At 32.0% G+C, this 57,671-nt stretch carries 51 protein-coding genes and 1 other RNA gene (2 of these 52 cut by a window edge); 16 read left to right on the top strand and 36 right to left on the bottom strand.

The window, feature by feature from the left end:
• The 4 genes from AABL87_RS11560 to ssrA all read right to left on the bottom strand — a co-directional run.
• On the bottom strand, nucleotides 1–3,689 hold part of the coding region annotated (locus tag AABL87_RS11560; protein WP_341277376.1) for a hypothetical protein (this coding region is incomplete at its 3' end). 432 nt of the annotated region lie to the left of the window's left edge; 3,689 of 4,121 annotated nt are visible.
• Nucleotides 3,690–4,112: 423 nt separating this feature from the next.
• Complete coding sequence (locus tag AABL87_RS11555; RefSeq protein ID WP_006261264.1) at nucleotides 4,113–5,219, bottom strand: helix-turn-helix domain-containing protein; 1,107 nt, start codon at nucleotides 5,217–5,219, stop codon at nucleotides 4,113–4,115.
• 47 nt (nucleotides 5,220–5,266) lie between these two features.
• Nucleotides 5,267–5,842, bottom strand: coding sequence for a hypothetical protein (locus AABL87_RS11550; RefSeq protein ID WP_006260367.1), 576 nt, complete (start codon nucleotides 5,840–5,842; stop codon nucleotides 5,267–5,269).
• A 720-nt stretch (nucleotides 5,843–6,562) separates the two neighbouring features.
• Nucleotides 6,563–6,961, bottom strand: a transfer-messenger RNA (tmRNA) gene (ssrA, locus tag AABL87_RS11545).
• Nucleotides 6,962–7,181: 220 nt separating this feature from the next.
• On the opposite strand from ssrA, the gene AABL87_RS11540 reads away from it, so the two are divergent.
• Nucleotides 7,182–8,390 (top strand): NAD(P)-dependent oxidoreductase, encoded by a 1,209-nt coding sequence (locus AABL87_RS11540; protein ID WP_058699593.1) that lies wholly within the window; start codon nucleotides 7,182–7,184, stop codon nucleotides 8,388–8,390.
• A 132-nt stretch (nucleotides 8,391–8,522) separates the two neighbouring features.
• The gene (gene tnpA, locus AABL87_RS11535) at nucleotides 8,523–8,954 is read left to right on the top strand and encodes an IS200/IS605 family transposase (protein WP_115283923.1); all 432 of its coding nucleotides are present in this window, start codon (nucleotides 8,523–8,525) and stop codon (nucleotides 8,952–8,954) included.
• 64 nt (nucleotides 8,955–9,018) lie between these two features.
• Here tnpA and AABL87_RS11530 read toward each other — a convergent pair whose 3' ends face one another.
• The 8 genes from AABL87_RS11530 to AABL87_RS11495 form a co-directional block, all read right to left on the bottom strand.
• The gene (locus tag AABL87_RS11530; protein WP_006265346.1) at nucleotides 9,019–10,554 is read right to left on the bottom strand and encodes a serine hydrolase domain-containing protein; all 1,536 of its coding nucleotides are present in this window, start codon (nucleotides 10,552–10,554) and stop codon (nucleotides 9,019–9,021) included.
• A gap of 208 nt (nucleotides 10,555–10,762) precedes the next feature.
• Nucleotides 10,763–11,860: a cytochrome-c peroxidase gene (locus tag AABL87_RS11525; protein ID WP_235811655.1), complete on the bottom strand. Its 1,098-nt coding sequence runs from the start codon at nucleotides 11,858–11,860 to the stop codon at nucleotides 10,763–10,765.
• A 52-nt stretch (nucleotides 11,861–11,912) separates the two neighbouring features.
• Nucleotides 11,913–13,445 carry a DUF6850 family outer membrane beta-barrel protein gene (locus AABL87_RS11520; RefSeq protein ID WP_059050940.1) on the bottom strand — a complete coding sequence of 511 codons (1,533 nt, stop codon included), beginning with the start codon at nucleotides 13,443–13,445 and terminating at the stop codon, nucleotides 11,913–11,915.
• A 12-nt stretch (nucleotides 13,446–13,457) separates the two neighbouring features.
• On the bottom strand, nucleotides 13,458–14,684 hold the full coding sequence (locus tag AABL87_RS11515; RefSeq protein ID WP_006263627.1) for a DUF4876 domain-containing protein: 1,227 nt from the start codon (nucleotides 14,682–14,684) through the stop codon (nucleotides 13,458–13,460).
• A 23-nt stretch (nucleotides 14,685–14,707) separates the two neighbouring features.
• Nucleotides 14,708–17,506, bottom strand: a complete 2,799-nt coding sequence (locus AABL87_RS11510; protein WP_006263628.1) for a TonB-dependent receptor plug domain-containing protein — start codon at nucleotides 17,504–17,506, stop codon at nucleotides 14,708–14,710.
• A gap of 406 nt (nucleotides 17,507–17,912) precedes the next feature.
• Nucleotides 17,913–18,761: an aldo/keto reductase gene (locus tag AABL87_RS11505; RefSeq protein ID WP_006263629.1), complete on the bottom strand. Its 849-nt coding sequence runs from the start codon at nucleotides 18,759–18,761 to the stop codon at nucleotides 17,913–17,915.
• 322 nt (nucleotides 18,762–19,083) lie between these two features.
• A complete protein-coding gene (locus AABL87_RS11500; RefSeq protein WP_341277375.1) occupies nucleotides 19,084–19,884 on the bottom strand; it encodes a helix-turn-helix domain-containing protein in 801 nt (266 codons plus the stop codon).
• A 73-nt stretch (nucleotides 19,885–19,957) separates the two neighbouring features.
• Nucleotides 19,958–21,079, bottom strand: coding sequence for a hypothetical protein (locus tag AABL87_RS11495; protein ID WP_006263631.1), 1,122 nt, complete (start codon nucleotides 21,077–21,079; stop codon nucleotides 19,958–19,960).
• A 101-nt stretch (nucleotides 21,080–21,180) separates the two neighbouring features.
• Here AABL87_RS11495 and AABL87_RS11490 point away from each other — a divergent pair, with 101 nt between their 5' ends.
• Both AABL87_RS11490 and AABL87_RS11485 read left to right on the top strand, forming a co-directional pair.
• Nucleotides 21,181–21,657: a GNAT family N-acetyltransferase gene (locus tag AABL87_RS11490; protein ID WP_341277374.1), complete on the top strand. Its 477-nt coding sequence runs from the start codon at nucleotides 21,181–21,183 to the stop codon at nucleotides 21,655–21,657.
• Nucleotides 21,658–22,077: 420 nt separating this feature from the next.
• Nucleotides 22,078–22,248, top strand: a complete 171-nt coding sequence (locus AABL87_RS11485; RefSeq protein WP_006260376.1) for a hypothetical protein — start codon at nucleotides 22,078–22,080, stop codon at nucleotides 22,246–22,248.
• A 121-nt stretch (nucleotides 22,249–22,369) separates the two neighbouring features.
• Here the strand turns inward: AABL87_RS11485 and AABL87_RS11480 are convergent, their stop codons facing one another.
• The 13 genes from AABL87_RS11480 to AABL87_RS11420 form a co-directional block, all read right to left on the bottom strand.
• Nucleotides 22,370–22,774 (bottom strand): hypothetical protein, encoded by a 405-nt coding sequence (locus AABL87_RS11480; protein ID WP_006260377.1) that lies wholly within the window; start codon nucleotides 22,772–22,774, stop codon nucleotides 22,370–22,372.
• 106 nt (nucleotides 22,775–22,880) lie between these two features.
• Nucleotides 22,881–23,282, bottom strand: a complete 402-nt coding sequence (locus tag AABL87_RS11475; protein ID WP_341277373.1) for a RidA family protein — start codon at nucleotides 23,280–23,282, stop codon at nucleotides 22,881–22,883.
• 95 nt (nucleotides 23,283–23,377) lie between these two features.
• Nucleotides 23,378–24,823 (bottom strand): TSUP family transporter, encoded by a 1,446-nt coding sequence (locus tag AABL87_RS11470; RefSeq protein WP_341277372.1) that lies wholly within the window; start codon nucleotides 24,821–24,823, stop codon nucleotides 23,378–23,380.
• 241 nt (nucleotides 24,824–25,064) lie between these two features.
• Entirely contained in the window at nucleotides 25,065–26,708 is a 1,644-nt protein-coding gene (locus AABL87_RS11465) for an NADPH-dependent assimilatory sulfite reductase hemoprotein subunit (RefSeq protein ID WP_326368474.1), read from the bottom strand.
• Between the two features lie 11 nt (nucleotides 26,709–26,719).
• Nucleotides 26,720–28,408 carry a diflavin oxidoreductase gene (locus tag AABL87_RS11460; RefSeq protein ID WP_341277371.1) on the bottom strand — a complete coding sequence of 563 codons (1,689 nt, stop codon included), beginning with the start codon at nucleotides 28,406–28,408 and terminating at the stop codon, nucleotides 26,720–26,722.
• Nucleotides 28,398–29,210, bottom strand: a complete 813-nt coding sequence (gene cobA / locus AABL87_RS11455) for a uroporphyrinogen-III C-methyltransferase (RefSeq protein WP_341277370.1) — start codon at nucleotides 29,208–29,210, stop codon at nucleotides 28,398–28,400. Before cobA ends, AABL87_RS11460 begins: the two co-directional genes overlap by 11 nt.
• A 12-nt stretch (nucleotides 29,211–29,222) precedes the next feature.
• Nucleotides 29,223–30,134 carry a cysteine synthase A gene (cysK, locus tag AABL87_RS11450; protein WP_341277369.1) on the bottom strand — a complete coding sequence of 304 codons (912 nt, stop codon included), beginning with the start codon at nucleotides 30,132–30,134 and terminating at the stop codon, nucleotides 29,223–29,225.
• Nucleotides 30,135–30,162: 28 nt separating this feature from the next.
• The gene (locus AABL87_RS11445) at nucleotides 30,163–30,945 is read right to left on the bottom strand and encodes a serine O-acetyltransferase (protein ID WP_341277368.1); all 783 of its coding nucleotides are present in this window, start codon (nucleotides 30,943–30,945) and stop codon (nucleotides 30,163–30,165) included.
• A 16-nt stretch (nucleotides 30,946–30,961) separates the two neighbouring features.
• Nucleotides 30,962–32,197, bottom strand: coding sequence for a sulfate adenylyltransferase subunit 1 (locus AABL87_RS11440; protein WP_341277367.1), 1,236 nt, complete (start codon nucleotides 32,195–32,197; stop codon nucleotides 30,962–30,964).
• Nucleotides 32,198–32,216: 19 nt separating this feature from the next.
• The gene (gene cysD, locus AABL87_RS11435; RefSeq protein ID WP_006260386.1) at nucleotides 32,217–33,119 is read right to left on the bottom strand and encodes a sulfate adenylyltransferase subunit CysD; all 903 of its coding nucleotides are present in this window, start codon (nucleotides 33,117–33,119) and stop codon (nucleotides 32,217–32,219) included.
• Between the two features lie 20 nt (nucleotides 33,120–33,139).
• Entirely contained in the window at nucleotides 33,140–33,847 is a 708-nt protein-coding gene (locus tag AABL87_RS11430; protein WP_006263638.1) for a phosphoadenylyl-sulfate reductase, read from the bottom strand.
• A 64-nt stretch (nucleotides 33,848–33,911) separates the two neighbouring features.
• Nucleotides 33,912–34,328: an RrF2 family transcriptional regulator gene (locus tag AABL87_RS11425; RefSeq protein WP_073144814.1), complete on the bottom strand. Its 417-nt coding sequence runs from the start codon at nucleotides 34,326–34,328 to the stop codon at nucleotides 33,912–33,914.
• Between the two features lie 556 nt (nucleotides 34,329–34,884).
• Entirely contained in the window at nucleotides 34,885–35,574 is a 690-nt protein-coding gene (locus tag AABL87_RS11420; protein ID WP_006261280.1) for a hypothetical protein, read from the bottom strand.
• A 114-nt stretch (nucleotides 35,575–35,688) separates the two neighbouring features.
• Here AABL87_RS11420 and AABL87_RS11415 point away from each other — a divergent pair, with 114 nt between their 5' ends.
• Together AABL87_RS11415 and AABL87_RS11410 are read left to right on the top strand one after the other, a co-directional pair.
• Nucleotides 35,689–36,018, top strand: a complete 330-nt coding sequence (locus AABL87_RS11415) for a winged helix-turn-helix transcriptional regulator (protein ID WP_006260390.1) — start codon at nucleotides 35,689–35,691, stop codon at nucleotides 36,016–36,018.
• 66 nt (nucleotides 36,019–36,084) lie between these two features.
• The gene (locus AABL87_RS11410; RefSeq protein ID WP_006261282.1) at nucleotides 36,085–36,330 is read left to right on the top strand and encodes a VF530 family protein; all 246 of its coding nucleotides are present in this window, start codon (nucleotides 36,085–36,087) and stop codon (nucleotides 36,328–36,330) included.
• An 87-nt stretch (nucleotides 36,331–36,417) separates the two neighbouring features.
• On the opposite strand, the gene AABL87_RS11405 is transcribed toward AABL87_RS11410, so the two are convergent.
• From AABL87_RS11405 to AABL87_RS11395, 3 genes are all read right to left on the bottom strand, one after another.
• Nucleotides 36,418–36,672: a hypothetical protein gene (locus AABL87_RS11405; protein ID WP_006260392.1), complete on the bottom strand. Its 255-nt coding sequence runs from the start codon at nucleotides 36,670–36,672 to the stop codon at nucleotides 36,418–36,420.
• 59 nt (nucleotides 36,673–36,731) lie between these two features.
• The gene (locus AABL87_RS11400) at nucleotides 36,732–37,082 is read right to left on the bottom strand and encodes a hypothetical protein (RefSeq protein WP_230456736.1); all 351 of its coding nucleotides are present in this window, start codon (nucleotides 37,080–37,082) and stop codon (nucleotides 36,732–36,734) included.
• Nucleotides 37,083–37,398: 316 nt separating this feature from the next.
• The gene (locus tag AABL87_RS11395) at nucleotides 37,399–39,084 is read right to left on the bottom strand and encodes a tetratricopeptide repeat protein (protein WP_341277366.1); all 1,686 of its coding nucleotides are present in this window, start codon (nucleotides 39,082–39,084) and stop codon (nucleotides 37,399–37,401) included.
• Nucleotides 39,085–39,218: 134 nt separating this feature from the next.
• Here AABL87_RS11395 and AABL87_RS11390 point away from each other — a divergent pair, with 134 nt between their 5' ends.
• The 3 genes from AABL87_RS11390 (at nucleotide 39,219) to AABL87_RS11380 (ending at nucleotide 42,425) form a co-directional block, all read left to right on the top strand.
• Nucleotides 39,219–39,518 carry an ArsR/SmtB family transcription factor gene (locus AABL87_RS11390; protein ID WP_006260167.1) on the top strand — a complete coding sequence of 100 codons (300 nt, stop codon included), beginning with the start codon at nucleotides 39,219–39,221 and terminating at the stop codon, nucleotides 39,516–39,518.
• A gap of 77 nt (nucleotides 39,519–39,595) precedes the next feature.
• Complete coding sequence (locus tag AABL87_RS11385; RefSeq protein WP_006261285.1) at nucleotides 39,596–40,561, top strand: LLM class oxidoreductase; 966 nt, start codon at nucleotides 39,596–39,598, stop codon at nucleotides 40,559–40,561.
• Between the two features lie 676 nt (nucleotides 40,562–41,237).
• The gene (locus AABL87_RS11380; RefSeq protein WP_006261286.1) at nucleotides 41,238–42,425 is read left to right on the top strand and encodes a calcium:proton antiporter; all 1,188 of its coding nucleotides are present in this window, start codon (nucleotides 41,238–41,240) and stop codon (nucleotides 42,423–42,425) included.
• Nucleotides 42,426–42,746: 321 nt separating this feature from the next.
• Here AABL87_RS11380 and AABL87_RS11375 read toward each other — a convergent pair whose 3' ends face one another.
• The 4 genes from AABL87_RS11375 to AABL87_RS11360 are packed head-to-tail and all read right to left on the bottom strand — an operon-like array spanning nucleotide 42,747 to nucleotide 49,329.
• Nucleotides 42,747–43,496 (bottom strand): endonuclease/exonuclease/phosphatase family protein, encoded by a 750-nt coding sequence (locus AABL87_RS11375; protein ID WP_341277365.1) that lies wholly within the window; start codon nucleotides 43,494–43,496, stop codon nucleotides 42,747–42,749.
• Nucleotides 43,451–44,332 carry an endonuclease/exonuclease/phosphatase family protein gene (locus AABL87_RS11370; protein WP_341277364.1) on the bottom strand — a complete coding sequence of 294 codons (882 nt, stop codon included), beginning with the start codon at nucleotides 44,330–44,332 and terminating at the stop codon, nucleotides 43,451–43,453. The genes AABL87_RS11375 and AABL87_RS11370 overlap by 46 nt, the downstream gene beginning before the upstream one ends.
• Entirely contained in the window at nucleotides 44,326–46,062 is a 1,737-nt protein-coding gene (locus AABL87_RS11365) for a RagB/SusD family nutrient uptake outer membrane protein (RefSeq protein WP_006260162.1), read from the bottom strand. Before AABL87_RS11365 ends, AABL87_RS11370 begins: the two co-directional genes overlap by 7 nt.
• A gap of 9 nt (nucleotides 46,063–46,071) precedes the next feature.
• A complete protein-coding gene (locus AABL87_RS11360) occupies nucleotides 46,072–49,329 on the bottom strand; it encodes a SusC/RagA family TonB-linked outer membrane protein (protein WP_006260161.1) in 3,258 nt (1,085 codons plus the stop codon).
• Between the two features lie 706 nt (nucleotides 49,330–50,035).
• Here AABL87_RS11360 and AABL87_RS11355 point away from each other — a divergent pair.
• From AABL87_RS11355 to AABL87_RS11335, 5 genes are all read left to right on the top strand, one after another.
• Entirely contained in the window at nucleotides 50,036–50,878 is an 843-nt protein-coding gene (locus AABL87_RS11355; RefSeq protein ID WP_006260160.1) for a substrate-binding domain-containing protein, read from the top strand.
• A 1-nt stretch (nucleotide 50,879) separates the two neighbouring features.
• Nucleotides 50,880–51,770 (top strand): phosphate ABC transporter permease subunit PstC, encoded by an 891-nt coding sequence (gene pstC, locus AABL87_RS11350; RefSeq protein ID WP_006260159.1) that lies wholly within the window; start codon nucleotides 50,880–50,882, stop codon nucleotides 51,768–51,770.
• A complete protein-coding gene (pstA, locus tag AABL87_RS11345; protein WP_006265368.1) occupies nucleotides 51,760–52,617 on the top strand; it encodes a phosphate ABC transporter permease PstA in 858 nt (285 codons plus the stop codon). Before pstC ends, pstA begins: the two co-directional genes overlap by 11 nt.
• Nucleotides 52,607–53,353 carry a phosphate ABC transporter ATP-binding protein PstB gene (pstB, locus tag AABL87_RS11340; protein ID WP_006260157.1) on the top strand — a complete coding sequence of 249 codons (747 nt, stop codon included), beginning with the start codon at nucleotides 52,607–52,609 and terminating at the stop codon, nucleotides 53,351–53,353. The genes pstA and pstB overlap by 11 nt, the downstream gene beginning before the upstream one ends.
• Nucleotides 53,354–53,669: 316 nt before the next feature.
• Entirely contained in the window at nucleotides 53,670–54,218 is a 549-nt protein-coding gene (locus tag AABL87_RS11335) for a GNAT family N-acetyltransferase (protein ID WP_341277363.1), read from the top strand.
• Nucleotides 54,219–54,221: 3 nt separating this feature from the next.
• On the opposite strand, the gene AABL87_RS11330 is transcribed toward AABL87_RS11335, so the two are convergent.
• Both AABL87_RS11330 and AABL87_RS11325 read right to left on the bottom strand, forming a co-directional pair.
• Nucleotides 54,222–54,827 carry a hypothetical protein gene (locus tag AABL87_RS11330; protein ID WP_341277362.1) on the bottom strand — a complete coding sequence of 202 codons (606 nt, stop codon included), beginning with the start codon at nucleotides 54,825–54,827 and terminating at the stop codon, nucleotides 54,222–54,224.
• 20 nt (nucleotides 54,828–54,847) lie between these two features.
• Complete coding sequence (locus AABL87_RS11325; RefSeq protein ID WP_341277361.1) at nucleotides 54,848–55,468, bottom strand: hypothetical protein; 621 nt, start codon at nucleotides 55,466–55,468, stop codon at nucleotides 54,848–54,850.
• A gap of 234 nt (nucleotides 55,469–55,702) precedes the next feature.
• Here AABL87_RS11325 and AABL87_RS11320 point away from each other — a divergent pair, with 234 nt between their 5' ends.
• On the top strand, nucleotides 55,703–56,386 hold the full coding sequence (locus AABL87_RS11320) for a CPBP family intramembrane glutamic endopeptidase (protein ID WP_341277360.1): 684 nt from the start codon (nucleotides 55,703–55,705) through the stop codon (nucleotides 56,384–56,386).
• Here AABL87_RS11320 and AABL87_RS11315 read toward each other — a convergent pair.
• Nucleotides 56,376–56,624 (bottom strand): hypothetical protein, encoded by a 249-nt coding sequence (locus AABL87_RS11315; RefSeq protein WP_341277359.1) that lies wholly within the window; start codon nucleotides 56,622–56,624, stop codon nucleotides 56,376–56,378. The genes AABL87_RS11320 and AABL87_RS11315 overlap by 11 nt on opposite strands.
• A gap of 177 nt (nucleotides 56,625–56,801) precedes the next feature.
• Between AABL87_RS11315 and AABL87_RS11310 the strand changes: the two genes are divergently transcribed.
• Nucleotides 56,802–57,485, top strand: a complete 684-nt coding sequence (locus tag AABL87_RS11310) for a CPBP family intramembrane glutamic endopeptidase (RefSeq protein ID WP_341277358.1) — start codon at nucleotides 56,802–56,804, stop codon at nucleotides 57,483–57,485.
• Here the strand turns inward: AABL87_RS11310 and AABL87_RS11305 are convergent.
• Nucleotides 57,475–57,671: the final stretch of a hypothetical protein gene (locus AABL87_RS11305; protein ID WP_341277357.1), read on the bottom strand. Its footprint extends 493 nt past the window's final position; only the last 197 of its 690 coding nucleotides appear in the window; its start codon lies off the right edge, out of view; its stop codon occupies nucleotides 57,475–57,477. The genes AABL87_RS11310 and AABL87_RS11305 overlap by 11 nt on opposite strands.

Raw genomic sequence — 57,671 nt, 5'->3', positions numbered from 1 at the left:
GCTCCTAACTTAGATTTACTATCGTCAAAAGCAATAGCTTTTGCATTGGTATCAATACTTGTGATTGTATCTCCTTTAGCATTTTTAAAAGTATACACTCCGTCTAATACTTCTACTTTTGTTGTATTAGCATCAATGACAACAACATCTCCTGCTACTGTAGTATGCGTATAGGTACCATCGTTATTGTTTACTAATGTATCACTTGTCCCGTCTAACTTAGTTTTTAACTCTTCTAATGCCTCTTGTACATTTGTTGATGTAAAACCGTTATTACTGTTGTCAAAAGCAATAGCCTTAGCATTGGTGTCAAACGTTACTGGTGTACCATCGCCATTGTCATAAGTATAAGTACCATCGTTATTATTGGTTAAGCTTCCTTTAGAAACTGTTCCTAATACTGTATTGTCATCTGATTTTAAGGTAATAGTTCCATCATTATTATCAACTAATGTTACACCTGCACCTGATCCTACTTTACTTAATAGATTATCAATTGCATCTTGTACATTATCTGCTCCTAACTTAGATTTACTATCGTCAAAAGCAATTGCTTTTGCATTGGTATCAATACTTGTGATTGTATCTCCTTTAGCATTTTTAAAAGTATACACTCCGTCTAATACTTCTACTTTTGTTGTATTAGCATCAATGACAACAACATCTCCTGCTACTGTAGTATGCGTATAGGTACCGTCATTATTGTTTACTAATGTATCACTTGTCCCGTCTAACTTAGTTTTTAACTCTTCTAATGCCTCTTGTACATTTGTTGATGTAAAACCATTAGTGCTGTTATCAAAGGCAATAGCCTTAGCATTGGTGTCAATTTCTCCTATGACATCTCCTTGTGAGTTTTTAAACTCATATTTATTTGTAGTTGTATTTAAAGATACAGATACTTCTTTTGGATCAATTGTTACTCCTGTCTCTCCTAATTTTGGTTGACCATCAGCACCGATTTGACTCTCATTATAATAAGTAAAGGTCCCATTCGTATTTGGAATCAATAGAGTTACAGTCTCATTACCTTTTACTACTTCATCTAATGTTTTATAAATAACATTCCCTTGATCATCTGCTACACCTACACGATTATTTTCTCCTGTACCTGCATTTAATTTATCTGATGTAACTGCTTTATTACCTAATTTTTCATTAGTTATTCCTTCGTCTGCTACTTGAATAGTAACATCAGCTAATAATGCCTTAATCCCAGTGGTTTTAGCCAAAAATTCTAAACCACCAGACACTACCAAATCTCCTGTGGTACCAGCTACTTCTGTAATTTTATCTAATAATTTCTCTATAGCTTCTTGAACATTTGTTACTCCAAGATTTGTAGTATTATCATTATAAACAATTGCATTTGCATTTGCATCAATCTCTCCTATAACATCTCCTTGTGAGTTTTTAAACTCATATTTATTTGTAGTTGTATTTAAGGATACAGATACTTCTTTTGGATCAATTGTTACTCCTGTCTCTCCTAATTTTGGTTGACCATCAGCACCGATTTGACTCTCGTTATAATAAGTAAAGGTTCCATTGGTATTTGGAACTAATAAAGTTATAGTCTCATTCCCCTTAACAATAGTACTGAACTTTGAATTATCAACATTCTCAAACTTCTGAGTTACTTTATTCCACTCTTGGAAAATAACATCACCTGTTGTTTGGTCATAAACAATCTTAGTAAACCCTCCTTTACTCTCTGTGACATACTTGATATAATCATTGATTGTATTAAAGGTACGACCATCTACTTCTACTGGTTGTTTTACAATAGTTTCAAATTGATTTACAACACTTGATGGAATATCTACAAGTGTAGTGGTTCCGTCTTCACTTGTGTAGGTGTAAGTTCCATCTTGATTGTCCACTAAAGTAGTTATAGTCTCATTCCCCTTAACAATAGTACTGAACTTTGAATTATCAACATTCTCAAACTTCTGAGTTACTTCATTCCACTCTTGGAAAATAACATCACCTGTTGTTTGGTCATAAACAATCTTAGTAAACCCTCCTTTACTCTCTGTGACATACTTGATATAATCATTGATTGTATTAAAGGTACGACCATCTACTTCTACTGGTTGTTTTACAATTGTTTCAAATTGATTTACAACACTTGATGGAATATCTACAAGTGTAGTGGTTCCGTCTTCACTTGTGTAGGTGTAAGTTCCATCTTGATTGTCCACTAAAGTAGTTATAGTCTCATTTCCCTTAACAATAGTGCTGAACTTTGAATTATCAACATTCTCAAACTTCTGAGTTACTTCATTCCACTCTTGGAAAATAACATCACCTGTTGTTTGATCATAAACAATCTTAGTAAACCCTCCTTTACTCTCTGTGACATACTTGATATAATCATTGATTGTATTAAAGGTACGACCATCTACTTCTACTGGTTGTTTTACAATTGTTTCAAATTGATTTACAACACTTGATGGAATATCTACAAGTGTAGTGGTTCCGTCTTCACTTGTGTAGGTGTAAGTTCCATCTTGATTGTCCACTAAAGTAGTTATAGTCTCATTTCCCTTAACAATAGTGCTGAACTTTGAATTATCAACATTCTCAAACTTCTGAGTTACTTCATTCCACTCTTGGAAAATAACATCACCTGTTGTTTGATCATAAACAATCTTAGTAAACCCTCCTTTACTCTCTGTGATATACTTGATATAATCATTGATTGTATTAAAGGTACGACCATCTACTGTAATAGGTCCTTTAGTAATTATCTCTTCAAAATTATTAATTACGCCCCCAACAACATCAATAGCATAAATTCCTTTAGATAAATTTAAAGGATCAACATTAGAAGGAATAATATCATTATTAGCAATCAAGTATTCTTCTGAAACATAATACTGCTTATTAGCTACAGTAATAATCGCAGTTTTACTCTCATTTGCAGTAATTACTTCTTTAATAGAAACTTCTTTCCTTTCTCCTTCTTTAGTTATATATGTAAGTTTATCACCATCATAATAAACATTTCCTCCTACATACGTTCCATCTAAATAATTTGTGATATGTTCTTGAACAGTTTTATTATTAATAATATCACCAAACTTATTAATAACTGTTTCTTTTATTTTTATACGAACTCCTTCTCCAATAATATTTCCATTGCGATCTACTGAATTTTCATTATAATAAATATAGTCTCCAGTTTTTTCGTCATGTACTATTGTAGTTAATTTCTCTTTGATTTCTTGTTTGATAATTTTGTCTCCATCTTTTACATAGGTATAAAACTTATCTCCTTCATAAATAACATTACCTTCAGTGTTTTTTACAATATTTTTGATGATATTTTTTACCTTATCACCATCCATATTTACAATTTCTTCAAAATTGTTTACTACAATTTGTGGAATATCTTTATCAGCTGTTAAGCGTGACCATTTATCTATATCCCAATAGTAGTAACCTGGAGTAATATCGCCTTGTTTTTTTGTCGCATAGACTAATAAACTTTGTACATTGCCATTTCTAATTGTAACCTTATCCTTTGTGCTTTCCAATGCAACATTAGGAATTAATAAACCACGGTCTTTTGATTCAATTAATAATTCTGCAGATTTATTAGGAGTTGCTGTACCAATTCCTACTTGGGCATTAGTAGCAAAAGTTCCCAATAAAAGTGCAACAGGGAGTAATCTCTTTTTCATATATTTTAATATTGATTATAGATACTTTATGAAATATCCTTTTAAAAAAAACATAGTCAAAACTACTATTACTCAACGTTAAATACGGTATATAATAATCGCAATACGTGACTAACAAAGAGTTGTATCGCATATTTAACACACCTGTTTTTTTATGATACTTTATTAATATTATAAAATTAATTAGTTGAAATCAGATAAAATAGGGCTTAGAGTATATCAAGATATGTAAGTAAAACAAAATCGATAGCACAAAATACCTAAGTAAAAAAGGACATAATAGGTATTATTAAATCGATATAAAATAATTATTATTTAATAATATTTCATTTTGAAACAATTTTATTAGAATTTGAAACAAAATTCAAGTACTATTTTATCAAAAAAACAAAGATTAAACTTCAAACTATTCTAAATTGTAGTTTATTTCTTCAATAACTCTGAAGGAGGAAAACCATAAACATTTACAAAAGACCTATAAAATGTTACTCTTGAGTTAAAACCTGATAGCAAAGCCCATTTCTCTATACTCAATTCCTCATGATTATAATCATGTAAAGTAATAACAGCATATTCAATCCTAATACGATTTATATACTGATTAAAATTAGAGGCCTCACTACTTTTAAAAAAAGAAGATAGTCTAGTCTTAGGAATATTAGTGACCTTAGATAGCCTATTTAAACTTAAATTAGGATCTAAAAATAAACGATTTTCAATCAGTTTTTCATTTAATACTAAACTTATATATTGAAAATCATCTTCTTTATTCTCTTCAGTCACATCTTCCTCTTTTACAGTTTCTACAATTCCCTCTTTTTCCTCATCTATATCAACACATTCATATTCTACTTCCACTACACTAATCTTTAAGTCTATAGTAGAAGGCTGTAAGCTTAGTAGTTTATTAGTATTCTTTACTTTTATATTTAATAGTTTACCTATTAAATAGATACAACTAGAAATAATAAGAATTAAAGTACAACCTAGATAAATAAACAAAGGGTTTACATCAAAACCTCTTTCTTTAAAATCTGGTAACATCATAATAGATTCAAAAAAGAAAACTATGAGAAAAACAACTATAATACTCTCATTTCTTATAAGTACAGAAGTCTGCACAAGAAGATAGTAACATACTAAAACATATAAAACTCCAAGAATAACACTAACAATAGCACTGTAATAATTAAATATCTTTATCTGTTCTATCTCTTCACTTATATAATAGGAATAGCCAATAATATAGATAAATGATAATAAGCTGACAATGTATTGTAAATAAAACAAGTACTTTGATCGATCAAATAGTACATAGAAAAAAATAGGTCCATTAAATAAATTTAATAAAATGGATATACAAAAGAATTCAGCTGTAGAAAGATAATTGTAAAGTAGCCCAACCAAAAAGTTAATAGACAATAAAATGCTAACTTCTACTAATCTTTTTTCATATTGGACAAAGAGTTTAATTCTCTTTATCAAAACAATATAAACAACAGCTATAACAAGGAATATAAAATAAAACATATAATAAATTATTGTAACTAATCTTATTTTTTAATAGATAACCTACATTAAAATACTCTTGTTGAATTATTTTCTTTTTTATACGAAATAAAATAGATTAAAATGCTAATAATAAATACTGTAAAAGCTATAATCTCAATTAAAATTGATGATTTAGCAGCAAATACTTCTAAGTCTTCAATATAATATTTAAGTATAAAGACTTGAGAAACTAAAAAAATTACTTTAAGAGTAAACAAGAAGAAAACAACATTTAATAACTCTCTAAAACCAATAAAAAGATTGAGAATATTAGCTTTATTAATCAAAACAAATAAACTAAAGATTACTGTATAAAATATAAAAACAGTAAATTCTAACCATGGTTGAAAGTTTAAAAAAAAAGTAAAACAAACAAGTGCATTTAATATTAAGAGCATTTTAACTTCATGTCCAAACACATTCTTATTTTTCTTAGCATAAACATTTAGTATAATGAAAAGAGAAATAAAAGGTAAGAAACTAAACTTGCTGTCTTGTTTTATAAGTTTAAATAAACCAATAGATAAAGCAGCTAGTGAATAAACTAAATTTATAAAAATCAAACTAAATCTAGTCTTAAAAAATATAAGTTCGTTTTTCATAAAATCTCTTTTTAATAGCACTACAAAGTATGTGAATTTTACACAAAAAACATTAAGAATAATCGCATTTAATGAATTAAATATTTTATATACACATATTTTTCCTTATAAATATCTTAAAAAAGTAGATTAAAAAAACATTATATATTTAATAGAATAAATCCTTAAAATAAAACCACATTGAAATAAGGAAAAAACTATAAAAGTGTAAATAATGTTAATTTAATTTTTTAACATATCTCTATCTACTTGTAACTACACAATCAGATGATCCTAATAAATTGAAACGTTATAGAATGTACTAAAAGTGACTATATACAACATCTATTAACTAAAAATAATCCATATCAGAAAAAGATCATGTATCAAGTATGATAGTTGTAAAAAATATAATTCATAATAATGATACAAACTTAACTTGAACATTAAATCATACATACTTTTTAATGAGCTTAAATTATACTAACTCTGTAAGAAAAAATAAGTTCAATCTAATTTCTGATCTTATAAAATAGTATTGTATAATCTTTAGGTACTAGTTTAAACAATTCATCATTCTATATCCGAAACTCTTTAAGTTTATAAGTAATTCAAATATGATATCTTTTAATAAAATTGGTTAAACATTTAAAATAAATCTAATATCTAAAATACAGTTTTTAGTATCTATTGAATACAAAAAAAGCCTAACTATTTAAAAGTAAATAGTTAGGCTTTTTTCTGTGGAGTCGCCGAGAATCGAACTCGGGTCCAAACAAGCAATCAGGAAGCTTTCTACACGCTTAGTTTTTTATTAGATTTTCGACCGTTGGCTTGGCAAAAAACAGCCACCAAAAGCTTAGTTTCTAAGATTTCGAAATGCTAGCGAAACAATAGACATCTCTAGGTTTACTTTACGGTTCCCCTTAACAAAGCGCCATAAACCAAGGCTCTTTAGGAGAATTCAGCTCTTCCACCTGGTGGAAACTAAAGGCAATCTTACTATAATTCAGATTAAGCAGCTAAAGCGTAGTTATTTTCGCCGTTTAAAAAGTTCGTTAGATGATATTTACGAGCAATCTAACAACGCTCGACGTGCTTACTAACTAATTCCACTCGCTGTCAATACCGATCGACCCCAATGATTGCCTTAGTTAGCAATGAAATGCAAAAGTACAATTTATTTTTAAAAAATCAAACAAATACTATTTCTTCCTCTTAGAATGTTCATATACTGTATTTTATTCGTCAATACTTATTAAAAACTGTATATAATTCTAAAATTATGATTCAAAATAGTTGTGTGAGTCCGAAATAATTCTATATTTGAAAAACCAACCAAAAAACAAACAAACAAATTATGAAATTAGGAATTATTAAGGAGCGTAAATCGCCTCCTGATAGGAGAGTTGTGCTTTGTCCTAAGCAGGTAAAAAAAGCTTTAGACAAATATAACGAGCTGTCTATTAAGATAGAACATTCAGACATTAGAATTTTTAAAGATGAAAACTATGCTTCTGAAGGATTAGAACTATCAAGTGATATGACAGACTGTGATCTTCTCCTTGGGGTAAAAGAAATTCCTGTTGATTACCTTATACCAAATAAAACTTATGTCTTTTTTTCGCACACAATAAAAAAACAAGAACATAATCGCAAGCTCTTACAAGCTTGTTTAGAAAAGAACATTACATTAATGGATCACGAGACATTTGTAGACGGAAAAAACACTAGGATTATTGGCTTTGGTAGATATGCAGGTATAGTAGGTGCATACAATACACTAAGAGGCTTTGGGTTAAAATATGAATTATTCGAATTAGCCAAGGCTGAAACCTTACTTCACAAAGAAGATTTAATCTATCGATTAAAAAAACAGTACTTCCCTCCTATTAAGATAGTCGTAACTGGAACTGGAAAGGTAGCACATGGTATTATGGAAATACTAGACGGGATGAAAATGAAGAAGGTTTCTAAAGAACACTTCTTAACCCAAAAATATGATAGACCTGTATACACACAGATAGGTGTTGAAGACTATTACAAAAGAATAGATGGGACTGAAGGAAACAAACAAGATTTTTATAACCATCCTGAACTATACACTAGTGACTTCGAGAGATTTACTCGTGTAGCAGATATCCTGATGACTGGGCACTTCTTTAAAAAAGGAGCTCCTGTTATCTTGACAAAAGAGATGCTAAATTCTCCTTTTAATCAAATTAAAGTAATTGGTGATATCTCATGCGATGTAGATCATGGCCCTATAGCCTCTACATTGAAAGCATCTACTATAGCAGAGCCATTCTATGGATATCATCCAGGGAAAGGTACAGAAGTAGAATTTGACCATCCTGCAGCAATAACAGTGATGGCTATTGATAATTTGCCTTGTGAATTACCAAAAGATGCTAGTGAAGGATTTGGTGAAGTATTTGTAGAACAAGTATTACCTGCCTTCTTTAATGGAGATAAAGATAAAATACTAGAAAGAGCTACTATTACTAAAGGTGGTAAACTAACAGATAGATTTAGTTATTTACAAGACTTCGTAGATAATAAAGAATAAATAGGAAAGGCTATCAGAATAATGATAGCCTTTTTTAGTAAAGAATACTTTTTATTGGTTGCAGACTGTAGTTAAAACTATGCACTTTAGTGCATTTAGCTTTCAGCTTCTAAAAATGTTTATCTTTGATATATGGAATATCAACGAACCGGAGGACATAGTGTATCACGTTTAACTGCCCATATAGTATGGGTGACTAAATATCGTTATCCAGTATTGGAAGGAGATATTCAGATACGTTGTCGTAGTCTGATCATTCAGATTTGTGAAGCAGAAGATATTCAAATTTTAAAAGGTGTAGTATCAAAGGACCATGTTCATCTTCATATAGAATATCGACCATCTCAAAACATAAGCAATATTGTCAAACTCTTCAAGGGTCGTACCTCAAGGAAACTCCAAATAGAATTTCCTGAGTTGAAGCACAGATACTGGGGACGTCACTTTTGGGCAATAGACTTTGGTTGTTGGAGTACAGGAAATATTACTGATGAAATGCTAAATCAATATCTTGAACACCATCGTAAATCAAATGATAACGGAGGTAACTTTATATTTGAGTAAGTAGCTCCACCCAGGCAGACTTTAGTCTGCTTTAACAAACTATGGACTTTCAGTCCATAGTGGTTTATTTAAGTAATTGTATTTTAATTAGCATTTCTTGTGCATTCTTATTCTCAGCATCTAGCTCTAGCGATTTCTGGTAACTCAATAAAGACATTTTATAATCCTTCATTAGAAAGTAAGCTTCTCCTAAGCTATCGTATAAATTAGCATTATTAGTATCATACTGAATCGCTAATTCAAATACCTTTATTGCCTTATCAATCTCTTTTCTCTTCAGAAAGTTATATCCTAAATTATTTAAATAGAATGACCCTGAGAGATAATGTTCTTTATCTGCTTTTAACGTTTTATACTTCTCTAAAGCTAAACTAAAGTTATTTTTAAACTCTTTTTCTAGCAGGGATACTAGGTTTATCTTAGGATAAGTAATTAATGCTGTTTCTATTTTATTATACAATTCTAACCAATCATCTTGTGCAGCATCCGAAGTATTATTCATCATTATTATCATTCCATAACGTGAATCTGGACAAACAAGAATACCACTTTGTACCCCTATTGACGTTCCTGTCTTTCCATAATAAGCACCTTCCTTCAGACCGTATCCCACATCCCAGAAATATCCTTTATCATCACCGTCTTCTTCTTCTTTAAATAATAATCGAGAGGCTTCCTTTATAAAAGGTTGATTGCTTTGTAACTGAAACTTCATAAACTTAGTTAAGTCAGGTAAACTACTTATCATACCATATGATCCACCTAATAGAGGATTTCTTAGTAAAGGAGCTACTTCCCCATTTTCGTTATAACTTATGGCTAATTGTTTCTTATACCTATCATACTCATTTAAAGAAGTCTGCTTCAAGTTAAGCTCATCCAGCAACTCCTGTAATAGCTCTTTATAAGGCTTGTGATATACCTGCTCTAAAATATAAGTAACTAATTCTGGTCCTACTGAGTTATAGTCGTAGAATGTACCTGGTTTCTTATCTAATTTGACTGTTTTTAATTCTTCTAATAGATCAGACATCGTATAACTAAATGGTCTATTTTCATAATATCCCTCTCTCGTCTTCTTATATATTTCATCTAACTCTTTAGGAGCTCTATCTTGAAGCCCCAAAGTATGTGTTACTAAATTCTGAATGGTAATAGGAGTTCCTTCAAACTGCAAATTTGGATAATCTCCTTTTAAATAAGTTCTGATATCATCATTTAGTGTAATCTTTTGCTCTAGAACCGCTTTAGCGACTAAAGAGCCTGCAAAAACTTTAGAAATAGAAGCAATCTCATAGAGTGTATTATCACTAGGTCGTTGTTTGGACTCTTTATCTAATTCTCCATAATACTGCTGATAAACCTCTCCATCTCTATAAATGGCAATCGCTAATGAGTTGACATTACCTTTCTGAAGAGTGCTCTCAGCATATTGATCTATGATCAGACATAGTTCTTTAAAAGATTTATCTACTCCCTTTTCTTGTGATAATTGTTGAATATTATAGTATTTCCCATTTCTATCTTTATATACATCATTTGCCATTCCTGTAAAAGAAATAAACAAAAACGATAATGGAATAATTAATTTATAATTCATAGTTTTAGGTTAATTTATCTGTTGTTAATTAAAAAGTATATACCACTACTATTACAAATCCCACTACATATTGTGATATTCTTTATTCAACTCTAATTGAGCTTATAATAAGCTAAAAATAAACAAAATATGCTCTCCTACTTCATGTAATAAACGAAAAAGAGAGAATAAAAACTGTCGTTCATTACTCTCTCTTCTATATAAAGTTCTATTCTCTAGGAAAATCAGGTCGTTGCATCCTAAAACGCGAACCTGATAATGACTCTAAAAAGGCTACAATAGCTTTAATCTCATCACGGGATAACTTTAATGGCTTCATTAAAGAATCAGTAACAGGATATAATGGATCTGTAAGTTTCTTTTCTGGTGTAGGGTCAATCATGTGCATGCCACTATTATAGATATTGACAATGCCCTCTAGATTATCAAATAAACCATTGTGCATCCATGGTCTAGTATTCAATAAATCCCGTAGAATAGGGGTTTTAAACTGACCTACATGCTCAGGATTTTTTGTAATCTCGTATCTACCTAAATCTTGATACTTTCGTTTATAATACGTCAGCCCTATATTGTGAAATTTATCATCAGTAAGATCTACACCATGATGACAGTTCATACATCTACCCTTTGTTCTAAAGAGATGCATCCCATATATCTCCTGATCAGTTAAAGCTTTATAATTACCATCTATAAATACATCCACTCTACTTCTTTGGCTTTTAATAGTTCGTTGAAAAGCAGCAAGGGACTCTATAATTCTTTTATAAGTTACCTTAGTATCTCCAAAAGCTTCTTCAAAATAACTATTATATCCTTTGATCTTAGTAAGCTTCTCTGGCAATATATCCACATCCATTGCCATCTCATTATGAGCACTTAATGGACCTTTTGCTTGTTCTTCTAAAGTAGTTGCTCTACCATCCCAAAATAATGTTTTTCTATTAGCGACATTATACAAAGTAGGTGTATTTCTATTGCCTTGCAAGTGATCATGTCCTAATGCTACACTTCGCTTATCTGCCCATCCTATCTCTGGGTCGTGACAAGTACTACACGATATTTGGTTAGACTTAGATAACTTTGGGTCGAAGAACAGCATTCGCCCTAACTTAACTATTGGTTGATTTTGATTCTTCATAAAGAGAGAATCTCTTTTTATACTCTGAAATTCCTCCCACACTACTCCTTCATCTATTGTAGGTTGAGGCCAATTAGCAATAGGCTGTTTATAACTCTCGACTATAGCTAAATATTCTGGTGAATCTGGATTGAATAAACTATTAAAATCTGTTTTAAAACTCATGAGTAATAATAAACAGAACATTAATAGTAAACTGCTTTTAATTAAATTCATATTAAAAATTAACTCCTAGCGAAGCTCCCATAAAATGATTGGTTTTATCTCCTGAAAAATTAGTTTGGTTAAAACTTAAAGTCATAAAGACGGGTACAAAATCACTATGCTTATAACTATATTTTAAGGAAATACTATTCTGTACGTAGTTCTGTTTTAAATAATTATAGTCACTCTCCATCCAATACATTATACTCTCTTTTAGTTTTGATTTATTAATCTGATTAGAGGAGTTCGTTGTATTTCTAAACCTTAAGTGATAACTTACTTCAATACTATTGTGACTATTAAGCTCCTGAAGCCAACTAGCATTAACCCCAAAGTAATTGTAAGTAAAGTTTTGCTTATTATTTACTTCTTTGACAGTTTCTTTGATAGACTGGTACATCCAATAAGTACTCAAAGTCAATAGGCTTTTCTCAAACTCCTTTTTATAAAGAACTTCTACTCTATGATTACTATCAGTATAACTATACAACTTCTTTCGCATTAATTCCTTTAAGAAATCTTGATTATTTGTATAATAAATATTAGTTCCTTCTTTCTTCATATATTGCATTGAGTATTTTACAGCTATCTTAGAAGAAGTATTTAGATTAAAAAACTTAGCAGTCATCCATTCATATGACTTGGACTTTAACTCATTAATCTTATTTCCATCACCTTCATTAGATGTAATACTAGCTGAAGCATTTTTATTCATCTTATCATTACTAGTAGTAAACACTAGATAAAAATCATCTTTCTTAGTAATTCCTAAGCCGAATTGTAAACCTAATGTTTCATAGACTGATTTAAATGTCTTACCACTAAAATAATTATTCCATGTACCTAAACCTTGCAATTGATATAATCCAGCTTTTTGCGTTTGGTTAGCAAAAATAATAGAAGTATTCTGTGTGTACTTATGCATTTTACCAAAAGCATCTACCTTCCAGCTAGGTGTAATTTTGTATCCTGCTCCTAATTTTAAATTCATATCTGAAGAAATTGCCTTAGGTCTAGGGTCTCTCTTTTTATAGGCCATATTAGCTATATAGCCTAATTCTACACCAATGCTCCATCTATCTATTTCCTTTACATAACCACCTTTAAACTCATAGATCTCAGCCTTAAGATTATTAGCTACAGAATCCCCCATAATAAAAGGACCTATTTTATCAAGGTCTACATTATTATTCCAAACAATATCCTTGTTCAATTGATTTTTATAAGAAGCACTTCCCCAGATTGTTCTATTATTCTTTAGTTTTTTATAAGAGTTTACATTTAGACGAAGCTCTTCTAATTCACTACCTTTCTGAAGTAAATAGGTATCTCTTTTCTCTTTGTCATAATTCAAAGAAAAATCAGATATGGTAAAAGAACTATAATCCCCCATATTTGAAGGATTATAGTAATATAACTGTTTATAATTTTGCTCGTTTTGATCATATCTCTTCATCAAGTCAAACATAGAAGAAGCTTCTTGTCCTACTACATCTTGAATGGATAAAGCTACAATGACAGATAGAGCGAATACATACGTTTTCAATATGTTTATTTATTAATGAACAATTCCATTTTTTAAACTTGAATCAGAATCTCTTGTAAAATCTACTGTTGAATTATTAGTATCTTTATACATATTCTTTCCATTACTCATTTTTCCAATTACTTTACGGCGAATTGTTTTACCATACCTTGCTGGATCAGAATCTATAGTTCCACATCCTGTCCATCCAGAATCTATAGATACTCCTATTACATTGTGAACCCACCCTTCAACTGATGCTGAATTAACACCGTCAAATATCCATTCATTTGGTATTTTATACGTTTTCTTATTAGTTACTTTACCCGCTTTATTTATATAACTATATTCATATGTATAGTCTGTTAACCATTGTTTTACTGTCACTCCTTCTGGAAATCTAGCAATAGCATAACTCTCTGATCCACGGTCATTTAAAAAGAACATATTGAATGCCATCTGAGTAAAAATTACGTTAGCATTTGGAACTGCTGGATTATCCACCTGTCCTAATTTTGGATTGTCTAAATTTGGGTATTCATAATCAGCCTTGCTTAAATCAAAAGCTGGAATATTGGCTTTTTTGTGATTAGTAGCCATATCAGCGATAACTATAAAGTCACCTGGTTCTACATCTTTAGAATGTTCTTGTGGAATCATTAACACAGCTTGTACAGGGAATGCTTCACCTAATATATCTGGGGTAACATTGTGATTTAATGTTGTGAAAAATTCTGATTGACAGATAAGTAACCCTCCTGTTTTTAATACTTTATCCGTATTGTTAGTCAGTTTGAAGTATCTCCCTCCTGTATATAGTTTTCCTTCTAAAGTACGAACACCAGTGAAGAAAATCTCTTCAATAATAAAATCATTACCAAAGATTTTGATATGTAAATCAATAGATAAATCATGTTGTTCTTGTGTTAAATCAAAAGAAGAATTACCTCCGATCTCCATTTGCTCTCCTGTTACTAGTGTTACTTTACCATTCACTGTAGCTTTATAAGATCCTTTGTCAATAGGAAACTCTAAATTTCCTTTATCTACTAATTTTGTTGTTGTTACTCCAGTGTTTATTTCAACCAATTCTACTACTACATTGTCATAAGATTTAATATTATCAGCTTTTAATTGAATCTTAACGATACTACTTTTACTAGATATAATTTCTGTAGAATTATCATCACTACTACACGATATAGTAGTTGTTGTCAGAAGTCCTAAGGCTAATACTAGGGTAAGTAAGTTTTTTTTCATTTTATGTTATTATTTATGTTTAATTAAAATTTATACGTAAGTTCCATCCCAAAATAAGGTTCTGAGCTATTCTTACGATATACCTTCAATCCATTAAAAGTATAAGGAGAGTAATAAGAAAACAACCTATTTACAAACAGAGACATTTTAAAATCTTTAAAAATTTTCTTTGTTACTTTTAGATTCATACGAATATCAAAATTGTAATGAGAAGCAATATTATCAGTAATACTAACATCACGTACTAACCACTGTTTGTACATATCTTTTCTATCTTCTTTTGTAAAGTCGTGAACGACTTGATCTAATCCAAAATAATATAGAGGTGCAGCTTCTCTATGTTGCCTAGCCTCATCTTTAAAAATAGTTCCTTGAAAAGAACCCGAAATATTCATATCTAAAGCAGGTAAATAAGTATCTATTATTAAGTTATAATTCATTCCTGAATACACATATCCATAATCACTATTATATATCCCCACATAAGGTATCCCTTGACCATTTATAGACTTATTAGGTCTCTCTTGTATCATATCATTGTTTTGATAAATAGTTTTGAAATAAGCCCCACTTAAAGTAAACTTCGTATTGATTCCTTTAAAGCGAGGGGTTGTATATCCAAACTCTATTCCCCTTTTAGCAGTACTACTCCCATTAGTGTTATAACTTAAGCTAGTAAATGTTGTTTTCTTTGTATAAGGTAAATCATTGATATTTGGCTTTTCTGTCATTTCTTCTAGATTTAGACCAGATGTATTATACCTATTATAAGTTTGTACTTGATACTGACCATCACTTCTAAATCCTGTAGGCATTGCCTCATCAAAAACAGTGAAAAATAGTTCATGCTTACCAACACTTAGATCTAAACGAATCTCTTTTTTTGTATTCTTTGCTGCGACTAGACTCCTATTTGTTACATCTTCAACATAGGTCATAAAGTTTACATAGTGCAATGCTGAGTTATCAGGTCTAAAGTTTAGTTGTTGGTGGTCCTTATAGCTTAGATTAGGATATAGCATTCCTTGTGTTGGTTGCTTATACAGTTCTCCATACCCCACTGTTACATCTACTCCTATAGGTATATTAATAATGTCAAAACGAGGTAATTTCCATTGTCCTATGAACCTTGGTTCTATATATAACTTATCACTTAATGAATAAGATTTATCCATTCCTATTCTAGTTGATGCACGGATACCAGCATAAAAACTGATTTGATGCTCATCTATATTCCATAACATTTTATCTCCTATAAAGAAAGCTAGGTTCTGATAAGCAGGTATATCACTATAAGCTCTAGGGCGAGTAGTTAATGATGCAGAAGGTGGTTTTAGTAAGTCATAGATTTGTCCTCTACCATTATTTTTTGCATATTTATAATCCATACCAAACTCTAGACTATGTTTTGACTTTAAGGCATTAAATTCAGCATTTGCTTCTAGTTTAGTATTGATGTCAATCGGTCTTCCTTCTGTCTTCGCATCTGATATAAAGCTTATTTCTGGGAAGTACCCATCATTTACCCCTTGCTCTGTTGCAAGAGAAACTGCCCTTGGTCCACTGTATTGAACAAATACACGTTGACTCAGATTATCAAATCCTTTTCTAATTCCTGTGGTTAATTTTACCTTGTTAAAGAATGAAGAACTCCTAAATTTATACTCAAAATTATTAGATAGAGCCAAAAGTTTCTTATCGTTTTTATATGAGTCTACTAAAGCATATCCACTATCAGGATCTACTTTACTCTCATCAATATTTAGATTAAAATCAACAAAAGATTTCCATACCAATTCATCTACTCCAAACTTAAAAGTTTTAGTTGAACGAGCAGAAAATGCAAAGCGATTATAATTATCATATATATTACGTGGATCTGTTTTAGCATTTAAATAGTCTACACTTAGATTCAAGTCCCAACTTGGTGTAAGACTCAATCCCTTACCAACATAAATAGACTTACTAAATCCATCTGCTTTTATACGTCCTTGTAATCCTGTAGCACCAGATTTACGATTGATAAGAATCAGTCCTGATGTTAAATCTCCGTAAGAAACACCTGGAATACCTCGTACAATCTCTATACTCTCAATATCATTAGTCGGAATAGTACGCATATCTACACCTATACTAGATGTCTCTCTACCCGCATTAACGAATCCGCTACCAGATACTCTCTGATCATTATAGATAGCATTTTGTAAGTCTACATTAGAGTTCATCACATTACCATCCATAACGAATTGTACGCCTAAAGAACTAGTATTATACTTACTACTCTCTTTATTGCCAAATTCCCGAATTAATACGCGATTAGCTGAGTTAAGATTAGGGTCTTTTGATAGACCTCCTGGTAATAGTTCCATAATATCTGCAAAGCTAGAAGGTTGTAAATGTTCCATCGCTTTTCGATTGATAACAGATTTTGAAGACAATCCTTTTCCCTCTTCTGCTGTAATAATAACCTCTTGAAGTTGGTTATAAGAAGTTTTTAATTCTTTTCTAATAAGAATGGCTTTAGTAATATTTACATTACTTTCTAATGCAGTATAAGACAAATGAAAGAACGATATCAAATAATCATCCGCTACTACACTTAATTTTAAATATCCTTTGTCATCCGTCATTCCGAAATAAGAATGTGATAACGATTGTAGTGATATAGCAACATCTGAAATTTTACTTCCTTCAATATCGGTAATCTTAAATTCTACTTCTACTTTTTTATCTTGAGCGTAACTAAGATTAGTAACTAAAAATATAATTAAACAACTTAAAACAAGTGTTAATTTAAAACGATTATTTGCCCCCCTGTGCATCCAAAAAACTTTAAAAACTTTCGAGGCAAAAGTATTTCATTTTAGAATACAAAACAATTTAATAAATCTAAATAAAGATAACTACAACACCGAAATATTCGTACATAATTAATAATCAGTAAATTATTTAGATTATTTATTTAAAGATATTCTAAATAACAGCATCCATTACAGACAAAAAATGACTATATTGGATCAAATTCAATACCTTTTAATTCTTAAATTAAAACTATTTTCTTCTCATAAAACTAATTTAAAAATTAAGGTTTCTACTATTTTATATTTTTAACTTATATATATGAAACTTAATTTATTTATTCCTTTCCCCTTCATGTAGAACAAACAAAGCCTATAAACACACTCTGTGCTTATAGGCTTTGTTTAAAATACTTGATTCGTTTTGATATTAAACTACATAGTCAGGCCATTCATTAGGCACTTCACCACTGAATCCCATTTTAGGTAAATTATTTATTTGATCCATATCTTGATCACTTAACTCAAAATCAAAAATATTCATATTATCAATAATTCTTTCTAGAGTATTAGACTTCGGTATTGCTATTGTATTATGTTGTAAACACCATCTTAAACATACCTGAGAGATTGACTTATTATGTTTCTTTGCAATACTGATTAACACCTCATTATTAAACACTTTACCTCTAGCTAATGGTGACCAGGCTTCTATGACAATATTTTTCTTTTCGCAATATGCTTTTAATTCTGGCTGCCAATACCCTGGATGAAATTCTAACTGATTAATAGCAGGGATAACTTTAGCCGTTTCTAATAAAGCCTCTAAGTGCTCTTCCCAAAAGTTACTTACTCCTATTGATTTTATTTTACCTGCAGCTTGTAATTCTTCCATAGCACGCCAAGTATCTGCATTCACTTTTTTCCAATCATCACCGAAGTTTTTATAATTAGCTGGCCAGTGAATTAAATAAAGATCGATATAATCAAGACCTAGTTTCTCTAACGAAATATCAAGTGCCTTTTTAGTCTCTTCATATCCCATATTCTCTCTCCATACTTTTGTAGTCACAAAGATATCTTCTCTAGGAACACCACTCTCTTTTATACCTTGCCCTACTTCTTCTTCATTCTGATATATAGCAGCTGTATCTAGTAAGCGATATCCTTTATCTAAAGCATTTTTTACTGCTAAAACCCCTTCTGTTTTAGTTGCTTTGTAAGTTCCAAATCCGATTGACGGAATTAGATTTCCATCATTAAGTTTTATTTTATTCATCATGTTTTCTTTTAAATAAATTATTCCAAGTGAACTCCCCTAAAGATAATATAAAAAGTCTTTTTTTGAAAAACAGAAATTAACTTTAGAAGTAAGATAGATACATCTTTATAGGTCAGTTATAAGGTGCCATTCTTATAAATGACACTGTGAATATTCACTATAAATTACTTCAACTTATATCTCTAAGTAGTTTTAAAAATTGGAATTATGTAAAAGTAAAGTACTGTATTTTTAACCAATTATAAAATGGATATTAAACAGAATTTAATGGATTATTATAAGATACTCCTCCATATCTAATACTTAGACGAATACAAGTTTATTCCTCTGATTTAAATAGAGGGAAGTTAATCAATTGTTCATCAGAGGATTTTATAAATTCCTTTGGGCTAACCCCTGTAAACTCTTTAAACTCCCTTATATAATGAGATTGATCATAATAATCACTCTGATAAGAAAGTGTCGTTAAGTTCTTAAACTTACTCTCTCTTAACAAATCAAGGCTAGACTGAAATCGCATAATTCTTGAAAACAACTTAGGAGACATTCCTATATATTGTTTTACAAGCCGTTCTAATGTTCTCTCAGAAATATTTATTTCATCTTGTATTTCTTTTAATGACTTTCCCTTTTGTAATAATAGAGAGATATAATCTATCTTTTTATTCTCAAATCTATTATACTGAATCTGCTCTAGAAGAAAAGAAGATAATAAACCTATTTTCTCCTCAATAGTATCCGTGTGTACTAGTTGTTCTAAAAGCGTATTAGGGACAATGTCTTCTAAGGCTATATTTTTATTACTAAATTCAATAGCATCATATTTAAATAACGCCTTTAAAGCTGTAGGTTCTAGATATGCTCCGATTATCCTAAAACTCCCCTCTACACTCTGATCTGTAAACTGACTAAACTGTCCATAGACATAGAGTTGTGGAGCTACTTGATGATATTGATCTAAAAATAAGTTAGGCTTATCTTGATAGATTAAGGTAGGTATACCATCAGGAAGTATCTTAAAAGTTTGTTTTTCTGCCTTATCATTTGAGTTCTCTAATACCCAAAAATAACGGACGTAATCTCGTAAGGGCAATATTGGGAGGATCTCTCGATAGTGCATAACTGAATCTTATTATTACATCAAAGATACTATATTTTTAGACCTTTAATTTCTTCTTTTATATCAAAGTAATTTATAAGAATTTTTCACTCTCCGTCAACTCAGGAATATAGATTAAAAAATCATTCCCTTTTACAATTCTTAGTAAAGTCTGATCTCCTATTTTTAGTTTGCCTTGAGAAATTGCTTTTTGCAAAGGCTTAAGATCAAAACAATACCAATCATTAGTAGTCACAACACCTAAGAAAGAACTGTATAATTTAAGATCATCCATAGTTTCAGCTGCAGTCTTTCCTATCAGTATTATGTGTAGAGATGTTCTAAAGTTAGCGTCTTCTATATTAAATACTAGATTACCTATATCATATATCTCCATTAAACTTTCTCCTTTAGGGGTATGAACTGCTCCAAACTTAAAAAGGTTTTTCTTACTTGACCAATGTGGAAGTGCTTCTAGTAATTGATGCTTCATTACTTGTATTCTTAAGTGATGTTTACCTCCTAAATAAATCTCTCTACTTAACTTTATTGCTTCTAGGTGCTCTTGCTCCTTTGAAGATAGTTTAGTATTAAGTAATAGATTACTCTTTTCTATAAAATCTTCTGAAAATAGATAGGTATCCTCTTCTAAAGCTAATTTATTTGATGTATCTAACATGTGAGAAAGAACTTTAGCAGTCTCTTTATTCTTTGTCTGCTCTTTTAAATAAGAGATAATCAACCTATCAGCATCTAAATAAACTTGTTCTAAACCATATGTTCTTATCCCTTTTTCAACAATTTTTTTATAGAGATAGAAGTCCTTTTTTCTCTCTAAAAATGAAAAAGTAGAACTGTACTCCTTAATAAATTGCTCAAGTTTCTTTTGAGATAATGTCTTAATCTTATTTTCGATAATACCATTTGAATAAGGATCTATCTCCTGAAAGTAGATATCAAATTTAACTGCATCAATTACAGCATTGACAAAATAAGGTACCTCATTTGTAAAGTGAGTTTCCCCAATCAATACAGAATTAGCTTTGCTCATTTCCGTTACTAAAGCATGCCAACCTTGTCCTTTAAAAGACTCTTTCTCAGCTTCTATATTAAAAGTTGAATAGTTCTTTAATATAATACTATCCATTAATTGTTCTTGGCTAAAAATAGCATTAGTCAAAAAAAAGCAGACTACTATAAATAAATACTTTCTCATTTATATTCTTATATACTCATAAAGAAAACGTTTTCCTCTTAAACTAACAATAAAAAAACAAAAATATTATTCTAAATTGCTTGACTTAAATTGACAAGAATATGATAACGATACAACCTTATGATCCTAAATACTTTGATGAACTAACTTCTTATGAATTAGACGAGCAACAAGCTACGTTTGCTCTTGTGCCAAAGTATATGCTGACTAATCCTGATATTATGGAGAATACAATGCGTACTCAATATTGTATCTTATCTGATGATACCCCAGTAGGCCTATTCTCTTTAGACCTATCTGATGATCGTTTGATATATACAGAGAATAAAGATTCTATTTTACTACGCGCATTATCTATCATGCCTAATCAACAGGGCAAAGGAATAGCTAAAGTTACTATGCTTCTATTACCTGACTTAGTAAGAGAATATTATCCTACTGTAAATGAAATAGTCTTTGGGGTTAACTATGAGAACGCTCTCGCTTATAATCTATATATAAAGACTGGCTATGAAGATTCTGGAAGAACGTATCAAGGTCTTAAAGGCCCTCAACACTGTATGACTAAAAGTATATAGCCTATTAATCCCAATGTCTTTTAAAAACTGTACAGTTATAGTAAATCGAGACAGCTTTAGTTTTGAATGAGTCCGTAGTGACTCCGTTATGAGTCTGTAGTGACTCCGTTAAAATAGCATATTTAACGGAGTCACTACAGACTTAATCTAGAAAGAATAAGAACCTATTTGCAATCAGATCCAATCAGAAGTACATAAGGTATAGGATAACAAAAAAAGGGCTAACTTGTTTAATTAACAAGCTAGCCATTATCCCTTTATTGAATACTAAAAAGTAAATTATTTCTTTTAAATTTAGAACACTAGTTTATAGTCGTTTTCTTTCTTTTAAAGGTGATTTTTATTGTCTATTTAGCTAAAAAAAGAAGAGCAATACTCTTCTTTTCTTCTTAATTTTGCTTTCAAACTAAAAGAGAACACATGAAAGTTAAAGACAAAGTAGTCGATATAGAAACCAATGAAGAGTACATTATCAAAGATATTATAGAGAAAAATAAATTTATACCTGAGGACTTATACAAGCTTATTTCTGTAACTACGAAGAAAGAAATTCAAGTTTTTAAAAGTACTTTTGAAACTAGTTTTAAATAACCTTTTAAAGGTTATTGTCACTTTTATAAACCAAAAAATCCTACAAACGCTATTGTCTGTAGGATTTTTTATGGACTATAAAAACAACCTCAAGTGACTTATTAGATATTAAATCTAATGGTTACTTATTTACTATTAGTAATTTTTCATTTGCTAATACTAATGCCTCTTCTGCAGTAGAGACTACAAAAAGTTCATGCCCCCAATACTTAAAGAAAATCTCTTTAAAGTCTATTGCTACTTGGCGTTTTTCTTCATTAGGTTCTACTTGTATCATGGCTAATACATTATTGCGTAGTTGCTCTCTATTCTTTTTCATCCACAGGTTCATCTTCTTCATGTGATCCTTGTTACTCTTAGTATCCTTTACATCAGGTGCACTCACCTCATTAATCATAACAAATTTTTTACCTGTTTTTAGTAATGCTTCGTAGTCATTAAAATACTGATCTTGATCATGTCCTTCATTGACAGATTGAATAATTACTTTTACTATAGGGAATTGCTTTGCATCTAATTGACTCATAAATTTTATTTTTTGTAAAGGACTCATTTTATGGTCAAATGAAAAATGGACATTCAAAAGAAAGAGATGGATTATTCTAAGTACTTTATCTATTTCTTCTAATAGATTAGACCTTAGCTGCCCAAATCTCGATCTCTAAATCAATCTCTGGAAGCCCTAAAGCTGAGATATAAGCTACAGTCATAGAAGGATTTCCACTTTTAAAGAACTCCTTCCATACACTATCAAAATAATCCCAATCAATCTCTTTAGTTGACCAAATATTAACTTTGATAATATCAACCTCTGTTAGGTTTTGGCTTTCTAACAAGGCAGTAATATTGCTAAACGTATTGTCTACTTGTTGATTAAAGTCAATTGGTATCACACCATTACCGTCAGTACCTATCTGTCCAGAGAAAGTATAAATAGTTGCATTTTTAGGTACAATAGTGATATGTGAATAATTCCCTACTGGTCTTGATAACGTTGTTGGAGTAGTTCTAACTACTTTTTGAATGTCTTGCATGGTTTTATTATTAAATATTCTAGTGCAAAACTAGACTAGGAGTTACAAGTAAAATTGTATAAAACCGACAAGTCTATTGTTCTTTCTTACTCATCCTATATAAACTTAATGACTATTCTTAAACTAGCTACAAAAACCAATAATCCTACACAGATATAAGAGATGCGTTTAGGCATTCTACCAGCTAGCCTTGCTGCTAAAGGAGCTGCAAATACCCCTCCTAAAGCTAAGCCTAAGAAGATATACCAATAACCGAATCCCAACTTCGAAAAGAAAACCATAGAAGCAGCAAAAGTTACAAAGAACTCCGCTAAGGATACTGTCCCTACGACATATCTAGTAGGTCTTCCTTTAGTTAGAAGCGTAGAAGTAACTATAGGCCCCCAGCCTCCTCCTCCAAAAGCATCAAAGAAACCTCCTGAAAAGCCTAGAAAACCAACGTATTTGACTTTCTTTCTGATTACTGAGTTTCTTAACGCTAAACTAATTAACCTAATAGCAATAATCATTAAGTATAATGCTACAAATGGATAAGCGATATACTCATACTCACTACCAATATAGATCACAAACAACGACCCTAAAATAGCCCCTACTACTCCAGGAATACTCAGCCAGAGCAGTAGTTTCTTATTTACATTTTTAAACTTGTAGTGCGTATATCCAGATACTGCACTAGAAAACATCTCTGCAGTATGAATACTCCCTGATATAGTGGGAAGACTTAGCCCCATAGCCATCATAGCTGAGGCTGAAGTCATTCCATATCCCAATCCTAATGCACCATCAACTATCTGTGCTAAAAATCCAATAATGAAAACATAGTAAAACTCTGAAGGCATACTCGCTAAGCCAGCTTGAATATCATGAAACGTAATAACATTAGATAAAGCATATCCCAATACAAAAACTAACACAAGAGTAGTGAGTCTAAAGATTTTAGAAAAAAGTTGTTTTCTCTCATAATTACGATTGGTCATAACGGATGTTACTCGATTTAAACTATTGAGCTTTTCTCTTAGATTTCCTTTGTGACGTGCTCTATACTGATTTAAATGCTCTATACTATCGCTTACATTATCAGGAACTTCTTCTTCTAAATACTCTCTCATTCTACGAGCCAATACCGGTGATTGACCATTAGTAGATATTGCTATTTTCAGTTGTCCTTTGGTTACGATAGACCCAAGATAAAAATCACATAAGTCTGGCTGATCAGCCGCATTGACCAATAATCCCTTACTATTGGCTAAAGCTTTTATTTCTTGATTTAAGACAGTATTATTTGTCGCTATTACTACTAAGTCCATTTGATACAAATCTTCTATTAGAAAGCTTCTATGCTTCAATATTAGATTAGCATGGGTGGTTTTTAATTCAAAGAATTCAGGTTTAAAATCAATAGAAACAACCGTAATATGAGTTAGTTCATTTTGTTTTAGCAATGTTTTTGTTTTCTCTAAACCAACATTACCTCCTCCTACAATTAAAAAATTGGAATGAGTCGTTTTTAGAAATATTGGGAATAATGTGTTTTTCATAATCTATTATATTACAACCCTTTAACTATAAAATCATATACTTAAAGAATAAAAAGAGATATAAGTCCCTCAGGACCAATCTGGCAGATTGATCTACAATTTGTTTTACAATGTTTAATAGTGATTAAACTACTCTGAGATAAAGTAGTTCTTATAGTTCCTTAGAACAGGAAAGAAGTAATAAAAATGCAACAGACTTTCATTGAATAATTGTTTTGTGGTGGTAGTTTTAGTTTATTTTTTAAGCAAAGAATTTTCTATAGGTAAAGTCTCCAAAAGTTTCTTTAGCTAAAGCTTCTTCTTTGTATTGGCCGAATAAATTATCTAAATGCGATAAGATCTCTTCTTCTTTTATCTTTTTTTTATATAGTTGATTTAATCGAGTTCCATATCGGTCTCCTCCTAGCATAAGATTATACTCTTGTGGACCAGTACCTACAAAGCCTATTTCTGCTAAATATGAACGACCACAACCATTGGGACATCCTGTCATTCGAATGCTAATCTCTTCTTCACCTAGATTATGTTTAGCTAGTAATGGTTCTACTTTAGAGATTAACTCAGGTAAATAACGCTGTGCCTCAGCTAAAGCTAATGGACAAGTTGGCAATGCCACACATGACATAGAACTCTCTCTTAGTTTTGAATTTCTCAATTCTATTGCGTGTTCCACCAATAACTTCTCTACTAACCATTTGTCTTCTTCTTCAATTTCTCCAAGTATTAAATTCTGATTACAAGTAAATTTAAAATCAGATACGGCTAGTTTAGATAAATTGTACAAGAACTCCTTTTGATAAGTTTGTACTACACCATTCTCGACAAATAAAGTATAATACCATTTACCATCATGAGCTTGCTGCCATCCGTATCTATCATTACGCTCTGTAAATTCATACGCTCTAGCTGGTTGAAGCTTTACTCCTGCTCTATGTTCTAGTTCCTTGACAAAGCTCTCTACTCCTAATCTGTCAAGAGTATATTTTAGACGAGCAAGCTTTCTGTCTGAACGATTTCCATAATCTCGTTGTATAGTCAATACTTCATAAATCAACTTCATCGTATCTTCTTCATTGTCAGAAAAGCCTATAACAGTAGCAAGTCTTGAATAGGTTTGCTCATTGCCATGTGTTGTAGATAATCCACCTCCTATAGCAATGTTAAATCCGATCAGTTTATCTTCTTCTACGATAGCAATAAGCCCAATATCATTAGCAAAAACATCTACATCATTCGTTGGTGGAATTGCAATGGCTATTTTAAATTTCCTTGGAAGGTACTTGTCCTGATATAAAGGATCAGCTTCAATAGATCGATCATAAACCTTTTCGTTATCTATCCATACTTCATAATAAGACTGTGTCTTAGGTAAAAGCATTTTAGATATCTTATCTGCATAGTTGTGAATTTGCTCAAAAACAGGTGAAACTTGTGGATGAGAACTACAAATTACATTTCTATTGACATCACCACATGCAGCAATAGCATCTAGTTTAGCAAGAAGAAAACCTTGTATTGTATCACTTAATTGGTGCTTTAATAATCCATGTAACTGTATAGTTTGTCTAGTTGTTATCTTTAATACACCTGTACCATATAGTTCTGATATTTCATGTATAGCCTGCCATTGCTTCGCAGAGATTACTCCTCCTGGTATGCGAAGTCTAATCATGAAAGAATACAGCTTATCTAGTTTCTTTTCAGCTCTCTCTTGTCGTCTATCCCTATCGTCTTGGACATACATCCCATGAAACTTAATTAAGGCTTCATCATCAGGCCTTACATTTCCTGTATAATTATCTTTTAAGCTCTGTGCTAACGTACCTCGTAAGCCGTCGCTTTTTTCTTTTATCCCTTCTATAGGAGATAGTTTATCTTGATTCATTTCGTCTTTTTTTAATACACATCTTTTTTATATTGTCCACTTAAAAACATTTCTTCTAAATACTCTTCAGCTGCTTTAAAAGAAGTGTTTTTTTCCTCCATAATGATTTCAACAAGTACACGTTCAACATCTTCACTCATAGGAGACTTCTGTCCACAAACATAAATTATAGCACCTGATTCTATCCAGTCCCACACTTCACTAGCTCTTTCTCTTAGCCTATCCTGAACATATATTTTATGCTTTTGATCTCTAGAGAATGCAGTATCTAGGTTTGTTAAAACACCGCTTTCTAACCATTGTTGTATTTCTGTCTGATAATAAAAATCACATATGAAGTGTTGTTCTCCAAAGAATAACCAATTGCGTCCTTCTGCTCCACTTGTATCTCTATGTTCAATAAAACCTCTGAATGGTGCAATACCTGTTCCTGGTCCTATCATAATAATATCCTTATCAGAATCAGGTAAATAAAACTCACTATTCCTATGAATATAGAATGAGAGTTCCTGTCCAACCTCTAATTCAGAAAAATAAGAAGAACACAATCCTTGTTTCTTTTCTTCTCCTACCAAGAACTGATCTAAGGCAACAGTTAAATGTACTTCATCCTCATGAGCTAAATTAGAAGACGAAATAGAATAAAGCCTTGGTGCAATTGGCTGTAGAATCGCTTTTATCCCATCTAGTTCTATTGGTTTTCTATTACTATAGGTTTCTAAAAGATCCAATAAGTCAATCTTAGCTTCAATAATATCTACTCCTAAATAAGTTGATAATTTATTTATTACACCTTTTGTAAGCCCTGTAATGCTCAATCCCTCTAACTCTTCATATCTACTCTCTTCACCCAATAACTTAGCTATACTTATCATTGTACCTAGCTTATTGGGAGGGTAAACCCCTATGGCATCTCCTGGCTGATAGTCTATAGTTATATCACTGCGAATTTCGAGGTGATAGGTTTGTTTATTAGACTCTCTATCGTTCAATAATACACTGTGACTAACTACCCCTTGATACTCCTTTTTTACATTAAGTTTTTCTACTGTAATCTGTACATTAATGTCTTTATGATTTCCTTCTTCTACAATACTCCCTCTAGATTTCTCTATAGTATCTAAGACTGTTTTAAACCACGTAGCGGTATGTTTTTTATAATCTACATCTAACTTTTTTATAGGTAAAGTAGATTGTGCTCCTTGTTGAAGTAATAATTTATCTAGATCTTCTCCTGCTTTACAGAAAAGAGGATAGGAAGAATCTCCTAATGCTAATAAACAATACCTTACGTTACTCAATTCAAGTTTTACTTTAGATAAAGAGTCAAAGAATTTCTGAGCAGAAAGAGGGGGTTCTCCTTCACCTTGTGTGCTACAAATAAGAATGATAAAATCTTCTTTACTCAAGTCTTCAACTTTATATGTAGCTAAGTCTAAACTCTTAGCTTGTAACTTATTCTGTTTGCACAGCTTTAGAAGTTCTAGTGCTACTTTCTTACTATTTCCTGTTTCACTTCCATAAAGAATAAGAGGTTTCACTGATACTTTTAAACTTTGATTAACAGCAATTGGATTACTTGGCTGTATCTCATTTTGGGCTAACAAACCTGAGAGATAACCATTAAACCAGATTAGTTCTTCTCGCGAATAGTTTTCAACCTGCTTCTGTAAACTTGTTATTTTTTGATCAAATTGCATATTGAAACTCTTTTATATGATTATCAAAATAAGAATAGTATTCTCCTTCTTTTATTTCTTCTTTCCAAGCAAATTGCTCATGTAATTCAACTACTTTACCTACGATAAATAAAGTTGGTACATACTCAAAGGCAATCAGCTCTTTTTCCATAATATCTCTAAAAGAATATACAGTTGTCTTCTGATAGATAGTACTTGCTTGTTGAATGATAGCAATTCCTTTCTCAGATGCTATCCCATTTGATAACAAAGCTTGTACTAAATACTTCAACTTTTGTCCACTCATATAGAATACTAGTGTATCCTCTGTCTTTGCCCAATCTCTCCAAGTATTTTGTTCAATACTAAACGTATCAAATAAAGTCAAGAAACGAACTGCACGACTATATCCTCTACTAGTCAAAGGAATAGCACTATAAGCTGCTGCACCTAATGCTGCAGAAATGCCTGGGATAATCTCATATTTTATTCTATTTTCTTTTAATACGCGCAACTCATCAAGAATATTAGAAAATATAGAGACGTCTCCTCCCTTTAATCTAAGTACAGTCATTCCTAATTTAGCATACGAAACCATTAACTCATTAATCTCTTGCTGTGGTGTATGTATCCCTTTAGAACACTGTTTACCTACGTAAATAACCTTTGTCGTCTTATTGAAATACAATTCGATAAGCTCAGGCGAGACTAAACGATCTATCAGAATTATATCTGCCGTTTTTAAATACCGAAGTGCCTTCAGACTTATTAACTCAGGATCTCCTGGACCAGCACCTGCTAGTATAACTTTTGCACTATTCATCACAATCAAGAATTAAAATAGATCCTCTACTGATAAGTAGCGTTCTCCATTATCATAGTTAAATGTCAATATCTTAGCACCATCTTCTATAGAAGGCAATAATTTTGTAATAGCTGCCAATGATGCTCCTGTAGAGATTCCTACTAGTAAACCTTCTTTTTTAGCAACTCCTTTTACTACTGCAAATGCTTCTTCTTTTGAAATCTTTACTACCTTATCTATTAAATTAAAATCTAATATTTCTGGAATAAAGCCTGCCCCAATCCCCTGTATAGTATGTGATCCAGAAGGTTCTCCACTTAATACAGCAGAAGTATCAGGTTCTACTGCAATTACTTTCAGATTGGGATATTTCTCTTTTAATACTTTAGATACCCCCGTAATATGCCCTCCTGTTCCGACTCCTGTCACTAAATAATCTAATCCTTCAGGAAAATCTTGAATAATTTCTAATGCAGTTGTTCTACTGTGAATATCTACGTTCACAGGGTTATTAAATTGTCTTGGTGACCATGCATTAGGAATTTCTTGAACTAATTCTGCTGCTTTTTCAATAGCTCCTTTCATTCCTTTTTCTCGTGGAGTTAATTCAAATTTAGCTCCATATATCTCCATCAATTTTCTTCGTTCTACACTCATTGACTCGGGCATAACTAAAATAACATCATATCCCTTAACAGCCCCTACCAGAGCAAGTCCTATCCCTGTATTTCCTGATGTTGGCTCTATAATGACACCTCCTGGTTTTAACAAACCTTGCTTCTCAGCATCTTCTATCATTGCCAAGGCAATACGATCTTTAATACTTCCTCCTGGATTTGTTTTTTCAAGCTTTATCCAAGTTTGTTTTGATCCTGGAAAGAATCTATTTAATCCTATAATTGGAGTATTTCCAATTGTTTCTAAAATACTTTCTACTTTCATTTTATATTCTCTTTGGTTTTTAATTTGGTTACTTTATTATTGTTTCATTTATTCTTATACGATATTGATTATCTAGTTCTACATTGGAATTAGCTTCAATAGAGCTTGGTATATGAAGATTTGGTCCTATCCTTGATCCTTTACCAATCGTTATGGCATTTCCTGTAATAGAGACTCTTTCTCGTATTACAACATTATCTTCAATCACAATAGATTCCTTTAAACACAAATCTAATATCTGTCTATGCTCTCCTAAGATTACTCCTTGGTGTATTCTTACATTATTTCCGATAATTACTGTACTCCCTATCACAACTCCTAAACCATTGATAAGTATTAATTGCTTACCTATTTTTGCAAATGGACTAATATCTATTCCTGTAAGACGGTATCCATATCGATTAGCTATCTGAGGCAAAACAGTTATCCCTAGATCAATAAATACCTGTGAGACCCTATAGATATACATCGCTAAAAAACCTGAGTTAAAAGCTATTATTTCTGATTTAGACTGAACAGACTTATCATAACTCATATACCCCTCTAAATCAGACTCTAATAATTTATACAACGTTTCTACTTGATTAAAAAACAGTTGTGCTTTAAGACCTGCTTTATCTTTAGTAATAACTCTTTGTAAGACCTCTTCTAGTTCAAGACATAAAGCGTCTTCTTTAGCTAAAAAACAAGCAAACGATTCATAGTTATAATTGGTAAACAACCAATTATAGAATCGATCTAACCAAGTTTCAAATAGCTCTTTATTAGGTACTCTATTCTTTATTGTCTTGTTATATATGTAGTCCCTCATACTTGTAAAAGATAGTTTACAAGAACATTAAAGCTCCAACAGTATTATAAGAGGTCTCGTCTACTAGAATAGCATTCCCTGTTTTAGAATTTTCTACAAAAGGATCATAGTTTAATGCTTGATTGGTTTGTAGGCTAACTTGTGCGATATCATTTAAGCTCAACCCTTCACCTGTGTTAAACTCAAGAGTATTGATATCCCACTTTCTATCTATCGATTTGATTTTAACTCGAACACTGTGAAAACGATGTTGTAAAATATACGTTTTACCTAATTGCAGATCTTCTGTATCTAACCAACTTATCCAAGAAGTAAGCTTATTCGTTGCTAAAGGTGCTTTTTGTTCTTCTAAATAAATTGTATCTCCCCTGCTAATATCCAGATCTGCATCAAAATGCATTACAACATTATCACCTGCTATAACATTAGATACATCTCTAAGATTCTTCTCTAACTTTGTGATAGTTGTAGAAATATTACTTGGAAGTATTCTTACCCTATCTCCTACTTTATATTGACCACTTAATACTAAGCCTGCATACCCTCTATAATCTAAATACTCCTTCGTCTGAGGTCTAATAATAAATTGTACTTGAAAACGAGCTTCATTTCTCAATTGGCTTTCTATATGAATGGTCTCTAAGACCTCTAACAAGGTTTTACCCGTATACCAAGGAGTTAGTGATGAAGACTTTACAATATTATCTCCTTGTAGAGCACTAATAGGGATATAAACAACTTCTGTAAAGGTTAATTGACTTCTTAATACTTCAAAGTCTGACTTAATCTCCTCATAAATACCTTCGTTATAGTCTACTAAATCAATTTTATTGATTGCTACAACGACTTTTTTAATTCCCATCAGAGAAGCGATTGAAGCATGACGTTTGGTCTGTTCTGTAATTCCTTTTCTGATATCTATTAATAGGATAATCAAATCGGATACAGATGCTGCAGTAATCATATTTTTAGTATACTGCTGATGTCCAGGAGAATCTGCTATAATAAACTTTCTATTAACTGTAGAAAAGTATTTATATGCTACATCAATTGTAATACCTTGTTCACGTTCTGCCCTTAATCCATCAGTAATTAAAGCTAGGTCAATCGTTTCTTCTCCTATATCTGATTTACTTGCTAAAATGCCTAAATGATCTGTTGAGATACTATTCGAATCATACAGTAATCTACCAATTAAAGTACTTTTACCATCATCTACATTCCCTGCTGTTATAAATTTTAATGTTTCCATTTTACTTTATTTACTACAATTAAAAATATCCTTTCTTCTTTCTATCTTCCATAGCTGATTCAGATAACAAATCATCTAATCTAGTTTGTCCTCTCTCGCTTATTCTTGAGTTTTTTATATCCTCTATAATATCGTCTACTGTTATAGCATTAGAGGCTATTGCCGCTGTACAAGTCATGTCTCCTACAGTGCGATAACGCACAGATGATTTGACTACTTTTTCTCCTTCAACAGCTGGAGTAAAACTAGAAAGAGCAATTAACTTATCATTGTACTCAATACATTCACGTTCATGAGCAAAGTACAATCCAGGTAATTCAATATCATTTGCTTTAATGTAATTCCAGATATCTAACTCTGTCCAATTACTAATAGGAAATACTCTAGTATTATGTCCTGTCTGCATATTTCCATTGACAATATCCCAAAGCTCAGGCCTTTGAAGCTTAGGATCCCATTGACCAAAATCATCTCTTAGAGAGAATATTCTTTCTTTTGCCCTTGCTTTTTCTTCATCTCTTCTTGCCCCACCTATACATGCATCAAACTCATGTTCTTGAATGGTATCTAATAAAGTATAAGCTTGTAGTGAGTTTCTAGAAGGAAAACGACCTTGTGTTTCCTTTAATTTGTACTTTCTAATACTATCTTCTACACTTCCTACTATTAGTTTTTCTCCTATTTGATCGACTAATTTATCCCTAAATGCAATAGCCTCAGGAAAATTATGTCCTGTATCAATATGGACTAATGGAAAAGGAAATTTACCTGGTCTAAATGCTTTTAGTGCCAGGTGAACCAAGACAATAGAGTCTTTTCCTCCAGAGAACAACAAGGCTGGTTTCTCAAATTGAGCAGCTGTTTCTCTCAAAATATAAATTGCCTCTTGTTCTAAAGTTTCTAAATAATTGTTTTCTATCATGTCTGTTAATACTATTTATTCTATTGTTTTAAGTGTAATCCACATTCTTTTTTTGAAGCATCTTCCCACCACCATCTACCTGCCCTAAAATCTTCTCCTTCTCTTATCGCTCTTGTACATGGGCTGCAACCAATACTGATATAACCTTGTTTATGTAGTGGATTATAGGGAATCTGATTTTGCTCTATAAATGTTGTTACTTCCTCTGTAGACCAAGATAGCAGAGGATGAAACTTGATAATTTGGTTGTGTTCATCCCATTCAAAAGGAGTCAAGCTTTGTCTATTAGGAGAATGTTCTGCTCTTAAACCTGTAATCCATATTTCTTGATTCTTTAAGGCTTTTTGCAAAGGCAATACCTTTCGAATAGTACAACACTCTTTTCTCAACTCTACAGATTTGTAGAAACTATCTGGTCCATTCTTATTGACAAACTCTGCTATAAGACTACTCTCTGGAAAATAGGCTGTAATATTAATTTTATACTTTGCTAAAGTGAGACTCCATGTATCGTAAGTCTGATCGAAGAGTCTCCCTGTATCTAGTGTAAAAAAAGAAACCTCTTTTTCATCTTTTAAAAGATGGGTGATAACTTGGTCTTCATAACTGAAACTTGTTGAAAACGTTATTGATTCAAAATGTTCTTTTAAATACTTCATCTGTTCTTTAAAGGACAAGGCTTCTAACCCACCCTCAAGCAGTTTTTCATATTGATTTTTTAAACTCATATTATTCTTTTTTTCAATAAACTATAATCTCTATCGTTTTAGTAGTCTTTTAGTGTAAATTTTTTTAATCTCCGTCTATAAAGCGTTGAAGCGTAGCTTCTGACATGCTCTTTCTTGTCTTATCTCTAATCTCCATAAACTGTTTTCTCAGATAACAACTTACTTCATCTTCACAGTCATCACATGGTTCATAGTAGTTTATAGATACACATGGTGTCAATGCAATAGGCCCATCAAATATTCTATACAAATCAGCTACTGATACCTCCTTAGGATCTTTAATTAAATAATACCCTCCAGCTAGTCCTTTTTTACTATTTACTAACTTTACTCTCTTAAGCTCTAGTAATATTTGCTCTAGAAACTTCTTCGGTATATTTTCTTTTTCTGCTATAGTAGCTATAGTTAAGTGCCCATTTTGATATACTCTTGCTAGACACACCATTGCTTTTAAGGCATACTTACATCGTTTTGATAACATAGTATAAATGCATAAAAAAAGCCCCTTATCGTTAAATAAGGAGCTTCTATATATTGATTTAATTTAAATACAACGTACGAATAGACTACTCCTCTTTTGAAAAGCATTTACACATACACATTACCATATTTAAATTATTTATTCTCATTTTTTGATTTTTTATTCTTGTACAAATGAAAGGATTATATTTTAATGTGCAAACATTTTTTTATAATTTTTTAAATAATAGCTGAATAATATCTCTCTTTGATTTGAATGAAAACTTTTAATATAAGACCTAACAAACTAAATATCAGCGTTTATAAATTAAAATAGTGAAGTTGTAATAATTATAAATATTAATCGCGATTATTGATAATAATCTTTGATTTTCTTGTTTAATACAATATTAAACAAGCTACAAAATGTGAACAAATAGAAATAATGACTGTATTAATGACTTACACTCTCTTAAATTGGATAATAAATAAAGTAAAAATCCCAATTGTAATAATTGGGATTTTCTAGAAGACTAATAACTGATATCACGCAGACATCTTACTTTAACCAGGAAAAGTTAGAATAATAACATTGTTACAAATCCTCCAAAACTATTTTCATTCACTTTTAAAGGACCATAGAAATCTATATTAGCAGCAGCTCCAAAACTAAACTCTTTATAGCTCAGACCTACTCGCCCTTGGATATAACTTCGAGAATGTCCTTTCCACTCTGTTGCATATCCATATAATCCCTGTGCTCTTGTATAAAGTTTAAAAGTATCATTAAGCTTAGGAGTATATTCTACTAAAGCCATTCCTTCATAAGCAGGCTTTGACATAATATCTACTCTTCCATTAAGAACAATAGTCCAATCCTTTTTAACCCAACTATATAATAATCCAGCTGCAGGTTTAACTCCAAACTCTGGATCATAGTGAAACCCAGCAGTTAAATCTAATCCTTTCATTACGGTATAGGTTAACTGTCCTTGAATCATCCTATCTTTTACATCTGGCTCTCCCCACTCTCCTACATAATTTACGACACTAAAGAAACCTACTTTAGGTAAACTCTGAAACTTCTTGTTAAGGAGCATATTAAAGGTAACTCCTCTACTTCCTATTAATGTCTCTACATTAATAGGCGGATTAACTACTACACTGTCTTTATTAACCACTTCATCTTGTTGTTGAGCAACAATTGAAACACTGTAAAACAAACTACTTAAGATAAGCAACATCTTACAAATAGATCGGAATCTCATGTTTTTGATTTAAAATTTAGTTGTAAACCTAAGCTCAATACTTTACTTTTGCAAGTAGTAACACTTTTGTATAGTAATACCATAAATTACTGTATTACTCATAGCCAATCACTTATGACAAAAAATAAAATAGAAAAAGTTGAACACAAATGTACCTTACACGATGTTTTAGAAATAGTCGGGGGAAAATGGTCTATTCCTATCATATTTACACTCTTTGATGGAACTAAACGATTTAGTGAATTAGAAAGAGAAATCCCCAATATTAATACACGAATGTTAGTCAAGGAACTAAAAAAATTACAACAGACAAATATCATCACTAGAGATGCTCTTCCTACTGTTCCTCCTACGGTAAATTATACCTTGACACATAAGGGACAAATGCTAGAACCTATTCTACGAGCATTCTTAAAATGGGGAGAAGAGTTTATTGATAAGTAAACACAAAATAACTTCCTTAATAACATCAATATAGAATCAATAATCTTTGTTTAAAATACACGATATATGCAAATATCAAAAGACCCATTACACGGAAAGAAATTAGTCGATATTCTAGAAGAATTAGTAGAATACTATAACGGATTTGAGGAGTTAGGCAATCAGATTAATATCAGATGCTTCACTCATGACCCAAGTATTAACTCTTCTTTAAAATTCTTAAGAAAAACTCCTTGGGCTAGAGATAAAGTCGAAAGCCTTTACTTATATGTTCTACGTCAAAAAGCAAAACAACAAAAATCAGAAGAGTAAATCCTACTTTACTTCGGTTTTTCAATATAGTTTAATTAAATATCAAAGGTTAGCTCTTACAAGCTAACCTTTAATATTTAGTAGTATCTAAAAACTAATTACGTAGTATTTTTTTCTCTTTTTACGCAGAAGATAATCATATTGATATTTAACATAAGGCTTTATTTTATAACCTTCTTCTATTAATCGACTCTGAACAGTATCAGAAAGATTATCTATCAGTAATGATTTCTGACCTTTACTAGCGCTATGGTGCAATTTCTCAATAATATCATTGTATTGTTCTAATGTAACATTAAAAGCAATTTCTTTTAGTGTTTCTGGGGTAATTGGTTTATTCATATTTTAAATTGTGAGGATAAGGTGAAATGAGATAAGAGATTTTTTATAAATCTCTTATATTATAGACTAAACGAATATCTTAACTTAATACCGATATAATAGTCTTTTAAGTTTATGTCTTTATACTTTTCTTGTGTCCATATACTGTGATATTCAAGTGGATTATCATAATTGCTTACATGGCTAATTGGTTTATCTATTCTCTTATTATCATTAACTGTTCCACTCCAGCCTGTCCATGGATAGTTAACTATATTAAAAGTACTAGTATGTGAAATAATATTAAAGGTGACCCCATTATCAGTAAAACTACTGGAACCAGGTGATTCTGTTTCAAAAGCTTCAGTACTCGTCTGCGCGAAGAGCATCGGGCTAAAAATTAGAAAGAATAAGAGTAGAAATTTCTTCATAATGTGGTGTGTTAGAATTATACGATATTCCAACCACACTTAACAATAACAAATTGAAGACAAATACAATTTATTAAGGCGACTAGAGAAATTAAAATCTCTACAATATGCTATTCATTGAGTGTGGCGAAATTCAAAAATTAGCTTCAGTAGGTAAAAGTATTATAAGTAGGTAAATTCTAGTGTTTAAAGGGGGTGGACAATAGGGTGGACAAAAAACAACCATCCTTAAAATGAAGCCTTTAACACATACAAAAAAAGCATTACCTATACAGGTAATGCTTTTAAAAATTGTATTTTATTTACTTCGGTTAGACTACTCTTTACTAAATAAAGCAGAGTAATCATCTTCATATTTTTTCTTTAATCGCTGTTTTGCTTTTTTAACTGCATCAATAGTTACACCTAGAATATTTGCAGTTTCTTGATTAGTCAATTCCATTTTTTGCAACAACACAATACGTAGATTAGACTCGGTCAAGTCAGGAAACTGAGTAATAATTTCATTAAAATAGACTGCTTGTTCTTCTCTAAAGGTTTCTTTAAATAAAACCCAATTCTCCTCTGTCATCAGATGAGAACGAAGTAATTCTTCTATAGCAGGACGCTTTTCCTTGAAGATCTCCTTAGAAGAGTGAGAAGCCTTATTTAACTCATGTTCTAATTTTGCTATTTGTGCGGTTTTTTCACTTAGATATACTTGATAAGATGCTAATGATGCTTTCGTCTCTTTTAACTTATTCTCTGAATTTATTTTAGATAACTGAAAATCCAATAGCTTCCCTTCATAAGCATATTTTTGAAGCTTTAGAATTCGTTTAGAAAAGAAGTACACCATACACAAGATAAGCGTCAGAAGAACAGTGGTACTCAGCAAGAGTAGTCGTTGATATCTCACTCTTTCTGAGAAGCTTTTTTCCGCCTCTAGCTCCCAGTTTACTCTCTCAAGATTAGTATTCCAATTAATTTTATTAATGACCTCTTCTCCTTCCCTAGCTTCTATCACACTGTCTATTTGATCTAACTCCCTTCTATAAAAGAGCTCTTCTGTGTCTATCCTACGAGCCTTAGCGATATCGAGTAAATAAGATATAATTTCTCTTTCAAAGCCTGCTAAGTAGCTTTTAGTTTTAGTAATCTCATAAGAGTTTTTTAAAACTTCTTCTGCAAGATCATATTGCTTGCGATCCATGTATAGTTTCCCCAATTGTATCTGACTATACATTAGATTCCTCTCTTCACCTAATTGTTGACTAATTCCTATATCCTTTTTCAGGTATAACTCTGCTTTCTCTATGTCTCCTTGTTTTTGATAAACTGACGCTATACCTCCTAAACTTTTAGCGTATCTAAGGGTGTCCTTATACGATAAGGATGTTTCTTTTGCCAATTCATAGTAATGCATGGATTGATCTAGACTATCTACTTTAGAATATACTGTTCCTAAGCCCCATAAAACAGCACTGTTATTTAGCTGCTCCTTTTCCCCTTCTTCCAAAGCTTTTCTATAATAAATGAGAGCGCTCTCATTCATATTCATAGTCTCAAAGAAATAAGCTGTACGCAACAAAATATTTTTTGCTTGTACATCTAATACAACACTTTTATTCTCTAAAGTTTTAGCAATCTTGATAAAATAAGGAGAAGCTTCGTAATAATAGTTATAAGAATAATAATAGAACCCAACCTCACTATACACCCATTCCTTCAATGCTACATTAGAAGACTTTTCTACCATAGATACACTTTCTAAAAAAAGTGAAGTAGTAATATCATTAATACTATCAGTTACCTCTAAATGGGATAATCCCTTAAGAATATTTCCAATCACCTTGCGCTCTGCAATATTTCCAATATCGTCTACCTCAACAGTACCTGTCTTATAGTACTCATTGATTAAAATGTCGTATTGCTGATTATCTAAATGCTTAGTGTCTGTACAAGCAACTATAAATAGAAATAGAAATAGAAATAGAAAGAAAGTAAATAGTTTGGTGGTCATTACATCTCATTTTGTACAAAAATAATCCTATTTATCACAATACAAATCAATTCATTAAGATATAGTGCAAACAAATACTTTATTAATTCAAATATTTTCATTTCCTTTGTATCGTAAATTCCCGATATATAGAAATGACTGAACTATTTAAAGCTTTATCAAACGAACACAGAGTACAAATCCTAAAATGGCTTAAGACTCCACACGATTTCTTTGAACTAGAAGACATCGAACCTGAAGTACACGAGTTTGGGGTATGCATGAGTGTTATCCAAAAAAAAGCAGGTCTTTCTCAATCTACCACCTCAGCTTATTTAACGAATATGGTAAATATTGGACTACTTACTTCTACTAGAAATGGACAATGGACTTACTATAAACGCAATGAAGATAAAATTGCTGAGTTAGCCAATTATATTCAAAACACTCTATAACAATACTATACAATTCAATCATTAAAGTATTATATTACAACATATCTATAATTCTAGATATCTAAATACCTATAACAATGAATAGCATTTTTAAAAAACACAAGACTTTCAATAAGGTCTTCACACCAGGAAAACTATCCTTGGGTATATTTTTACCTTTACAGGTATATGATAATAATATCAATATTTTTAATCAACACCTAAAGTATATACAGCAGATAGACACTAGCGGTTTCGCAGCTTTATGGGTTAGAGACATACCTGTGTATGATCCCAGTTTTAGAGATGTAGGACAAGTATATGATCCTCTTTCTTATCTAGCATATATAGCAGGTCAGACTACAAATATTGCCCTTGGTACAGCGAGTATAGTATTGCCCTTACACCACCCTATTTCATTGGCAAAGACGACAGCATCTATAGATCAGCTTTCTAATGGTCGCTTATTGCTAGGTGTTGGATCTGGCGATCGCTATGCTGAGTTTCCTGCTTTTAATAAATCTTTTGAAAGAAGGGGAGAATTATTCCGAGAAGTTCTTCAGGATATGCAAACCTTACATACTACAGACTCTCCTAAAATAAACTCTAGTATTACACAAATGCAAAACCTAGACTTAGTCCCTAAACCTCTGCATAAGCATATTCCTACATTAGTAACAGGTGCTAGTCAACAGTCATTAGATTGGATTGCTACTCATGCTGATGGTTGGATTACTTATCCAGGGCCTACTACCACGAATGAAGATACCTTACATCTAGAACAAAAAATAAAAGCTTTTAGAGATTTAATTCCCATTGGAAAATTTAAACCGCATATGACAAATGAATGGATAGAGCTAGATGAAGATCCTCACTATCCTAGAACTCCATTAAGAGGAGGTTTTGTTCTCAAAACAGGTAGATTAGGACTTATAGAGCTTTTACATAAATGGCAAGAAATAGGTGTAAATCATGCTGCTATAGGTATACAGTTTGGAAAACGAGATATAGGAGAAACTCTTGATGAATTGGCTAAGGAAGTACTACCTTATTTTAACTACTAGTATCGTAGTTAACACCATTTACCTTTTATAATGTGTACTAAGCATAGAAATTATAAAGTAGCTACCTTCTCGTAACTACTTTATAATTCGATCTATTTCACAGATAGTAAGATCGTTTTATATAAATTATTTATCTTCTTCTAGCCTATTTACTATAACCATTTCTTTCAATAAATTACTTTAACGAATCGGTTTGAGTCCGTAGTGAGTCCGTTATGAGTCCGTAGTGAGTCCGTTTTTTTGCACAAAATAACGGACTGATTATGAACTTACCCTTTAGTAAACAAACATTCATCTGCAATGAGTAGTAAAGTATTTTCAAAATTTGATAGATACTAACTAATATAGCATACAAGCTTTATAAGAAGCCACACCTATATCATCATAGCAAAAAAAGAAGTACCCTTACACTCTAAAAGCATTTCACTTTTAACCCAAATTCCGAGATAGACATATAGACGAAAAGTAATTATACAAAATAGCTCTGAATTAGTGAGTAAAGCATACTACAGTATGGTTTTAGAACTAATGAAAGAGATGTGAAGTAGAATTGCTTTGTAGTATTTGGCTAATGTGGAATCTGGGTTTAACATATCAACTACTTTTTTTTATCAAATGATAAATTATTAAATTTATAGAGATGATAATTTTGACCTGTTAAAAAACGAGATTGATTATGACACAAGACAATGTAAACAAAGGGTTATCCTTAGCGAGTATTTTTCCAACGAAAACAAGAATTAGATTAGCTGTAGTATGGTTGATTGTCATCTTATTTATGTTATTCGGAAGTTCTATTACTGGAGATAGCCTATCCCCCCTATTAGCTACTAGTATTTTCTTGATCTTACTGTTTACGATAGTAGGTGCAGCTTTTGGTGTTGTAAAAGAAGCGGATGAACTCGCTCATAAATTAGGTGAGCCTTTCGGAACATTGATTCTTACTCTTTCGATTGTATCAATAGAGGTAATTTTAATTTCTGCCGTAATGTTAGGCCCTGGAGAAAACCCAACTATTGGAAAGGATTCGATCTTCTCTGTAATGATGATCATTATGAATCTAGTAATAGGACTGTGTATTCTATTAGGTGGGCTAAAGTATGGTGAGCAAGAGTATAATGCACAGGGAACAATGTCTTATCTAGCAATGATCATCATGTTAGGAGGTATCGGGTTAATGTTACCTAACTTCATTCAAGGTGCTGGTGGAGGGATGTTTAGTGATACACAGGCTATTGTCTTGGCTGTATTTATTATTATTCTCTATGCTGTATTCTTATTCTTTCAGATGAAAGGATATAGACATCTCTATGTACAACCTCAAAAAGGGTCAATGGAAATTCCATATAAAGATAGAGGCATTGCAGATATTCAGTCTACAGATGAGCACCAAACTTCTACAGGAAATAAAGGTGAAATATGGATACGTTCTATTATCCTAATCGGGATGATATTACCTATCGTGCTTCTTTCTCATAATATGGCTGTGGTAGTAGACTACGGGATTAAAGCCGCTAACCTCCCTACTCTATTAGGAGGTGTGTTAGTTGCTATCATCGTGTTCACCCCAGAGTCAATGACTGCTGTAAAAGCAGCATTAAACAATGAGTTTCAACGCGCTATCAACCTGTGCCATGGTGCATTCGTTTCTACAGTAGGATTAACTGTGCCTTCTGTACTAATCATTGGATTAATTACGGGCAAAACAGTATTGTTTGGAATGACTAGTACAGAGACTATTCTATTCGTGATCACCCTATTATTAAGTTTAATGACTTTCTTAGGCAAACGTACTACTCCTATCATGGGTATTATGCACTTAGTATTATTTGCTGTATTTACACTGCTTATTTTCTATCCATAATAACGTATTTCTTGTCAAAAAATCATTGGTGGAAAGACTAATCTAGATTCTACAGTAGCTTATTCTACAAGGAGATTCTATATAATCACTTCTGCATTAGTTCATAGACAATACTCTAATATGTTTTTATCACTAATTCATACCTATTGTGTATACTTACTTTTTGCTGATAGGTTTACTGACAGATTCTGGACTAAATTAAGGAAGCTAAGCTAATTGGTTCGAGCAAAGTTATTACTTATTTAAGCAACCTTAATTTAATAAAAAAACACTCCTTATGCTTATAAGGAGTGTTTTTGTTTGTGATTATACTAAAGTTCTTTATAAAGTAATATCACTAATCATTAAGTTATGATCTGATAATGCATTCATCTGATAAGTATCTTGACGAATGATTTTTATTGTACTATTAATTGATCTAATCATAAAATCTATTTTCTTATCGCTTTTATAAGCTGGAATAGTCATCTGATTCATAAATCGGCTATCTAAATCAAAAGTCGTTTTAAGTTGTTCTACTGATTTAGAATTTATTTCTGCATTAAGATCCCCTGTCAGAAAATCAAAAGCAGACTCTCTTTGTAATTCTGCTATGCGTTTCGTTTGTAATAGACGACTTTGTTCATTAGAGCTAGACAGATGAGTTGTTCCTATATTTATCATTTGTGCTTCACCTAAATCTATTTTACATACTAATAAACCTCGTTGTTCTTCCTTGTTATCTACAAAAGGTAACTTATAGAAATGTTGTTCTACAATAGGAAATTTAGACAGGATAGCAATGCCGTAATCGCCCCCTTCATAATCTATTGTCTTACCAAAAGCATAAAACATTTCTGTTTTTTCTGCTAAAACTTTTACTTGATTTAAATATTGACCTGAGCGCATAGTATGTACATCTACTTCTTGTAAAGTAACGATATCTACTTCGTCTCTTAAGATTACAGCAGCTAATGAATTAAGATCTATCTTATGATAGCTATCATAAGCTGCTGCAAAATGATGTACATTGTAATTAAGAACTCTTACTTCGCTTTTTTTTTTGATGCTTTGGTAGTTGATTCTACCCATCTAAACTCTGTGAAGACTGGATAATGGTCAGAAGCAAATAAAGGTCCTCGCTGAATATCTAGCTCTCTATACTTAATAGGAGCTAAGTCAAACCCTCTCAAGAAAATATAATCAATTCTACTTGATTTAGGAGCTTCTATTTTCCAAGCATTGTGCGTATAACCTAATTCTGAACGATACATTGCTGCATCTCTAGTATCGACAAACTTTGATTCTATTATCTTCTGATAAGGTAAGTCTGTTGGAGGTAAATTAAAATCACCTGTGAATACCACTGTTTCTCCTTTAGTGATTTTAGCTAATTCCTGATTAATAACTTCAACACTTCGTTGACGAGCCTCTTTACCCCTATGATCAAAATGGGTGTTTAGATGGATAAATGTTTTTCCTGACTTTTTATCTTCAAAACGAGCCCATGTAGCTATACGAGGTAAAGAAGAATCCCAAGACTTAACTCCCTTTTCATAAGGTGTTTCTGATAACCAAAATGTTCCATTTTCTAAAACTTTAAACCTATCCTTTAGGTAAAAGATAGGACTGTACTCTCCTTTCGTTTCCCCTTCTCTTCCTTCTCCTACATAGTCATATTGTGGAAGTAAATTTTCTAAATCGACTAACTGGTTATGAAGTACTTCTTGCATACCAACAATATCCACATCATTAAAAAAGACAACTTCTGCAACCCATTCTTTTCGATTGCTCCATTGATTTATACCATCATTAGGAGTATCCATCCTAATGTTAAAAGTCATTGCCTTTAAAGTCTGAGGCTCTTTCTCTTGAGCAAAAATACTAGTCCCTATAAATAGGACGCTTAGTAATATAGATCTTACCATCCTGGATTTTGTTTTAAATTCGTATTTAACTGAAGTTCTTGTATAGGTAGAGGGTATAAATAGTCTTTATTCTCATTCCATGTTCTATTCTTATTATTAGGAAATGGATCTATACTATTATTTTGATTTAAATGAATATCAGATCCTAGTTTAGCATAATAGACTCCTTGTACATTTTCTGTTGGTCTAGATCCTTCGTATAGATAAATATCTGTCTTACCATTGTTGTCCAAATCATATTTACCTGGGCCATTAAAATACATTCCTTCAATATTCTGAACTAACTTTTGTCCTTCTTTCCAACGTACAATATCATCCCATCTATGATCTTCCATAAATAACTCTATGCGTCTCTCTCGTCTTAATTCTAATAGTAATCCTTTATTAGCTCCGTTTACATTTACATATTGTTTAGCTAAATAAGCATCCGGTTTTGCATTTGCTTCTGCCATTACCATATCAGGCATTCCGACACGCTTTCTAAGCATATTTATAGATAGATCTAAATCACTCTGATCAATAATTCCTAATTCTGCTTTTGCTTCCGCATATACTAATAAAACCTCGGCAAATCTAAATAGTGGCAAATCAACAATAGATGCATTATTCGTATCGTACTGTGCTTCTGCGACATATTTAATTAACTGATAACCTGTAGTAGCTGCAGAAAAATCAGGTGTTAGCTGAATAGTGCTTCCAATTCTGGTATAACCAGGAGTACGTATAGTCTGACTCAATCTCAAGTCTCTATCTTTTACTTCTTCTTGGAATAACATCTTATTATAATCTGAACGATCTGTAAAACGGCTACCATCTTTCATTAAGTAACTATTAATCAAATCTTTTGGCATAGATGGTCTACCATACGAAGCTGCTACTGTATAGTAATTCACATTATGACGAACATTCAGTTCTGTAGAAAACTCTCTAGCAAGAATAATCTCATCACCAATAGCCTTATGAGAAGCAAATAAATTCTGATAATCTTTATCTGGATTTCCTGTAGAGAAAACTTTATAACCAGATTCTTTTATTAATACTTCTGCTGCTTGATAAGCTTGTTCTAAATAAGTCTCATATCCAGGTAAGCCTCTATACTTCATATAGGTTCCTTCATATAAGCCTATACGCGCTTTTAAGGCAAGAGCAGTCCATTTAGATACTCTATATACATCTTTAGTAGAACGCATATTCTCGATTGCGTAATCTAAATCTTTCAACATATTATCTACCACTAGCTTACGTGGATCACGTGGCTTTTGTAAAGCGGCCTCATCCTCTGCCGTTAATAAATAATCATACCATGGCACATCTCCAAAACGCGTCACTTTTTCGAAGTAAAAATAAGCTCTAAAGAATCTCGCTACTCCTCCATAATGTTTAATAAGAGCCTCGTCTCCTACCTTTTCAAAATTGACTAGGAAATAGTTAATATCTCTCAAATTATTCCATGACCATCCGCCTCCAGATGGAGGTACGACTCTCCCTCCTCTCATTTCATCAGATAAAATATTTTGAATAATATTATCGGTTCTATAATCACCATTATATATAGAGGTAGTTGGAAACATTCTGTAAAAAGAATTAGTAAAAAGAATTAAGTCACTTTCTTTTTTAAAGAAGTTCTCACTTGTCACAGACGATATCGGATCTCTCTCTAAGAAATCTTCACTACAAGAACCCAAAAATCCTGCTGCCAAGAGTATGGCAAGTATTTTATATCTTTTCATATTAATTGTTTAGAAATTAAGTTGTACCCCAAAAGAGATAATTTTGGAGAATGGAAAACTTTGTGCATTAGTGCGCTTACGAGCAGAGTTTGGACTATTAAAGTCAAAAGAATTACTAGCTGCTTCAGGATCGATATAATCCGTTAAATTAGTAAATGTAAACAGGTTCTCTCCACTCACATAAATTCTTACTTTATCCATCTTTACTCTCTTTACTAGATCCTGTGGAAGAGAATATCCTAATGTAATATTCTTTAGACGTAAATAAGAAATATCTTGTAAGTAACGATCATTCTGTACACCTAACTGTCTATTACTTCCTAATGATGTATATCCTACTAGACGTGGAAAATAGGCATCTGTATTCTCTGGAGTCCAAATATCATTCGCTAAATCTTGACGAATAAATGAATTATAAGGTCTGTTATAAGGTCCCCAGAACATTCTACTATCCGTATCAGGATACCAATCTTGTTTTCCTACTCCTTGGAAGAATGCAGAAAAATCAATTCCTTTCCAATCAAATGCTAAACGGAAATTATACTGATACCTAGGAGCTGTATTTCCGATCTTACGCATATCTCCATGATTTTCTAAAGTATTTGCTCCTTCACTTACTATACCATCTCCATTTAAATCCTTAAACATAACATCTCCAGGTTGTAGTCCTCCATTAGCTATGATATGAGCAGATACACGAGATTGATCTGCATGATTAGCGATTTGCTCTGGACTAGAGAACAATCCTTCTACTGAATATCCCCAAATCTCTCCTAATTCCATACCTACATAATAATCTGTCAGTAACCCTGTAGGGTTATCAAAGCGCGTAATCTTGGTCTTAGAATCAGATAAACCTGCTGATACAGAATAATTAAAATCACTACCTGCTAATTTAAACGAATCATTATATCCCAAAGAGACTTCAAATCCTTTAGTTCTTAGATCAGCGGCATTTTCGCGTGGAGATTCTGTTCCTAATACACCTGGTAGTGTTCTACCTTTGGTTAACATCCCATCTATGTCCTTTTGAAAATAATCAAAACTAACATTCAGTTTATTTTGGAAAAAACCTAGATCAAAACCGATATCTGAAGTAGCTACTGTCTCCCAAGTAATGTCTCTCGGGTTTAAAGAAGGTGCTTGCATATACTCTAACAATGCTCCATCTAATGCATACCCCTTATCAATAGCTTTATTCAATGTTGGAATATAAGCATAAGCACCTATAGCTTGGTTACCTAACTCTCCATAAGAAGCACGTATCTTAAATTGGTTCCAAAAACCGAATGTGCGTTTAAAGAAAGGTTCATTCGCAACATTCCATCCCAAAGAAACAGAGGGAAAGAATTGCCATCTCTGTTCACTAGGGAATTTAGACGTCGCATCATATCGACCATTAAGCTCTAAAAGATACTTCCCTGCATAATCATAAGAGAATCGATAAAAATACCCTCTTAAAGCCCATTCATAAGCACTACCAACTACAGTAGGATTAGAAGATCCTAAACCTAGATTATCTAAATCATCAGAAATTAGGTTCTGAATACTCATGATTCTATTATCATTTTTAAAATATTCTTGGTTATATCCTGCCATGAAATCAAAATTATGATCTCCAAAGTCTAAACGATATTGTCCATAAATATTTAGAGCATTGTAATCCTCTATGGTCTCATTTACATTCAATTTATTCTCTCCAAAGTATTGGATCTGATTTGGAAGAATAGAATATGGAATTAAAGTAGAACGTTCGTTAATATCTCTAGTATTCTTCTTGTAAGCATAACTAGCGTGAACGTCTAAGTTTTTGAGTGGTTTAAAATGAAATGCATTAATCGTAGAAAATTCATCTCTTACAGCAGTTCTATTTGACTTACCATGTAGTAAAGACGCAAAATATCCATCTCCGATAGTGTAATTATTCAACTCAGTACGCCATAGCGCTCCTCCATCAGGATTCACTGGAACATAAGAAGGCAAAGCGTGTACCAACATTTCACTTGTCCATGGATCTCTCCATCCATATTGTGTTCCTCCATGTACTAAATCAGAAGATTTAAAATACTGATTGTTCGTACTAAAACTAATCCAATCATTAATTTTAATATCAAATTTAGCTCGTAAGTTATTTTTCTTATACTTATCATCCTGTACTTTCAATAATCCATCCGCAGAATAGTTTCTATACGAAAAATAACCTTTGACCTTTTCGCTTCCTCCAGAAATACTGATATCATTGATATAAGAATATCGCGTATCCTTCCAGAAGTAATTCCACCAATCTGTACTACCATAATGTACATATTGATCACGACCATTTCTATTTTGGATTTCAACACGAGCTAATGCAGGATTCTCTGAGACTGCTTTTAATTGTTCATAATCGTATTCGTTATACCCTGTATAACTTCGCCCACTACCTGTAATAAAAGCTTGGTCAACAATCTTAGCCGCTAAATAAGGATCAGTTACAAAGTCCGTATTTTGCGTTTGAGAAAGTATATTCATCGTAGAGTTAACACTTACCTTTATTTCTCCTACACCTGGGTTCTTTGTTTTAACAAGCACTACCCCAAAGGCACCTCTAGCACCATATACTGCAGCGGCACCAGCATCCTTTAATACACTTATGCTTTCGATATCATCTGGATTGATATTAGAAAGGCTTCCTTCTACTCCATCAATTAATACTAACGGTCCACCTCCATTAACAGAGTTAAATCCCCTAATATTAATATTCGCTTCAGCATCTTCTTTACCACTTGAATTGGTAATGTTTAAACCTGGTGTAGTTCCTTGTAAAGCAGACACAGCGTTAGAAAGAGGCCTGTTTTTTAAAGCTCTAGTATCTACTTCTGTTACAGAGGTAGTAATATTCTGCTTCTTTTTGTCTCCATAACCAATAGCCACAAGAGTGATGTCTTCTAAATGTGTGTTGAATTGGTCATTCTTTACTGTAATTACCCCATTGGCATAATTCACTGTATACCCCGTCTGCATAGCGATTACTTCTAGTATATCCTGAAGTCTAGCAGCCTTGCCTTCATAGGCGATTAAAGGAGTCTCTTTTAAAGTAGAATCCTCAATGTTCACCTTAGCAGCAACTTTGCTCGCTAATTCTGTTACTACTTTTCCTAAAGTCTCATCCTGTTCTATGACAATAGAAATAAGAGGAGAACTTACTGGTGGTTTACTTTCTTGAGCGACAAGAAAACCTGAATAAAATAGGAATGCTATGTAGCAACAGACCTTAAATTTCTTCATAATTACAAATGTTTAGTTTTTATGTTCTAAACGTACTGCCAATCATTCTTTAGCTTGCATTGTAAAGAATTAAATAAACATTAAGTAATTACTACAAAACAACAATCCCTTAATCTATTTAAAACAATAAGATAACAATAGTAAAATGCCTATAAACTTAAATAAATCAAATATCACCTTAGGATTATTTCTTTTAAACTCTTTAAAAACATAACATTCAAATAGAGCATTATACTTTAACAAATAGTTGTATTTTCACTAATTAAATCAGTGTATTTATAAAGTAAATTATTGTGTTAAAGATGGTTCTCATTTTAAGTAAATAGATAAACCTTATGTCATGAAAGAGAATTAGAACTTTACTTCTATTTTATTGAAGATGCTTTCTTAAGTAATAGTGTAGGATTTGTAAAGGAATAAAGTGGGATTCTATTTACCTATGTTTAACCTTCCTTAAATATTAACCTTATAGTAACATTAAAAAGTTTAATCAATACTGCAATTTCATTGCGCAAAATGAGAAAGTCCCTAAAAAATTATTAACTTTCAATATTTACCCCTATCATTAATAAGAGATAACTGATTTTTTGTCACATCTGTTATATTATTAATAAATAACCCTCCTTAACCCTTTGATAACATACCAGTAACCTATAGGTCACAATCACAGAGGTACTTTGTCTCAATGAAAAAACACTATTTATCTATGAGAAAAAGTCTAGTTATTTTTTCTTCTTTATTATTACTTTCCTGTGGAGACAAGGATCATTCTATCAAGATGAAAGGTTCTGACACAGAGGTAAATTTAGCAGTAAACCTAGCAGAGAAATACACTCTAATAGATTCTGACTTTAGTATTGCTATTTCTGGTGGTGGTTCAGGTATTGGTATTACCTCTTTACTAAATGGTCAAGCTGACATCGCTAATTCTTCTCGCCCTTTATCAGACAAAGAGATTGCACAGTTCGAAAACAAGAATATAAAGCTTCGTACTGTCATATTTGCTGAAGATGCTACTGCCTTTGTAGTACATAAGGATCTACCTATAGAAGAAATAGATCTTGAAACTTTAGCTAAAATAATGAAAGGAGAAATCACCAATTGGAAAGAACTTACTTCTGTAGACTTACCTATTAATATCTATGGACGTCAGAGTAGCTCAGGTACACACTCCTTTATTAAGAAGAAGCTAAAGATAGAGTTTTCTAATGCAGCTAAAGAAATGACAGGAAATGCTCAAATCTTAGAAGGTATAAAAACGGACAAATCTGGGATAGGCTATGTAGGTGCAGGTTATATCTCTCACGAGACAGCTACTAATCCTACTGTAAAGATATTGAGTATTAAAGAAACTCCTACTTCACAAGCTTATTCTCCTATAGACTCCAATGCAATCAATAACAGTCTATACTTCTTCCAGAGACCACTGTATCAGTTCATCTTAGAAGATTCGTGGGAAAAGGTAAAACCATTCATTGACTTTGAAAACGGTGAGATCGGAAAACAACTGATCAAAGAACACGGTTATTATATAATAGAACGACCATAATATGAAATATAACGTTAGAATAGGATTAGATGTTACTTTTAAATACATCTTTAAAGCGACTGGTCTTTTAGTGCTTTGTTTATTAGGAGGAATATTAGCCATGTTAATATACAATTCTATTTCCTTCTTTATGGATGTAAAGCCCCTTGATTTTATCACAGGGATGGAATGGAATCCTACAGCAAAGAACCCTGTATATGGAATGCTACCTCTTATACTAAGTACTACCATAGTAACCTTAGGAGCGATGCTTATCGCTATTCCTCTAGGAATTGGTACAGCTGCATTTATATCTGAATACGCTGGTACACGACTAAAGAATATTTTAAAACCAGCTATAGAAATGTTAGCTGCAGTTCCTTCAGTAGTTATTGGTTTCTTAGGAATCGTAGTGGTAAGCCCTGGCTTAGCTGATATGGCAGGTTTGCCTAATGGCCTTAATGCCCTAAATGGAGCTATCTTACTAGCGATAATGGCACTACCTACTATTATTACGATTGCAGAAGATGCTATACATGCAGTACCAAAAACATATAAAGAAGCAAGCTATGGTGTAGGCGCTACTAAATGGCAGACTCTTCGCAAAGTAATCCTTCCCGCAGCAGCTCCAGGTATTATCTCGGCAGTCATGTTAGGAGTAGGTAGAGCCATCGGAGAGACCATGACTGTACTAATGGCAACAGGTAATGCGGCGTTAATACCTACTGGATTCTTTGATTCTGTAAAAACAATGACGGCGACTATCGCTATCGAAATGGGAGAAGTTCCTTATCAAACTACACACTACTATGGGTTATACGCTCTAGCGACAGTCTTGTTCTTCATGACACTTATCGCAAACCTAGTAGGAGAATATTTTATAAATAGATTAAGAAAATACCATGCAGCATAATAAACTAAAACTATCCTCTATCGTAGAATGGGGAACATTAGTAGGAACTACTCTTATCGTGTGCTTTTTCCTTGTTGTAATCATCCTAGAGATTGTGACAAAGGGAATAGGAAGTTTGTCTTGGGAGTTTATCTCTACTATTCCTAAAGAAGGAATGACTAAAGGAGGTATTCTTACACCGATTATAGGTACAGTGCTTATTACCCTTATCACGGCTTTATTCAGTATTCCATTCGGTGTATTCTGTGCGATCTACTTAAATGAATATGCAGAAAACAACTGGCTGACTAGAACGATTAGAGCAGCTATACGTAATTTATCAGGTGTTCCTTCTATTATCTATGGACTATTCGGATTAGCCTTATTTGTTCAAACATTATCTCTAGGAACTTCTTTACTAGCTGCTGGATTAACATTAGGACTATTATCACTTCCATATATTATCACAACTACAGAAGAGGCATTAATGCAAATACCAAATAGTACAAGAGAAGCAGCACTAGCAGTCGGAGCTACTAAATTTGAGACTATTAAAGATGTAGTGATTCCTTCTGCAGTACCAGGTATTCTAACAGGTGTAGTATTAACCCTATCAAGAGCAGCAGGAGAGACAGCTCCCATCTTATTCACAGGAGCTGCGTTTTATATCAGTGATACGAATGGATACCTAAACCAGGAGTTTATGGCTCTGCCTTATCACTTATATATGCTATCGACGCAACATCAGTCAATAGAAGAAGTAAGACCTATTGCTTATGGAACAGCATTAGTGTTGATTATCGTAGTGTTCCTATTAAACTTAAGCGCATTTTATATCCGTTATAAATTCAGAAAAAATGAAAACTAAATTATCTGCTGAGAACTTAAATATTAGCTTTGGAAGCAAACAAGTTTTAAAAAATGTAAGTGTAGAATTCGAAGAAAATAAAATAACTGCCCTTATCGGACCTTCTGGTTGTGGTAAGAGTACTTTACTAAGAAGCTTTAACCGTATGCACGACTTAGTTCCATATGCTAAAATAAATGGAACTATCAAGTTAGAAGATATGGATATCTATTCTAAGACTATACCTGTAACAGAGATTAGAAAGCGCATCGGGATGGTATTCCAAAAAGCGAATCCCTTTCCGAAAAGCATCTATGACAATATTGCTTATGGTCTAAAGATTAATAATCTACCTCATGATAAAAGTGTAATCGAAAAAGCATTAACGGAAGCCTTCTTATGGGATGAAGTAAAAGATGATTTAAAGATGCCAGCTCATCGCTTATCAGGAGGACAACAACAACGTCTGTGTATAGCAAGAGCTGTAGCGCTTCGTCCAGAAGTAATCTTAATGGATGAACCGTGTTCTGCACTTGACCCTGTAAGTACAATTAAAATAGAAGAACTTATTCTTCATTTAAAAGAGAAATATACAATCGCTATTGTAACACATAATATGCAACAAGCACAGCGTATCGCTGATCAAACTTACTTTATGTATCTAGGTGAAGTAAAAGAAAGCGGTTTGACACAAGATATCTTTGAGAATCCTAAACACGAAATGACTAAGAATTATATCAACGGTGTTTTCGGATAAAAAATAAAAATGCCAAGTAGACCACTTACCTACTTCGTCATCAATAAGTCTGACTTATTAGAGTAAAAACGGATACCTTATAAGGTATTCGTTTTTTTATTATATATAACTAGACTCTTCCACATACCCTATATGAGGTGTACAAACTGTAAATCATTTATTTTTAAAAGAGTAGAAAAACCATTAGATATACTCTCTTTTCGAAAGGAAAAGTACAAAAAAGGAAAGTATATCTGTTCTATTATTAGAATATCTTAACGTTGTGTCTTATTCTACTTATTGCTATATTGTTATCTATATTCTAACTGACTTAAGTATGCTATTTACCCCTATAACGACTTCTTTAAAGAACAATAAACAAGTAACTATTCGCCTTGCAAGCTCAAATGATGCTAGTGCATTATTAGATCTTATCAAACAATACTTAGACACCTCAGAGTATATTCCTATTAACAGTAGTGATTTTAATAAGACTATAACTGAAATAGAAGCTTGGATTGAGAAACTCAATAGTACTGATAATTCTATAATGTTAGTGGCAGAACACAATGGACAATTAATAGGGAATTTAGATCTAACAGGGCAGCATAGAAAGACACTACAACATACAGCTGTATTAGGAATGGGAATATTACTAGAATGGAGAAATACAGGATTAGGAACAGCATTATTAAGTAGTGCTGTAGAATGGGCTAAAAGAAATAATACACTTGAGATACTTACATTAGATGTCTATACAGAGAATATAGCAGGAATAGCATTATACCGAAAACAAGGGTTTAAAGAATTAAGTATTATACCTAACTTTATTAAGGACAATGATAGGTACTATGATAATATGAGTATGTGGATAGCGTTGAGGTAGATACTATAGCCCTCCGTTTTCAATATACTTAAGGTTATACTCTTCTTTCATTGGAGTATTACCTAGCTCTTCATATAAATCTGCTAGCTCTTTGTAAATATAAAAAGAAGACACTCCTATCTCTTCACTAATTTTAAAAGCTTCTATGGCTTGATGAATACATTGTTCATCTCGATAAATATATCCTAAATCTTCAGCAATAGCTCCATAATGATTAGACTGTCGAAATCCTTCTTTTAAAACATCTATTCCTATTTTAGGATTCGTATGCACATAGTACAACTCATAATTTCCATAGCACTCACTAGCTACCGAAGGAAGATACTGACTACTACTCGTCTCAATACATTCTAATACTGTCAATTGACCTAATACATTGTTTTTAAGGACTATTTCACTTATTCTTTCAGGAAGTATCATTCCTACATATACTTCAGCTATACCAGTATTCGAAATCTCTAATCCTTTGACAAAAAAATCCCCTTCTGCATCTGGCAGTACAGCGTATTTAGTAGCTTCAACCTCCCACTCAAGTACATCTTCATTGTCTTGATTAACTATAACAAATACTTTTACCTCTGAATCAATATGTAATTCTCTTACTTTCATAATAAGTGGTTTTTATTCTATTATGGTCTATAAGGAATTTCATTAGGATTATCTTTAAAGTATTCCATAATAATTAGAAACTCTTTATCCGTCAGTAACAACGTTGATAAGTCGTGTCCTCCTGATATCAAGTAAAATCTCTCTTTTATAAAGTTAAACTTTAGTATAGCATTTACTTCCTTAAAGAAATTTCTTACTGAAGTATCCCAGATCAAGTCATTATCTAAATCATACTGTGTATATAAGTTAATTCTTTTATTGTTAATAATAATATCATGAGTATATTCATAATCATCTGCTACTTTTACCTCTAGTTCAAGAGCCCTTTTTCCAAGTATTGCATTTAATTGAGGAAGAAAGAAATCAAAGTTAAACTCTGCCATTTCCTCTGCATCAATATGAGCGAACTTATAGGTCTCATCATCGTGAATATAGAATGACTCGATAATATCTAACTCCAAGGAATCGATTAACTCAGGATTTGCATATTGAAGAAAACCATTCTCTATTAACTCGATTCCTAAGGGAGAAGGTTTAATGGATGGGGCTACTACCTTATTAGAGGTCCTACTTATCGTTCTAATCACGACACTTATAACCAACCATACTACTACACCATATAAAAGATAAGTATAATTCATTTTGAACCTATTTATTGTATAATATTTTATATGATTTGTCCCTTCATCGTTAATTGATCATTAGGACTATATTGCCCTAAACAGTTTATACTACTAAATAATAAGTAGATTAATAAAAAACAAACCCTCATATTAAAAATAGCCATACAATTCTTTCATTTACATTACTTTATAGAAAAAACTATCTCTATCTTAGTAAAGATAATGAAAAACACTACCAACTAAACAATTATTATGAAGATACAGAATAAACTTATCTATCCGATTCTATTATATTTTTTATTATATACTGTTATTACAGCTACCTATTTGTCATTAAGCTTTATAGGTAATACAGAGTATCAATCAGTACTAGCCTCTATTCCTTTAATTATTCTAAGTATCTTTTTTATCAAGAAACATACATTACCTATTCGCGTTTCTTTAAAACTAAACATAGACAGCAAGTCTAAGAAAAACCTAATCAAATACACTAGTCTGTTTGCTGTTATTTTTTTAGTAGTTAATAGTCTACAGATATTCTTATCAGATTCATCAGATATACATCATGAATACTTAGATCAGATTTGGTTCTTGATTTTAATATGTTTACCAATAAAGGCTTTAGGAGAAGAAGTTTTATACAGAGGGTTAATCCAAAATTACATTGATAAATACATCAAACCTTCTACTAAAAGTATCAGTCCAGGTAATATAATCACCGCTGTATTAATGACTATTGCGCACTTAGGCTTCTTTTATATTATGCCATTACCTAATGCCATACTAGCTTTTGTACTAGTATTCTTTGCCTCGCTTTTCTTTGGGTATCTTTCTAAAATCACCAATCGTAACATCTTATACTGTACTGTAATTCACACTTTCTTTAACTATATCCGTGTAGTTGTACAGTGCTTTTATATCTCCTTTATTCTTTAACCTTACTACCCCACTTCTCAGATGCTGAAATAACACTAAACCTAAGAGTAGTAAATTCATAATGAAAGTCCTTTCGCTCTCTTTCTTTCATCGCGTCTATATATAGTTCAAAAATATAATCTTTAGGGGACTGTTTTGACTCTTCTAAGAATTCATAATACTCCTGTACCGTCGTATATTGTACATAACAAAAAAATGGCAAGAAGAACAAAATTATATTAAACAATTGCCTGCTCATTTCGATATATATTTAAGGGATTTCATTAAGGGGATTTTTAAAGTATTCCAAATTAATAAAAAACAAACCCTCATATTAAAAATAGCCATACAATTCTTTCATTTACATTACTTTACAGAAAAAACTATCTCTATCTTAGTAAAGATAATGAAAAACACTACTAACTAAACAATTGTTATGAAGATACAGAATAAACTTATCTATCCGATTCTATTATATTTTTTAATATATGCTGTGGGTACGGTTACCTATTTGTCATTAAGCTTTATAGGTAATACAGAGTATCAATCAGTACTAGCCTCTGTGCCTTTAATTATTCTAAGTATCCTTTTTATCAAGAAACATACATTACCTATTCGCGTTTCTTTAAAACTAAACATAGACAGCAAGTCTAAGAAAAACCTAATCAAATACACTAGTCTGTTTGCTGTTATTTTTTTAGTAGTTAATAGTCTACAGATATTCTTATCAGATTCATCAGATATACATCATGAATACTTAGATCAGATTTGGTTCTTTATCCTGATATGTTTTCCAATAAAGGCTTTAGGAGAAGAGGTTTTATACAGAGGGCTAATCCAAAACTACATTGATAAATACATCAAACCTTCTACTAAGAGTATCAGTCCAGGTAACATCATCACGGCTGTACTAATGACTATTGCGCACTTAGGTTTCTTTTATATTATGCCTTTACCTAATGCTATTCTAGCTTTTATACAAGTATTCTTTGCCTCGCTTTTCTTTGGGTATATCTCTAAAATCACCAATCGTAACATCTTATATTGTACTATAATCCATATATTCTTGAACTACATCCATGTAGCTGTACAGTGCTTTTATATCTCCTTTATTGTTTAACCTTACTACTCCACATCTCAGATGCTGAAATAACACTAAACCTAAGAGTCGTAAATTCATAATGAAAGTCCTTTCGCTCTCTTTCTTTCATCGCGTCTATATGACGGTTAGGTTTATCTACTTTGCTGTGTCCCCTGACCATCTCTAACATATCTTTCTGTGTATTCCATAGAGAGAAAGTACAGA

The organism is Myroides sp. C4067 (assembly GCF_038039665.1).
Lineage (GTDB): Bacteria > Bacteroidota > Bacteroidia > Flavobacteriales > Flavobacteriaceae > Flavobacterium > Flavobacterium odoratimimum.
Note: the sequence above shows the minus strand (reverse complement) of the source record. Positions and strands in the feature narration are given on the sequence as shown.

Bases quoted from the DNA above. Each gene is read 5' to 3' on its own strand.
- pstB (WP_006260157.1), top strand. From the start codon at position 52,607: ATGAAAACTAAATTATCTGCTGAGAACTTAAATATTAGCTTTGGAAGC.
- AABL87_RS11365 (WP_006260162.1), bottom strand. From the start codon at position 46,062: ATGAAAAGATATAAAATACTTGCCATACTCTTGGCAGCAGGATTTTTG.
- AABL87_RS11355 (WP_006260160.1), top strand. From the start codon at position 50,036: ATGAGAAAAAGTCTAGTTATTTTTTCTTCTTTATTATTACTTTCCTGT.
- AABL87_RS11360 (WP_006260161.1), bottom strand. From the start codon at position 49,329: ATGAAGAAATTTAAGGTCTGTTGCTACATAGCATTCCTATTTTATTCA.
- pstC (WP_006260159.1), top strand. From the start codon at position 50,880: ATGAAATATAACGTTAGAATAGGATTAGATGTTACTTTTAAATACATC.
- AABL87_RS11490 (WP_341277374.1), top strand. From the start codon at position 21,181: ATGATAACGATACAACCTTATGATCCTAAATACTTTGATGAACTAACT.
- AABL87_RS11555 (WP_006261264.1), bottom strand. From the start codon at position 5,219: ATGTTTTATTTTATATTCCTTGTTATAGCTGTTGTTTATATTGTTTTG.
- AABL87_RS11335 (WP_341277363.1), top strand. From the start codon at position 53,670: ATGCTATTTACCCCTATAACGACTTCTTTAAAGAACAATAAACAAGTA.
- AABL87_RS11460 (WP_341277371.1), bottom strand. From the start codon at position 28,408: ATGCAATTTGATCAAAAAATAACAAGTTTACAGAAGCAGGTTGAAAAC.
- AABL87_RS11400 (WP_230456736.1), bottom strand. From the start codon at position 37,082: ATGAAGAAATTTCTACTCTTATTCTTTCTAATTTTTAGCCCGATGCTC.
- AABL87_RS11375 (WP_341277365.1), bottom strand. From the start codon at position 43,496: ATGGGTAGAATCAACTACCAAAGCATCAAAAAAAAAAGCGAAGTAAGA.
- AABL87_RS11410 (WP_006261282.1), top strand. From the start codon at position 36,085: ATGCAAATATCAAAAGACCCATTACACGGAAAGAAATTAGTCGATATT.
- AABL87_RS11315 (WP_341277359.1), bottom strand. From the start codon at position 56,624: ATGAGCAGGCAATTGTTTAATATAATTTTGTTCTTCTTGCCATTTTTT.
- AABL87_RS11385 (WP_006261285.1), top strand. From the start codon at position 39,596: ATGAATAGCATTTTTAAAAAACACAAGACTTTCAATAAGGTCTTCACA.
- AABL87_RS11405 (WP_006260392.1), bottom strand. From the start codon at position 36,672: ATGAATAAACCAATTACCCCAGAAACACTAAAAGAAATTGCTTTTAAT.
- AABL87_RS11380 (WP_006261286.1), top strand. From the start codon at position 41,238: ATGACACAAGACAATGTAAACAAAGGGTTATCCTTAGCGAGTATTTTT.
- AABL87_RS11525 (WP_235811655.1), bottom strand. From the start codon at position 11,860: ATGAGTTTTAAAACAGATTTTAATAGTTTATTCAATCCAGATTCACCA.
- AABL87_RS11425 (WP_073144814.1), bottom strand. From the start codon at position 34,328: ATGTTATCAAAACGATGTAAGTATGCCTTAAAAGCAATGGTGTGTCTA.
- AABL87_RS11550 (WP_006260367.1), bottom strand. From the start codon at position 5,842: ATGAAAAACGAACTTATATTTTTTAAGACTAGATTTAGTTTGATTTTT.
- AABL87_RS11390 (WP_006260167.1), top strand. From the start codon at position 39,219: ATGACTGAACTATTTAAAGCTTTATCAAACGAACACAGAGTACAAATC.
- AABL87_RS11470 (WP_341277372.1), bottom strand. From the start codon at position 24,823: ATGAAAAACACATTATTCCCAATATTTCTAAAAACGACTCATTCCAAT.
- AABL87_RS11440 (WP_341277367.1), bottom strand. From the start codon at position 32,197: ATGGAAACATTAAAATTTATAACAGCAGGGAATGTAGATGATGGTAAA.
- AABL87_RS11505 (WP_006263629.1), bottom strand. From the start codon at position 18,761: ATGAATAAAATAAAACTTAATGATGGAAATCTAATTCCGTCAATCGGA.
- cysK (WP_341277369.1), bottom strand. From the start codon at position 30,134: ATGAAAGTAGAAAGTATTTTAGAAACAATTGGAAATACTCCAATTATA.
- tnpA (WP_115283923.1), top strand. From the start codon at position 8,523: ATGGAATATCAACGAACCGGAGGACATAGTGTATCACGTTTAACTGCC.
- AABL87_RS11310 (WP_341277358.1), top strand. From the start codon at position 56,802: ATGAAGATACAGAATAAACTTATCTATCCGATTCTATTATATTTTTTA.
- AABL87_RS11485 (WP_006260376.1), top strand. From the start codon at position 22,078: ATGAAAGTTAAAGACAAAGTAGTCGATATAGAAACCAATGAAGAGTAC.
- AABL87_RS11465 (WP_326368474.1), bottom strand. From the start codon at position 26,708: ATGAATCAAGATAAACTATCTCCTATAGAAGGGATAAAAGAAAAAAGC.
- AABL87_RS11540 (WP_058699593.1), top strand. From the start codon at position 7,182: ATGAAATTAGGAATTATTAAGGAGCGTAAATCGCCTCCTGATAGGAGA.
- AABL87_RS11330 (WP_341277362.1), bottom strand. From the start codon at position 54,827: ATGAAAGTAAGAGAATTACATATTGATTCAGAGGTAAAAGTATTTGTT.
- cobA (WP_341277370.1), bottom strand. From the start codon at position 29,210: ATGAATAGTGCAAAAGTTATACTAGCAGGTGCTGGTCCAGGAGATCCT.
- AABL87_RS11420 (WP_006261280.1), bottom strand. From the start codon at position 35,574: ATGAGATTCCGATCTATTTGTAAGATGTTGCTTATCTTAAGTAGTTTG.
- AABL87_RS11320 (WP_341277360.1), top strand. From the start codon at position 55,703: ATGAAGATACAGAATAAACTTATCTATCCGATTCTATTATATTTTTTA.
- AABL87_RS11495 (WP_006263631.1), bottom strand. From the start codon at position 21,079: ATGAGAAAGTATTTATTTATAGTAGTCTGCTTTTTTTTGACTAATGCT.
- AABL87_RS11370 (WP_341277364.1), bottom strand. From the start codon at position 44,332: ATGGTAAGATCTATATTACTAAGCGTCCTATTTATAGGGACTAGTATT.
- AABL87_RS11430 (WP_006263638.1), bottom strand. From the start codon at position 33,847: ATGAGTTTAAAAAATCAATATGAAAAACTGCTTGAGGGTGGGTTAGAA.
- AABL87_RS11510 (WP_006263628.1), bottom strand. From the start codon at position 17,506: ATGCACAGGGGGGCAAATAATCGTTTTAAATTAACACTTGTTTTAAGT.
- AABL87_RS11515 (WP_006263627.1), bottom strand. From the start codon at position 14,684: ATGAAAAAAAACTTACTTACCCTAGTATTAGCCTTAGGACTTCTGACA.
- cysD (WP_006260386.1), bottom strand. From the start codon at position 33,119: ATGATAGAAAACAATTATTTAGAAACTTTAGAACAAGAGGCAATTTAT.
- AABL87_RS11480 (WP_006260377.1), bottom strand. From the start codon at position 22,774: ATGAGTCAATTAGATGCAAAGCAATTCCCTATAGTAAAAGTAATTATT.
- AABL87_RS11500 (WP_341277375.1), bottom strand. From the start codon at position 19,884: ATGCACTATCGAGAGATCCTCCCAATATTGCCCTTACGAGATTACGTC.
- AABL87_RS11530 (WP_006265346.1), bottom strand. From the start codon at position 10,554: ATGAATTATAAATTAATTATTCCATTATCGTTTTTGTTTATTTCTTTT.
- AABL87_RS11415 (WP_006260390.1), top strand. From the start codon at position 35,689: ATGACAAAAAATAAAATAGAAAAAGTTGAACACAAATGTACCTTACAC.
- AABL87_RS11325 (WP_341277361.1), bottom strand. From the start codon at position 55,468: ATGAATTATACTTATCTTTTATATGGTGTAGTAGTATGGTTGGTTATA.
- pstA (WP_006265368.1), top strand. From the start codon at position 51,760: ATGCAGCATAATAAACTAAAACTATCCTCTATCGTAGAATGGGGAACA.
- AABL87_RS11445 (WP_341277368.1), bottom strand. From the start codon at position 30,945: ATGAGGGACTACATATATAACAAGACAATAAAGAATAGAGTACCTAAT.
- AABL87_RS11475 (WP_341277373.1), bottom strand. From the start codon at position 23,282: ATGCAAGACATTCAAAAAGTAGTTAGAACTACTCCAACAACGTTATCA.
- AABL87_RS11395 (WP_341277366.1), bottom strand. From the start codon at position 39,084: ATGACCACCAAACTATTTACTTTCTTTCTATTTCTATTTCTATTTCTA.